The organism is Candidatus Electronema sp. PJ, assembly GCF_048287395.1.
Lineage (GTDB): Bacteria > Desulfobacterota > Desulfobulbia > Desulfobulbales > Desulfobulbaceae > Electronema.
The window spans coordinates 1-55814 of the sequence record NZ_JBLWEO010000070.1 but is presented as its reverse complement, the minus strand read 5'-3'; the positions used below and the strand labels follow the sequence as shown (position 1 = coordinate 55814).

Here is a 55814-nt window from a genome sequence, read left to right as displayed (position 1 = left end):
CGGCTGCGATTATAAAACATTTTCCCAGCGCATAGCCGAGGATGAGGAATATATCAATCAGATTGAGAACAGCATCAGTAAACTTTGGGAATCTGACTTAGCTGATTGGGAATTCTGCGAGAAAGGGATAAATGATTGGACGAGAAAATTGCAGAGTATTTTGCTGCTGTCATAACTAGGCAGAACATGACAGCAACTACCCTCTCCCTCACCCTGCACATTTGGCGGCAAGCTGGGCCACAAGCAAGCGGAGCCTTTGAAACCCACTGTTTGTCCCATCTCAACCCAGCGATGTCGTTCGTCGAGTTATTAGATCATCTCAACGAGCAGCTCACCTTAGCAGGTCTGGAACCCATAGCGTTCGACAGCGATTGCCGCGAAGGAATCTGCGGCTCATGCGGAGCTGTGGTGAATGGTCGGCCACATGGAGCGCAGCAAGGCGGTAGCGGCAGTACCTTGTGCCAGGTACATGTCCGGGATTTCCAGGATAACCAACACCTCTGGGTCGAGCCTTTTTGTGCAACTGCTTTCCCGATCCTGAAAGACTTAATGATTGATCGTTCAGCACTGGATCGAATCATCCAAGCTGGTGGCTTCGTCTCCATCAATACCGGCTCTGCGCCCGAAGCCAATAATCTGCCTGTGGCCCGACATAAAGCGGAACAAGCCATGGATACCGCTGCATGTATCGGCTGTGGTGCATGTGTGGCTGCCTGCCCAAATGCTTCAGCGATGCTCTTTGTCTCAGCGAAAATAAACCACTTACTGGCACTGCCCCAGGGTCAGCCTGAACGTCAAACACGCGCCTTAGCGTTAATTGCTGCCATGGATCGCCAGGGTTTTGGCAGCTGCGGCAATAACCGACTCTGCGAGCAAGTGTGCCCTAAAGGACTCTCCCTTCAGCATATTGCCCGCCTCAATCGCGAATATCTTTTCGCAGCCCTAACAGAACCAGCATAAGCCCATCTTCAGTACCAACAACCGGGATGATCGACCACAGATCATCCCCGGCCTTCCAACCAGCCTGCTTTCTTTGCGTACCCGTCTTTATGATGTTCCAGCTCTAGGTATTGGGGCTTGGCTACAATACTGATTAGAGGCTATCTACAATAGTGATTGAGGGTTGGTCTCAATAGGTACTGAGGGTTGGTCTCAGTACATACTGAGGGTTGGCATCTATACTGTTAGATGGGTGGCATCTGTACTGTTAGTTGGGTGGCAACAGTATATACTGTTGGGTGGCAACAGTACTGTTAGTTGGGTGGCAACAGTATGTACTGTTGGATAGCAACAGTATATACTGATGGATGGCCTTGGTAGGGGCAGGCCTCTGTGCCTGCCCTTCTTGGCGTAGGGTAATGGAATTACTTTATAATGCTCTTGTTGCGGATTAAGCCGTTACTCTTCATGCTCATGCGCATGAGGGCAATTACCTAATCTGTGGGCATGATGGTGACTGTGTAAGCATTCAGTGCTACTCTGGATAATCTTGCCCTCATGCAAAGTATAGACTTCTGCACAGGTTTCCGACAAGAAATCCCAGTCATGGGAGATGATGATATAGCCCATATTGAGGCGATTCAAGATGCTTATCAATCTTGCACGGGTTGCTGTATCCAAGTTATTACTCGGCTCATCGAGTAACATCACTTCCGGCTGCATAGATAAGATGGTGGCGAGTGAGACCAATTTCTTTTCCCCACCTGAAAGCTGATGGGTTACGCGGTTCTCTAAATGTAATAAGCCGAGATACTTTAAGGTCTCGCGGGAGACGCGCAATGCTTCTTGCTGACTCAAGCCAATATTTAACGGGCCAAAGGCAACATCCTCAAGCACGGTCGGCGAAAAGAGTTGATCGTCTGCATCTTGAAAGACTAGGCCAATACTCCGGCGTAGTTTGCGGAAATCCTCCTTACTGCGCATCTCGTTGCCTTTGAACAGCAATTGGCCAGCTGTGGGACGGACTAAGCCCATGATGAGATGCAGTAAGGTCGTCTTGCCACTGCCATTTGCGCCGACTAGGCCAATCCGTTGCCGATACGAGTAGGTTATATCTATTTGGTTGAGCAGCAATTGGTTACTGCCAGGATAGGCAAAAGATATCTGTTGCAGCTGGATAAGCGGAAGCAAGGTAGCCTCACCATAAGGATGGAAAAGAGGAAGGGAAAGAGAACGTGGAACCGCAGGATACTCAAATATACTCGATCAAGTCCAAGGCTACCAGCCCAGCTGCGGCCAATAAAAGACTGATCATGAGTAAGATATCCTGGTGGCGCAGCTTAGGCATGATCTCGAGACTGTGAAACGTGCCGGTAAAGCCGCGTAAAAGCATAGCCTGCTGAATCCGTGCTGCTCGATTCCAGCTGCGAACGATTACCATGCCGAGCAAGTAACCGTAGGTTTTATAGGTATGCAGATTCGTGCGTGGCTGAAAGCAGCGTAACTCTGCGGCGCGGTGCAGGCGTAGCAATTCTTCGTGGATAAGAAACAGGTACCGGTAGGCAAAAAGAAGGAGGAGGCAGAGCCGCTGGGATACATGCAGGCGTTGCAGGCCATGCCCCAGTTGGGCGACTGTGGATGTGGCAAGCAGGCTGATGAAAAACAGTACCGCAGCGTTGGCCTTTAAGGTGATCAAGGCAGCAAGGAATAGGCCATCCAGGCTAACAGGTAAACCGATCAGGCGGATCATCAAACCTTTACCGTAAGTCAGCGGCAAAATGATCCAGAGGAAGAGATTAAAGCTATTGACGAGGAAAAGTCTGCGTACAACCTCGGTCCAGGACAACTTGGTTATTGAGGTGAGGAGTACCGCAAGAGCAAGCCCGGCAAAGGCTGTACGCAGATGTTGCTGGGATAAAGCAAGACTCAGGGTCAATATTCCTGCACCGAGCAGTTTAGAATGGGGGGCGGCACGATGCAGGAACGAGTTGCCGACGCTGAATTGCTCGAATGTAATGATATGTCTCCTATTGCTTAATCACGCGGGACAGATTACGCTTGTTGTCAGTAAAGGTCTGCGCACAACCTTTGTCCAGGAGAGCCTGACGGCTGACTTGAGGAGAAACGTCAGAGCGAGCCTGGTAAAGGCTGTGCGCAGATGTTGGCATAAAGCAAGACGCAGGGGCAGAAGTGACTTGCCGGTGCAGTATTGCGTGACTGTCAGTTACTTGTTCTTATAGGCATCAAGATAGGTCCACAATACCGCACCCAGCTCTACGCCTTTATCTTCTTTGCCATCTGGCCCTTTGAGTTTGTAGTCGGCCTCATTCAGGGCTGCAAAGCCCCACCAACCAGCTAAGGGGCAGGCGAAGGTAAAGATGCCGTTCTCATCTGCTTTAACCACTTGCGTGACGTGGTAATCACTGAGGGTATCCAGCTTGTTGTCCTGATTGTAGAACTCTACTTCAACTTCTGCGCCAGGCACCGGTTTACCATTGAGCAGCACCTTACCTGTAAAGCTGTTGCCTGCATAGTTAGCAAACGGACGGGTTAAGGGTACAATCTCTGTGGCCAAGCCCAGCGGCTCATCCCAGCCTTGATCATCACCAAACGCGGCGATCAGGGTTTTAGTGTAATGAATGATGTATATATCTTCAGCAGGCTCCCAGTATGGAGTAGGTTCCATGACCAGACCATAGACACCTGGCTTCTTGATTGTAACGTCAGTCGTCCATGCCTGATGCTCAAGGACCTTGCTCACTTTGAGTTGGGGCAGGAGGTCAGTTTGGTCTTTGCCGTTGCTCAGGTAAAACTGCTTGGGCTTGGCTAAATCCATGCCTATCATGGCAAAGGGATGAATGAAGGAGAGATCGACCTTGAAGCTCTTCTTGGCTGGAGTAAGGATGTTCTCTGAGGGAATGACCATGCCAAAGTGGGCCAAGGCATTACCTGTTAAACAGGCAAGCAAGACAGCGGTCATCGATGCAGCTTTCATCTTCATGGGTTGCTCCTTTTTGAGTGTATAGGGATGAATGGATAGAAACTATGCTCTCTAGCCATTCAAGATAAGATGATCATCGCTGTTTATGATTTTTACGGCTCTGCGCCCATGCTGTAATGCCGACTAGACCAAGAATCCAACCGATGCCACCGAGGAGATCGTGGAGGCTGGGTTTATGTTCCTGGTTTTCAGCAAGTGTCTTACGTAATGGCGAGAGGCCTTTGCTTATTTCTTCAGCAACGATGCGCCGCAGTTGCTGCTCATTCAGCACAGGAGATGCCGAGGCAGCGGGTGAGGTGTCATTGCCAACTGCGGCAAGATATTCCTTGGCCTCTAAAAGCCATTCACCACGATGCCCTTCACCACCATTGGCAACAAGCAGGAGATCATACTGCACCTTGCTTGCTTGCTCGGGTAAGGCAACGCGAAATTCACCTTTCTCATCGCAGACTGTTTCAGTGAGAACCGTGCTGTTTGCCGCGTTCTGCACAGCGATTTGGACATTCTTGGCTTGTCTGCCTCCACTGAATTTCACCTCGCCACGAATCTCGTTGCCTTCTGGCCAAGCGAAGATACTCAGCTTATGGGCGTGCGCAGACAGCGGTAGTAGCAAGAGGGCCATGAAAAGCAGCAGACAGCCTAAGGAGGAACGGTTCATGAGACAGCTTTGAGCTGTAATATTTCTGGTTGCACTTTGGTGATAAAACCGATTGTGAACATAGTGATGCAGCCTTCTATCAGCATGACTGGCAGGTTGGTGGCAATCAGCATCTTGGCCGTGGCAGCGAATCCCTCATCTGATAAACTGAGGGCTAAGGCGGTCAGCAGCGAGGAAAGCAGAATGGACAGCGCACCAGCGGTAAAGGCGGCAATAGGCCGGGTGCTTGGCTGCTCCAACCAGTGGCGAGTAAGATAATGGCAGCAGAGGGCCGGGGCTGCCATTGTCATGGTATTCACGCCCAGCACAGTTAGACCGCCGAACTGGAAGAAGACTGCTTGGAGGAACAGGCCAATCAGGATGGCTGGAAAGCAAGCCCAACCCAGCACCAGGCCGAGTAACCCATTAAGAACAAGATGCACCGATCCTGGCCCTAAGGGAACATGCACCAAACTCGCTGCAAAAAAAGCTGAAGAGAGCAGTGCGGTGGGCATAATATCGTCCTGCTCTCTTCGGTGCAGACTAATGATCGTGCCAACTGCGGCGAGCACTCCACCGATGATGAGCACTGGCGCGGAAAGCACGCCTTCCGAGATGTGCATGGTTGCCTCCTGAAAATAATACCTGATGAGGAATCGTAATATCGCCTACGCCTCATACGTACCGCAATATACGAATCTTGTCAAGCAAGAAAAAAAATCTGCTGCCGCGTGGTTTCTCAGTGACAGAAAGAATTTTTTATCCTACTACTCAGGAAGAGCAGGCAGTCACGTACTACCTATCTTGATCTGGTGTTTCTTCTACGTTACGCAATCTGTGATTGGTACACTCTTCTTGAATAGAAAAATTCATATTCTTTTCATAAACTAAGGATGATCGGAATGAAATCACCCTCGAAATCGATCCATTATTTTTTGGTAGCAATTTTATTGTTACTACTTCCTGTCGTTGTAGATGCTTTTTTTTCTATTGATTCGATAGCAAGTACACCGACAAGAAAGATTGCGTATATTTTGTACGGATTTTCTTTTGTTCTTTTCTTGTTACCATTCTTGCGACCAAGGAAATTACTCCTTGTCCTTTCTCCAGTAATATTCATAGCTCCGGTTGAAATATATATAGCGGTAACGCTTAAATCTTCGTTAAACAAAGGGATAATGGCTTCTATTTTCAACACTCATTCGAGCGAAGCGTTGGAAATTTTAATGGCGAATGGCTTGTATATATTAGTATCTATTTTGTATCTTTCTCTCTATATATTTCTAGCCCTGTGTGTAAGCAGATCTTTCTCGATAGGAAAGAAAACAAGAGTGCTGTTTGTTGCTCTAGTGCTCCTTTGTCAGGGAGGAATTGTAGCAAGAGATATATATGTTGCACTTATGCTGATAAAAAATAACAACCTTACAGATCATAGTTTTTTCGATCATATTGTAGATAGTTATATTCTTAAAGCTCAGAAAACCTTTCCTGCTAATTGGGTTCTAAGTTTTATTGGATGTCAAAAAGACAGAAGAAACATGATGGAGTACAATGAAAAAATAAAATCATTTACTTTTGGCGCGAGAGAGGTTGAGCCTGCTGATGCAAGAAAAGTTATAGTTCTAGTGATCGGAGAAACTGCCCGGCGCAATAATTTTTCTTTATACGGCTATGAAAGAAAGACAAATCCCTTGCTGGAAAAAGAAACTAATCTCATCGCCATGAAAGACGCTGAAACAGTCTATAATCTTACTATGTTTTCAGTAGTTGTTTTTCTCTCGCGGGCAACAGATAAAAATTTCAAACTTCATCTTTCAGAGCCATCTCTATTAAAGGCCTTTAGAGAGGCTGGGTTTTATACGGTTTATATTAACAACCAGCCGTTTTGGAATTCAATGCTAGAGATATACGCAAAACAAGCAGATCAACTCGAAGATATTACCTCGAAATCGAGTATGTATTCCGATTCTTATGCAACTGACGAATCAATCATCCCTGTTTTTGACAGAATCCTAAAAAATAATAATCACAAAAATTTACTTATAGTTATCCATTCTCTTGGAAGTCACTTTAGATACAGTTTAAGGTATTCAGGTGACTACGAAGTGTTTAAGCCAGTAATGAAAAACAAACTGGATTTTTCCTCAATATCACGAAAATACAGAGATGAACTAATTAATAGTTACGATAATAGCATTATGTTTACTGATTTTTTTCTTTATCAGCTTATTTCAATGATGAAATCAAGGCCTGAATATGCCAGCTTGATGCTATACGCTTCTGATCACGGAGAAAATATTTACGACGACGATAAATTTGGCTTCACTCATGGCGGAACAGTTATGAGTGAATACGAAAAGGAAATACCTTTCTTAATTTGGCGGTCAGAAACGTATGATAAATACTATGCCAATAAAATACAGACACTCAAAGAACATGCAGACGTGGCGGTAAATACAACTCATATCTTTCATTCTCTTTTAGATCTATCCGGTATTTATATAAATGACGAAACCCACCGGAAAAGTTTTGCTAATAAAAAATTTGAAAATGCAAGTTCAAAATAATTCTTACGAAGAACCTCTTCGTTTTACCCTACCCACCGCTCCATTAGCCCCTGTTTCCCCACCCCTGCAAGCTCTGTTTAAACGAGTAAACAGAGTATTTACACGTCTGAATAGAGCTTTGCAACGTGCAAAAGTTCTAAACAAACGAGTGAATACTGGTTTTGTACGTCCGCAAGCTCCATTTAAACGAGCAAACGGAGCATTTATACGTCTAAGTAGAGCTTTGCAACATACAAAAGCTCCAAACAAACGAGTGAATGCTGGTTTTACACGTCTGTAAGCTCCATTTGAACAAGTAAACTGAGCATTCACACGTCTGAATAGAGCTTTTTAACGTGCAAAAGCTCCAGGCAAACGAGTGAACGCTCCGTTCAAACATCTAAATGCTGGTTTCAAACGAGTGAATACAGTATTCACACGTTGAAAAGCTCCCGACAAAGGAGCGGTGCTTGCCCTTACCAGCCCTCCTGCCTGACCTCCACTTTGCCCTTGAGGAAGGATTTCACTGCGCCGATAGGCACCTCCTTGCGATGGAAGATGCCAGCGGCTAGGGCCGCATCGGCCTTGGTCTCCCTGAAAACCTCCAGGAAGTGCTCGGCCTTGCCTGCGCCGCTCGAGGCAATCACTGGGATGGCCACGGCCTGCTTGACGGCTCGGATCAGCTCCAAGTCAAAGCCGGCATTGGTGCCATCGCGGTCTATGCAATTGAGCAGGATCTCGCCTGCGCCCAGCTGTTCGCAGACCTTGGCCAGGGTAATGGCATCCAAATCCCGCCCTTCCCGCCCGCCCTTGACGGTGCATTGATACCAGCAATACCGCTCGCCGTTCGGGCCAGGAAAGGCTGTCTCGATGACGGGATGCGGTACCGCCGCCGGGGAATCCACATACACCCGGCGGGGATCAATCGAAATCACCACGGCCTGATTGCCATAGACCCTGGCAATTTGCTCAATCGAACTGAGGCCCGTGGCCTTGCCGTGCCGCAGGACATTTTCTACGATCAGCACCGCATCTGAGCCAATGGAAACCTTGTCCGCGCCAGAGCGGAAGTAGGCTGAGGCCACTTCTAAGGCTGACCAGAATCTACCCTCAGCATCGGTGAAGTCGCGGATGCCGCCGCCAATGGTCAGGGGGACAAAAACCTGCTTCGAGGTCTCCCGCAGCACCGCCAGCATCGGCATATCCGCGAGCGGAAAGGCCCGGAAGGCAGTAATATTGAGAAAAGTGATCTCGTCTGCGCCTTGCTGGTAATACTCCTGCGCCAAAGCCACCGGCTTACCCAGATTGCGCACCTCGCCCTGCTCGCGCACATCATACTGATCCCCTTTGGTGACGACCAAATCGCCCTGATCATTCGAGCGTACATCTAAGCAGGCAATGATCCGGGCCGCCAGCTGGGTGCTTTGCGGGCAAGAACGCAGGCTCACGGTTTCGCGGCTGGTATCGAGGAAATTGGCCAGCAAGCGCAGGCCAGCTTCCCCGCTCTTTTCCGGGTGAAACTGGGTGGCGGTGATGTTGCCATGCTGGACTGCGCTGGCAAACGCGCAGCCATAGTCGGTGCTGGTCAGGACATCCAGAGGATTATCCGCCTCAGCATAGTAGGAGTGGACAAAGTAGAATTTTTCGAGGCCAGAAAAGCCGTGCAAAAGCCGCGATGGCTGCTGCGCCCTAATCCCATTCCAGCCAATATGCGGCACAGACAGATCACCCTGGAACCGCCGCACCCGACCCGGCAGAAAGCCGAGTCCTGGCTCTTCTGGGGCCTCCTCACTGGCGGCAAACAAGGCCTGGAGGCCAACGCAGATGCCCAGAAATGGCCGATCAGCGTAAAGGTATTGCAGCAAAGGCTCGGCAAGCTGCTGCTCACGCAGGCTGCGCATCATAGCCCCAAAATTACCTACGCCGGGAAAAACTAACCGCTCAGCCTGGAGGATATCTTCTGGCGTGCTGACACATCGCACGGTTTCGCCCAGGCTTTCCAGGGCATTGATAACCGAGCGCACGTTGCCTGCGCCGTAATCAAGCAAAGTAATCATAAACTGTTCCACCTCGCAGAAAGGGATGAATCTATGTGGCAGGGCTAGGCAAGCACAGGAGCTTGATCGCTGCCGCCCGATTTGTAGAAAGGATTAAGGGACAAGTCAAGCCTTATTGTTGATTGACCTGTAATCAACCTGGTCGAGTCAGCAGAGACACTATGCTATCTCCATCTTGCACGCGATACTCATCTTCCGCTAACAAAAGCTGAACCGTATCTTTTCCTGCCGGATTATCGCTATAGTCTTCTTGCCGCACTGCTACGATTGGATTATACTTTACAGATCATGAATCTTGCCCAGCTGATGACCACCCCGGCAATCACTGCCTTGCCGGACACCCCGCTTCCAGCCTTACTGGAGCTGCTGGAGCGGCATCGCATCTCAGCAGTTATCCTTGCTGAGGAGGGGATTCCTCTTGGCTTAGTGACTGAGCAGGACGTTACCCGCAATGCGGCGGAAGACCGGCTCTATTCCGGGCTGACAGGCCGAACCCTGACCAGCGGCAAGCCAATCACTGCCTTGCCAGAGACCAGTTGCCGCGAGGCCTTCCAACTGATGGTGCTGTCCAGGTCGCGGCATCTGGTGGTGGTGGATTCAGCAGGCAAGGCCGTGGGCATGGTCACAGAGACCAACTTCCTCCACTCCCTTGGTCTCGAATACTTTGTTGACCTGACCACGATCAAGGAGGTGGTTGCGCGCGGGCTGATCACCCTGAAGCCGACTGACTCGGTTCATGCGGCGTTGGAGCAGATGCATCAGCATAACATCAGCTGCGTGCCTGTTGCCGATGCAGAAGGGCGACCTGTTGGTATTCTCACCGAGCGGGATGTCGTGCGCCTCAGTCTCAGACGAGTGGACTTCTATCACACTCGGCTCCAGCAGGTGATGAGCCAGCCGGTCTGTGCGGTGTCTGAGCAGGCAGTGCTGCCTGATGTGGTGGAGATCCTGCGAATGCAGCAGATCCGCCGCTTGGTGATTGTTGATCAGGACGGACGATTGACTGGTCTGATCACCGAGACAGATCTGCTCAAAGGCCTGCAAAGCCGCTACTCCCGGCTGCTGCGGGAGATCATCCACGAACAGGAGCGGCAGCTCCGCCAAGCCTGGCGTGCCCTGGATGATCAGTCAGTTCTGCGCAGCTTGCTTGAATCTGCGCCAGACACTGGCATCGCCGCCACCGACCTCAACCTGCGCATCCTCTATTTCAACCCCGCAGCAGGCCGGATCTACGGCTGTAAGCCAGAAGAGGTGATTGGCAGGACTGTACATGAGTTCCATGTCCTCTATCAGATCCCGCCAGAACGCTTGGATCAGGCCGTCAAGATCGTCCGCGAGCAGGGCTTTTACCAGTACACGGCCCAGCGGTCTGATGGTAGGCACTTTGAACTGCGGGTTTCAGCGATTCGCGATTCTGACAACGAGATGATGGGCTACATGCTCATTGGCCAGGATGTGACCCGGCGCAAGCAGGCAGAAATCGCCCTCCAGCGCAGTGAAGAACGCTTGCGCAAAAGCCAGCAGTTTGCCCGGGTTGGCTCATGGGACTGGCAGATCGAGAGCGATATCTTGCACTGGAGCAAAGGCGTGCCGCCTCTCTTTGGCCTGCCACCCGGCTCTATGAAGATCAGCCATGCCCAGTTCCTGGAAGCTGTTCACCCTGAAGACCGGCAACGGCTCACCGAGGCAGTTACAGCCTGCCTGGAGCGCGGCACAGAGCACACTCTTGAGTACCGGGTCGTCTGGCCAGACGGCAGTGTGCACTGGCTGCACGAGCAGGGCGATGTGCTGCGGGACGAGTACGGCGAGCCACTCAACATGCTCGGCTTAGTCCAGGACATTAGCCGCCGCAAGGAGGCAGAACTCCAACTCCTGAGCCAGCATCACTTCTTAGACTCGGTGCTTGAGACGGTGCCCTCGATGCTCTTTGTCAAAGAGGCAGAGTTGCTGCGCTATGTTCGCTTTAACCGAGCAGGCGAACTGCTGACTGGCAGGCCTGCCTCTGATTTCCTCGGCAAGTCTGATGCCGATCTCTTACCCCCTGCTGAGGCCGAGGCCCGGATGGCCGCAGATCGGCAGATCCTCAGTGGTGGTCTGACAGTCGCGCTCTCCGAAGAGGAGATCACTACTCAGCATCAAGGGACCCGCTTACTCCGCACCCGCAAGGTGCCGATTCTCGATGGCCAGGGCAAGCCTGTCTATTTGCTCGGCATCAGTGATGATATCACTGAGCAGCGGGCCGTGGAGCAAAGTTTGGCTGAGGCAAGGACGTTGGCCGAGAAGGCCAACCAAGCCAAGAGCGACTTCCTCGCCAACATGAGCCACGAGATCCGCACCCCGATGAATGGGATCATTGGCCTGACTGAGCTGGCACTCACCACGGAACTGACTCCCCAGCAGTCGGACTACTTGGAGAAGGTTAATGAATCAGCCCAGTCCTTGCTGGGCCTGCTCAACGATATCCTCGACCTCTCCAAGATAGAGGCGCACCGCCTGGAGCTGGAGTCCATCCCCTTTGACCTCCATGCCCTGCTTGGCCAGATCAGCTCCCTGATGGCCATTCACAGTCAGCAGAAAGGCCTGCCGCTGCATGTCCGCATTGACCCAGAGATCCCCCGGCATCTGCTTGGTGATCCTCTGCGGATCAAGCAAATCCTGCTCAACCTGGTTGGCAATGCCTTCAAGTTCACTCGGCAGGGTGAGATAACCATTGAGGTGCGGCCTGGCCTCCACGCCCAGCACGACTGCCTGCCTGTCGCCTTCACGGTGCGCGATACTGGCATTGGCATTGCCAAGAGGCAGCAGCAAGAGCTGTTCAAACCCTTTGTCCAGTCAGACAGCAGCACCACCCGCCTGTACGGCGGCACTGGCCTGGGCCTGGCCATCACCCGCCAATTAGTGGAGATGATGGACGGCACCATTACGTTGGTCAGTGCGCCAGGCGAGGGCAGTGCCTTCACCTTTACCCTGCCCTTGCCGCTCTCAGCTCCTGAGGAACTGGCTGCCTATCTCAAGCACTCAGAACTGGCCAGCCCAGACCGCAGCACCTTGGAGCAGATCAGAGGCGCACACATTCTCCTGGTGGAAGATAACGCCATCAACCAGCAGGTGGCTATGGAGCTACTCACGCAGGAGTGCTTTCGGGTGGATCTGGCAGAGAACGGCGAGCAGGCCCTTGATCTGCTCCAGCCAGGCCGCTATGACCTAGTGCTGATGGATATCCAGATGCCGGTCATGGATGGCTATCAGGCCACCACAGCCATTCGTCGCCAGAGTGAATACGACAGCCTGCCCATCCTGGCGATGAGTGCCAATGCCATGCGCCATGACCGCGAGCAGTGTCGAGCAGTTGGCATGAACGACCATATCCCCAAACCAGTTGACCGCAAGCAACTGCTGGCTGCCCTTTGCCGCTGGATCAAGCCTGCCGTGCGGGATAAGCCCCAGAAGCGGCAGGAACGCCACATCGCAGGCAAGCTGCCGCAGCTCTGTGGCATTAATAGCCGAGTTGCGCTGGAGCGGCTCGGCGGCAATCAGCGGGTTTATCTGAGTATCCTGCACAGCTTTGCCAGAGAATACCCAGGGGCAGTGCGAGAAATCCGCAGGCAGCTGGCTGAGAACGAGCGGAACAGCGCGGAGCGGCTTGCCCACACCCTGAAAGGCATGGCTGGAGCCATCGGAGCGGAGACCTTGCAGGAGACAGCCAAGGTACTGGAGGACAACATTCGCCACAACCAGCCCCTTGACTCTCTGTTAGAGGCAGCAGAGTTCCAGCTGGAGCAGGTCATCGTGGCCTTGCAGAGCTTGCCGCCAGTAGATGACAAGACTACCCCGATCAATCACCAGCAAATCAATACCGCGCTGCACCTGCTGGAAGAACAGCTGCGCAGTTATGATGCAAGTGCTGCCGAGACCTTGGCAGGGCTGTTGCACATGGCCCAGCCAGACCTCCGCCAGCAGTTAGCTACCCTGCAAGGCCCGGTGGAGCGGTTTGACTTTGAGGCTGCCTTGGCCGTCTTTCCTGAACTCAATCCTGGTCACTCATGACGAGGCCAGTTGTATGATCAATCCAAAAAGGAGAACAGCATGAAGAACATTTGGTTCGCAGTAACAGCAGCACTTTTCTTTTTCACCGGCCTGTTTCCCGCCTTGGCCGCTGCTGAATTTCAGCTGATGAGCAAAGAGGAACTCAAGCCACAACTGGGTTCCTCGGAGCTGATCGTCATTGACGCGCGCTCCCAAGCCCAATGGGAAAGCAGCCAGTTTAAACTTCCCGGCGCAGTTTGGCTGTCAGATGACAACCTGGACACCTGGGTAAAGAATACCCCTAAGGACAAAACCTTGGTGGTTTATTGCGCCTGAGCAGGGCAAGGCAAGAGTGCCGGTCTGGCATCTCAGCTGATTGCAAAGGGTTTCAGCAAGGTGTATGTTCTTGAAGGCGGTTGGAAACTCTGGCAAGACAGCAAATATCCTTTGGCAGAGCGATAACTCTTCCTCTGCTGCTTCTTGTCTCAGCCTGGCAAGCAGTTGAGGCAATTGCAACAGGTCGCTGGCTCGGTTGCCAAGGAGTTGTACTCAGCCAAACTCCTTTGTAACCAAGCCGGACTCCTTTCTTACTCGGCAAAACTCCTCTCCAATTCGGCAGAACTCCTTTGTGGCTTGGCCAAACTCCTTTGGTAGTCGGCCAGACTTCTTTTCTGCCAAGTACAACTCCTTTCCTGCTCGGCAAGACTCCTCTGCAAGTCAGCCAAACTCCTTTGCGGCCAAGCCGAACTCCTTGCCAACCGAGTATAATTCGAGACAGTCGGCAGGAGATGACTTGCGCAAGAGGTCTATTTCAGGGGGATAGTCTGATCATTGCTCACCCCGCTCCCTTCCTTCTGGGATGCCTCGCGGAAACAGGCTTTGAGCTTACCGCCCATCGCCGCATCAATTCGACCATACGGCAGGTGGATCGTCAGGGTGTTGTCGGTAAAAGTCGCCACCTTATCAGGCAGGGGATCCAACAACTGCCGCTTTTGCGGGCCGATATCGTAGAGACTGACATAGGCCTGGCCTGTGCTTTCTGGCGCATTCTTCGGCGCAGTAAGCAGAACATCCAGCTCCAGATCGTAGCCGCCTCGCCCTTTCTCACTGGCGAGAACCGTGCCGGTGGTCTGATTCATATCGACATCAAAATAAAAACTGACCAGAGGATCAAAGGCCTCCCGGTCTTTGGCCGCGAAATACTCGGCAAAGGGCTTGGCCAACGTCACCGTGAGGACCAGCTCGCCTTGCTTGCCAATGGCCGTGACCTCCCTGATGTCGAGCAGCGGATTGCCGACATCGCCGACTGGATCGCGCCAGATAATGAAGCCGTCTATGGAGGGCAATATCTTGACCTCCGGGGTCTTCGAGACAGGTTCAGATGTACCGTCGTCAGGCAAAGGCTGACCATCAGCCTTAGGCAGCTTCAGCGTCATTCCTTGCTTTTCTGCGGCCTGCCCTAGTTGCTGGAGCACATTCTCCCGAATCTCCTCGAGCTTGCCAGGAAGTTTCGGCCCTACCATCACGACTGCCCCCAGTGCTGCCAGTATGGGCAACAGCATTCCAGCAAGAGCCATGGGCATCCACAGGCAGCGGCAGGTACTGTCCGTGTCAATCGTGCCAGCTGCTTGCTTGAGGTCGCGATATACCGCCACCATATAGAGCAGCGCGAAAGGCGCAAAGAGCAGAGGCAAAAATGGAACCATTCCCACCACCGTCATCAGGAACCCAATCAGCAGCATTTTGCCCAGAGTATTCCACCAGTGGCCGCGCATATAGAGTCGGCTGGCCATCAGGGCATCCAAGCCTGTGCGCTGCTCATCAAGCATGACGATCAAATAGAGCGACATGGACAGGGCTAGAATCAGGCCAGGCAGAATAAGTAAACAAAGACCAGTGAAGACAATGCCGCAATAAAGACTGCTGATCCAAAGCATCGGAAACAGATATTTCCAACCGGTGCAGAGCGATTCCATGACCCCGTGGTGTTCATCTACCGCAGCGGCCAGCATTGCTGTTTGTTGCCAAATTCCCAGTAAGATGCCGACCAGCAGTAAAATCGTTCCCCCACCGAGCAGAAAGGGAAAGAGCGGATGCGATGAGAGCGCGGCTGGATTAGCCGCTAGTTGTTGGAAATCGCTGGCTACGAACTGCTGCTGTAACTGTTGCGGATCTAAGCCTAAGGCAAAGATACCGCCTATACCGAGGGCAGCCAGTAAGAGAATGCTGAACAGAATCGCCAGGAGCATTACTGCCAGGATAGGCAAGGCACGCTTTTTATACATCATCCAAGCAGTAGAAAAGATCGCGCCAATACTGCTGACCGGACCTTTCGCCACCTCGGGCTTTGGCTTGACCACGACCGGTTTTTTCTGGGGCGGCGGAACCTTGGGAAGAGGGCCTTTCTTGGGAAGCGGTCTTTTCATCATTGCATGTAGTTCAGCCGTTTGAGCTGCCTCGGTTCTGCTCCAGTAGGGAGCGGACATCATTTTCGGCAATGCCGGTCAGCAGGAGTTTTTTAGTGCGGCTAGCGAGACCGCTCCTGATGACAACAGCGGACTTGGGAAGGTGCAGCAGTTCCGCGATAAAATCAACAACCGCCTTGTTAGCCCTGCCGTCAATCGGCGGTGCAGCCAAGCGCAATTTCAGTGCGTCGCCGTGTAACCCAGCTAGCTCAGTGCGGGCAGCTCCAGGTTGAACATGAAGCGAAAGCAGCAGGCTGCCATCAGGCCGGGCTTGCAGACAAGGCATCGCACTCAGCGCAAATTCATGCCGATCTCAGTCAGGGTCGGCACGAGAAAACTTTGCAGGAAGGCAAGAGCCAGCACCAGAATCATCGGACTCAGATCAAGTCCGCCCATCGGCGGTAAGGCGCGACGGATTCTATATAAAATTGGATCAGTAATCTGTATAAGAAAACGCACCACTGGATTGTACGGGTCAGCATTGACCCAGGAGATAACCGCCCTGGCTATAACAATCCAGATATAGGCAGTAAAGACCATATCGATCAGTTTGGCAAGGGCGAGGATGAAATTTCCGAGCATGAACATGGGGGTATTTTCTGGGTTGGAGTTACAGTAAGAGGCTGTTTCTTCTTTTTCTGTTTACACTGAAATATATTTTGGAAATGCGCTAACCCGCCGAGACAGAGCCATTTCTCCCTCTGGGACGAAGAAATGCATGGCTCCATCTTTGCTGCACATCCAAACTTCTTCTGCGCCGTGGGCGAAATAGAGCCTTCTCTTTTCCTGCATTTCTTCTTCAGTATTGCCTGATGACAACACTTCCACGCAGATTTCCGGGGCAACTGGGCTTTCTGCTTCATGTTTGATCTGCTGCCAGAGCGCATCTGAACACCAGACCACATCAGCAACTTTCGTGCCTTTTTCTGTGGCGATGGCGAATTCAGGAGATGCCTCTCCCTCTGCTACAAGCTGATTCAAATATTTGATAATTTTCCCCTGAAAAGCGGAATGATACAGGCGGACAGGACTCATGAGAATTTGGCCTCGTTCATTGAGTTCGATTCTATACGGCAAATCCTGCAAATGCGGATCGGCGCATACTTCCTGCCAATTCATTGCTGCCTCCTTCTTGCTCAAAAAAATGAGGTGAAACCCTGCCGGTTCAGAGATTCCTTCAGCCGCTTGTCTCCTGTCCAGAACGGGGCATCAAGCTGGAGTGACAAGGCGATGAACGGAATGTCATCCTCATCAATATCCTTACACAGATTAAACGCCTGCAATTTATGTTCAGAAGCAACGAACTCTTCGGCGATGAATTTGATCCTGCTCAGAATTCTGTATAATAGCTCGTAAAGATCCGCCTCAGACAGGGCAGAGCATTTCATGATTTTCTCCTTCTTCTCGAACAGCTCGCCTACGATATAGTTCGGAGCAAAAAACGTGTGCGCAACGTCAAAGAAGATGTCACGCAACGTTTCATTTTTTCCAAGCAGGAGAGAAAAAATCATATTGGTGTCAATGACAATCCGCATCAAGCGCACCTTGCAAATACTGCTCCCGATTTTTCCGCCACCAGCTCTGCTTGATCTCCGCGCCGATCTCAATAAGACCATCGCTGAAATCCGCCTTCTGAATCAGCTCCTCTGTCCGCAGCCGTTCAAACAGCCGGGTGAGCGATTCAAGGCTGATTAATGAAAGATCAACAGTGATCACAGCCTGATTACCGACAGATTGTATGCTGAAGTTCTTCATTTTCCTTTTCAGGTCAGAGTGTTCTTGTGCCCTTACAATACCACCGTCACAGTATTGCTTGGCAGGCTGTCGCCAGCCTTGTTGATCGCGATGATGCGGTATTCTAGCCTCTTGCTGTTTGATTTGTCCCGTGCTGCGCTGGGCAGCGTCGCGGCGCGCAGCTCCACCATGAAGCTGCGTTCAAAGCAACGATGAAACAAAATTCGTTCTATTGCAAGATGCAAATGCCTTACGGGAAAATTCTGCGCCAGATTTTTCTTCTATACGCCCTGTCGGGAAGCGACGCGGCTCATTTGAAGTTCGCAATAGCTCGTTTGAAGCAACGAATGACCTGTTTGCAGTTTGCAACGCCTCATTTCTTGCTGCAAACGCCTCGCGGCTCCGCGACGCGACCCATTTGAAGTTTGGAATGGCTCATTTCAAGCAAGGAATGCCTCATTTGAAGTTTGCAACGCCTTATTCTTTGCTGCAAATGCCTCGCGGCTCCGGGCCGTGATCCGTTTCAAGTTTGGAATGACTCATTTGAAGCAAGGAATGCCTCGTTTGAAGTTTGCAACGCCTTATTCTTTGCTGCAAACGCCTCGCGGCTCCGGGCCGCAACCCGTTGCAAGTTTGAAATGACTCATTTCAAGCAAGGAATGACTGAAAGGTGTTAAACGCGCTGCATCGCCTCCACATCTGAAGCATCACAACAAGCGCGCGCTGCGCAGAGTAGTTCTGCAAGAAGCGGAGCGCAGCTGTCTTGCGTTAGTTCTTTTGAATTTGTTTGTATTCAACAGGCTTGCAAAGATGCTCTGTAGGAATAGGTTTGCCTTTGTACTGCAAGCAGCCGCGCAGCGATTTTGCAGAAAGTTTCTTTTGCGTCTTCGGAATAAGCATGATGTCTGATTCTGTGGTGATAAGGGTAAGCTCCATGCCGTCAGTCCAATGCAGTGAATCAAAGATATTTCTTGGGATAACAGAGCAATGCATTATTGTAGTATTTGCAGTGTTCTACTAAGCCCAGACCTGCCATATACAGCTAATTCTCCGTTACTGTTAATTATATAATATTCCCTATGATCATTTTCATCTTTATCGTCATAACGCAGTAAATTTGACTGAGAACTTTCAATCATCTCCTCCTCAAGATTACTTCCGTCAGCAAAATCAATATACATTGTTATTGTCCCATTGTTATTCATAAGCGTATATTTCCCACCAATAATAGAATTATCAAACCATTTCCCGATTACAAAACCTTTACGCTTTTCATCGGAGGCGGTTAGTTCTTTTTCCTCTTCTATGGTAACTCCCAGTATCCTTACTTCTAAATTTGGTTTAAAGTGGGTTGTCGCCCATGCTCCTGCATCTATTTCCATTCCTGGTAAATACCAAAAAATAAATATCCGTTCATATTTATTATGTTCTTTACCTTTTAACGCTAAAGCCAATTGTCTTAGCTGTTTTTCTGATATCTTGTTTTTAAGTCTTATATCAAGGCTTAATTTTATATCTCCAAGAACATCTCTTTTTTCTATTGCATAGACCGATTCGTCAACCTGTATAGTGCTACGTTTACTCGAAAACGATTGTATTTTTTTATTTGTATGCTTTTCGTCACTTCCTTTGCATGAAACGAGAGCATAAAGAACAAAAAATATCAGAAACAAACAAATAATTTTTCTGTAGTTGAAATTTCTATTGCACATAGCTAATTGTAAAAATCTTGTCTTTGCCAAGAAACAGACAGACCGGAGTGAGCAAGAAAAATCCCGGCCTGTCTGCGACCTCTTACGCCACCCTCGACCCCACCGCAATATCCGCCGCCACCGCAGAGAGCACTAACTGCTCGTTGCCGTCCGCGTCCTTCTCCTTCGCCGCCAGCACCATGCCCTGCGAGGTGATGCCCATCAGCTTGGCGGGCTTCAGATTTGCCACAATAATCACCTTGCGCCCGATCAGCTCTTCCGGCTGATAATGCTTGGCAATACCCGCCACCAGTGTGCGCTCTTCCGGTGCTCTCACTGTCAGCTTGAGCAGCTTCTCCGCCTTGGCGATTTTCTCCGCCGCGACAATCTCCGCCACCCGCAGCTCAACTTTGCCGAAATACTCAAAGCTGATCAAACCGTCCTCTTCCTGCGCCGCTGGCTCTGCTTTCTTCTCCGCCTTGGCCTGCGGCTTGGGTTTCTCCGGCGCGGCAGGCGCAGCCGCCTTCTTCTCCAGCCGGGGAAATATTGCCTCGCCAACATGCAGGGCAGTGCCGGGCAGAATGCCTCCCCAGCGGCCCGCTTCAGGCAATACCGCTTTATCCAATTCCTTGCTCAAACCAAGCGCGGCAGCCATCTTATTTGCAGCGGTCGGCATGACCGGGCGCAGCACCAGCGCGAGAATCCGCAGGCTTTCGGCAAGGAAATAAAGCACCGTCCGCAGCCGCCCGGCTTGGGCCGCATCTTTGGCCAGCTCCCACGGCGCATTGGTGACAATAAAACGGTTCAGCATTCCAATCACTTCCCAGACTGCCTGCAAAGCGCGATGGAACTCAAAGCCGTTCATGCAGGCCGCATAATCGGCCAGCATCTTCTCGATGGCGGCAATTAACGCCCGATCTTCTTCGATGACAACGGCCTCGTCTGCCTGCGGCACTTTCGCGTCCGCATACTTGGCCAGCATCGTCAAAGCGCGGGAGAAAAGATTGCCAATATCGTTGGCCAAATCGGAATTGCGGCGTTCAAAAATCGCCTCTTTCGAGAACGAGGCATCGCGGCCAAAGCTCATCTCACGCAAAAGGAAATAACGCACGGTATCTGCGCCGTATTCTTCGACCAAATCGCCGGGCCGGATGACATTGCCAATGGATTTTGACATCTTGGTGTCATCCACATTCCAGTAGCCGTGCACGTGCAGCTTTTGATACGGCGGCAGCCCGGCGGCCTGAATCATGGTCGGCCAATAAATGGCGTGCGGCTTGAGAATATCCTTGGCGACAATGTGTTCCGCAACCGACCAGTATTTGATGAAATTCGCCCCGTCAGGATAACCAATGCCGGTTAAGTAATTGATGAGCGCATCAAACCAGACATAGGTGACAAAATTCTTGTCAAAGGGCAGAGGAATACCCCACGTCAGGCGCGAGCAAGGCCGGGAGATGCACAAATCCTCCAGCGGCTCGCTGAGGAAAGAAAGCACCTCGTTGCGGTAGCGTTCCGGCGTGATGTAATCAGGATTGGCTTTGATATGATTGATCAGCCAGTCCTGATATTTTGACATGCGGAAGAAATAATTTTGCTCGCTGACTTCATCAGGGACAGTGAGATGATCTGGACATTTGCCATCCACCAATTCCTTTTCAGTCAGAAACCGCTCGCAGCCCTTGCAGTAATGCCCTGAATAGGAAGAAAAATAAATATCGCCCTGATCATAAACCTTTTGCAGAATGTCCTGCACCACCTTGATATGTTCGGGATAGGTGGTGCGGATGAAATGATCCGGCGCGATATCCAGCAGCGGCCACGTGTCGCGGAAGGCGGCAGAAATCCGGTCGGCGTACTCACGCGGGGCTATACTCTCTTTCTCCGCCGCTTGAACGATCTTTTCACCGTGCTCGTCCGTGCCGGTCTGAAAACGCACGTCATCGCCGCAAAGCCGCCGGAAGCGGCTGTAGGTGTCGGCAATGATGGTGGTGTAGGCGTGGCCGATGTGCGGCGTGGAATTGACGTAATAAATCGGGGTGGTGATGTAGGTGGTCATGGTTGGGAAATTATGGAGGAGCAGGATTTACCCTGAATAGTCGTTTACGGTCTCAAGCAGACAAGTCTGTAAATAGTTTCTCCTATCGCGCTGATAAATTTCTGAACACGCTCTGCGTCTGATGGCTCGATAGGCAATTTTTCACCACTAACAGGGCTTCGATCAGTCTCATGCACTATGGCGTTTCTCCGCTTGAATAAGTTTCTGAGTTCGGTCTTGACCTGAGCTTCATCACTACCCAGCTCGTTTGCAATAACCTGCCATTTATGAGATTGTCCCCAGACAAGTGACAGTCCGTCAGTGATTTTATCAGGGTCCATAAAGGTTAGGCGACTAAGCTTCATCCGAACTATGTCGCCAAATATTATTGCTGCTGGCGGTATAGTTGCGCTCATAAGCAGTGAATGCTGCCGTATAGTTACCGCCTCATCCAGATATTTAGGTGTCGCCAAGCGTCGTCCATTATACACTTCGACCATTTCATGCGAGATAATATCGTGCATTAATTTATCTAATGCGCTCAGGCAATAGACAAAGCTCATTCTTAATAAATCACTGTAATCTCCAGGCAGTTGCAACTGATCAACGCAATGCAGGTAGAGCAGCTGTAGTCTGCCCGCATCAGATAGACTCTCCCGAAAATTCTCTATCATTGCGCCTGCTCCGTCAGCCGTCTGACTTCCGCAGTCAGCTTGTCAAACAATTTCCCGAAGTGTTCGCGATTCTGCTGCATTCCTTTTAGAATTGGACCAGTCTCACTAATTTCGTCATCAGTAAGTGCGTAAACAGGAACTCCAGCATCAATGGCTTTCGGCAGCAACCCCTGAAAATCAGGCATTTCTGCCAAACAAAGTCCATTGTTGATCAATTCTTGGCCATACGCCTCATCAGTTTCCGCCATGCCCGACTGCCTCAGACGGGGAAGAAGATCAGAAATGACTTTACTCTTGATTTCAGCAATATTTTCTCTGTATGGCCGTGCTGCTTTCCCTTTCCGTACGTTAAATCGCTGGATAATTGTGCCCAGCAAAACTGGCGGATTGCCATCCAATGGATAAGATGATTCAGCAAACAGCGATGCACTTTGCCTCATCCATGCGGCCCAGCGCGGTAGTACATCACGCAGCGTGTTTATCGCCATCAGGGAAAATGGATCAGGATTCGTCGGAATAATTAAATAATTTGATGTGATAATCAGATTCTGGTTGATTGAACTCAGGCCGGGATTCAAATCAACTATGGTGTAGTCAATGCTGTATTTTTTCTCAACTTCTTTTAAGAATGCACTGAATGCGCCTGGCAGATTCTCCAATGTTGCAAGCGCGTTATTTGATGTTTGAGCAAATGTAAGTGCTGCCTCAAACTCAGATAGATTCGGATGTCCTGCGATCAGAAACAAATTTGGTTGTCTTGCTGGAGAAAAGCAGTCAATCGCTTTAATAGGAGCAGGCTTACCCTTGAATGCCACTTCAACCCCATCACGCAAATTACTCTGACGTGTCTGCTCGTTCACATAGTAGCTGTCAAAATTATCGCACAACAGCAGACTGGTCAGATTGCATTGAGGATCAGCATCCACCAGTAGGACGCGATTGCTCTCCGCAAGTTTCCAGCCAAGATTATATGTTGTGGTTGTCTTGCTGACTCCGCCCTTATGATTGAACAAAACAATTCTCTTGCTCATCTTTTTTCCTCTTAGTTGAATTGGAACGAGAGAAATCTCTCAGCCCTTCTTCCCCTTCCGGGGAAAACTCTTCGCGCTGTCTTTCTCCTTACCCTTCTTCCGTGCCTCTTCCGCCCGTGCAGCTGGTTCTGCTTCCTTCCATTGCTCCTCGGTCAGTGTCACTTCGCCGCCCCCTTCATCAGAAACGGCCAGCACTGTGCCCTGCATGGGAAAGACCCGCGTCACCCGATACATCTTGTCCGCATGACTCAGCTGCTGCCCTGGTCGGGGCATTTCCCGTTTGATGGCCCGGTAGCTAGCGAATTCATAGGTCAGGCAGCAGAGGAGTCGGTTGCAGACTCCAGATATCTTGGCCGGATTAAGCGGTAGATCCTGGGTCTTCGCCATCTTAATCGACACAGATTCAAAATTATGGAGAAAGGAGGCGCAACACAGCTCACGCCCGCAGGCCCCGATACCGCCAGTCATTTGAGTCTCATGCCGGACACCTATCTGTCGCATCTCTACTCTGGTGCGGAACTCCTGCACCAAGTCTTTGACCAGATCACGGAAATCCACGCGGTTTTCTGCGGTGAAATAGAAGATCACCTTTGAGCCATTGGCATAACACTCGGCTCGCACGAGGTGCATAGGCAGCTCGAGTTTCCAGATCCGCTCCTTACAGAACGTGGCAGCAGCTTGCTCACGGGCAGGCAGCTGGCTATAACGTTCCTTCTCCTCAGCATTGGCCCGGCGAGTGATTTCCCAGGCATAGTCATAGGCATTGCTTGACTCTGGTTTGGCTGTACGGCCAATAATCGCGGCTGGTTCCAGCCGATCCTCCATCCTGATCATCACAATCTCACCTTGGGTAAGATCGGCAAGCAAACTGCGAGCCAGATGCTCCTGTCCCATAGGACGGCTACAGAGGCGGTAGAAAGAGAACTCCCCTTCTTGACGAAGGGGATCCATTTTGGGTACGGCGGTAGATTCTTGTGGTTTTGCTGCTGTGTTGTCTATCATAAAAAAAGAGCCGGATCCCGGCGAAAGAACATCAACTTACCCGCAGAACAGGGCTAAAAGCAGCACTTCACAAACCAAGGTGCGGCTGCAATTGCGCGCGACATCGCTGCGGGCCTTTTCAATAGCCTCCACCATAGCAGAAACTTGCTGCAAATTCCAGCATTCTCTTGCGCGGGCGAGCAGCTGCTCCTCTGCATCCAGCTCTCTGGTGCAAAGCGCAGAGGTGAGCACCTCCTTGAAAAAGAGGGAGAGCAGATCGAAGAAAAGATTTAGGTCATCCTTGAGTTCTGCCAGCTGGCCAGCCAAGGCAAGGGCCTGCTCAACCGCTTCGGCCTGCTTGCTTGTGCCAGCTAACAGGGCGTGCAGACATTCTTGGTACAAACTGATGACTTCATGGCTGTGCAAGGCATCTGTACGGCCCGGGCAACCGCCGGTAAGTTTGGCCATAGTCCGTACTTCTTCAGGAGAAAGCTGTGGATGGGTGCGACGAATGACTTGCGCCGCCTGCGCTTCAGTGAGAGCGGCAAAGGGAATGACCTGACAGCGGGAAACAAGCGTGTCAAGTAACGGCTCGGCATCTGAAGCGATGAGCAACAGCAGATTATCGGGCGGCGGTTCTTCGAGAAGTTTGAGCAGACTGTTGCCTGCTTCTCTGCCCATAGTTTGTGCGTCATCAATAAGGACAATCCGTAGGCCGCGTTCCAAGGGAGCGAAGCTGAGAGCCTTTTTCAGTTCCCTGATCTGATTGATCTTGATACTGGCACCCTCTGGTTGCAGCCAGAGAAAGTCAGGATGACTGCCTGCGGCGAATTTCTTGCAGCTAGAACAATGACCACAGGGCTTGCTCTCGCCTGTACTCTGGCAGAGCAGTTGTGCAGCCAAGGCGCGGGCGGTTGTGCTTTTGCCCACACCTTCTGGCCCGGTGAAAAGATAGCCGTGCGCCATTCTGCCGCCTTGTAAAGCGCGGCCAAGCAGGTTCAGCGCCTTGGTCTGACCGATGATCTGGGAAAAGGGCATAGGTGTTTGCTACGCTAGGAGCAGGTTGCTCTACCTGCTCGTATCTTGGGAGTAGCCACAGAGCAATCTCTACACATTAAACCGGAAGAGCATACAATCGCCATCCTTGACCACATACTCCTTACCTTCCGAGCGGAGCACGCCCTTATCGCGGGCCGCCGCCTCAGAGCCACAGGCCACGTAGTCCTCATGGGCAATTACTTCAGCCCGGATAAAACCTCGCTCAAAATCACTGTGAATCTTCCCAGCTGCGCCTGGAGCGGTGGTACCTTTGGTGATCGTCCAGGCGCGGGTTTCTTTTTCCCCAACCGTGAAGTAGGTGATTAAGCCAAGTAGCTCGTAGCCTGCCCGAATCAGCCGGTGTAAGCCCGGCTCTTCCATGCCCATGTCCGCCAAAAACTCCTGCTGCTCTGCTGGAGCCAGCGTACTCAGTTCCTGCTCAATTGCGCCGGCAATCATCACCAGTGAAGCTCCCTCTTGCCCGGCCAGGGCTTGCAAGCGTTCGACATACACATTGCCACTGGCGATGTCCTGTTCGCTCACATTCGCCACATACAGCACCGGCTTCACGGTCAGCAAGCAGAGTTCCCGGAGTAACTCCCGCTGCGGCTCGCTCTCTGGCTTCACAGTTCTGGCCGGCAGGCCCTGATCAAGTGCCGCGTGCAGCTGTTCGAGAAACGCGGCCTCTTCAATAAATTTTCTATCCCCGGACTTGGCCTGGCTCTGCGTTTTCTTCAACCGCTTGCTCACGGTATCCAGATCAGCCAGCACCAACTCCATGGAAATGACTTCTACGTCGCGAATAGGGTCAACCGAACCATCTACATGGATGATGTTGTCGTCTTCAAAGCAGCGCACTACATGTAGGATCGCATCTACCTGCCTAATATGCCCAAGAAACTGATTACCCAGGCCCTCGCCTTGCGAGGCACCCTTGACCAAACCCGCGATATCCACGAACTCCATCTGGGTGGGCACGGTTTTGCGGGTTTTTGCCAAAGCCGAGAGGATGTCGAGCCGTTTATCTGGAACTGGCACCACGCCCACGTTCGGTTCAATGGTGCAGAAAGGGTAATTTTCCGCTGCGATAGCCGCTGCGGTTAACGCATTAAAGATTGTTGATTTGCCCACATTGGGTAAACCGACAATGCCACACTGAAAACCCATGATTGCCTCGTTGGAGAGTTCAAAAAGAAAAAGCGCACGCGCACAGCCCGGGAAATAAAACATACAGGGCAGATTTACGGAAGAGTTTTTTACGAGAAAGAACGGCTGGGATTGCGCTGCGGGTGGTTTCCGGTTGAATTTGGCGGGCGAGATAAGAGTTTTTGCCGACTGCAACACAGCCAGCAGCAGGATTACGTTCTCTGCTGCTACCGGAGATTCCTTGCGTGCTCGCTGGCAAAGGAGTTTGGCTCGGCAAAAGAAGGTTGTAGACGAGCAAGAGAAGGTTCTGGCTTAACAACAAAAGGTTCTTAGCGAGCAACAACTCTTTGTGGCTCGGCCACAACTCTTGCTAGCTTAACAACAACCTTTTGTTGCCAAGCAAGAGAAGGTTGTTGCTCAGCAAGAACTCTTTCGTATCGAGCAACAACTCTTTGTAGCTTGGCCAGAACCTTGTGTTGCTCGGCCACAACCTTCTCTTGCCGAGCAACAAAGAGTTCTGGCTTGGCAACAACCTTTGTGTAGCAGTCTATCAACCTAGGCAAGCGGCATTTACTCGTTGCATCGCTGTTCAACAAGCAGTGCTCGTTGTATAGTTAGGTACGGACAGAGGTTGCACTCGCAGTTTCTTGGGAGGAAATGAAAATGTCCAATCAAATACTCGTGTTCCTTTTCGGTGGACTGCTGATCGCTCTAGGCCTATTCGCTGGCAAGCTGCATTTTTCCGGGCTGACGCGCCTTGCCTTGGTTCTTCTCGGCCTTACCTCGCTTGTTCTCTCGCTGCTGCTTGATCCGCAGATCAGGGCCTTGCTCTTGCACAAAGGCGCAGAGCACCAGACTGAACAGTTAGAGGTACGCGGTCAACTGGGGAAAGAATGTGGCGATAAAGCAACAGCTGCCCAGTGCAAGCCCCAGGAATTTACTCCTACAAAGGTTGATCCGCAGGAATGCCCCAAGCAGTTGGATGGCACGACGCAGGTAATCGAGACGAATGGACTCTGTAATCAGCAGCAATCTTCGGCTGGGCAGAAGAGTCCCTGCAAGCAATGAGTTGTCGTGTAGGATTAAAACCAGAGCGTCCTGGAGCAGACCGCTCTGGCGGACGAGCAATTAGAAGCTGAGACGTGCTCCAGCCATGATGATGGAGATGTCCTCGTAGTCCGCGTTGGTGTTGTCCTCTAAAGCAAAGGTGCGATAGCCAGCAAACAGCTCGGTGCTGTAGGCGGAAAGCTCTTGCACAAACTGCACGCCGAGGGCAGTGGCCTCTTGTTCGATATTGAGCGCAGTGCCATTCTTGTAGATGCCATAATCAACCGAAATTGCGGTCGAGCCAAGCGAAGAAAGTTGATCGCACTTATAGCCAATTTTGCCATAGGTGAAGACCGGGTCATCAGAGTCGTTTGGCAGGTTGTCCATATCGTGGAAGCCAAAGCCAACAGTGAAGTTGAAGCCTGAAGAGAGCAAGAGAGAAGCAGACGCATTGATTTGGGCGTAATCGCCTCCTTTGCCAGGGTTAGACCAGGCTGCTATAGCTTGCAATTGATGACCGCTAAACTCACCTGAATAGTTTAAGGCAAGATCAGCAGTGTCTTCTGCACCTGTCGCTGCGCCGAGAGAAAAGCCGGCAAAGGTTGGGGTGTCATAGCGTACGCGCTGCCGTTTGCCTAAGCCGTCCGAAGTAATGCGGTTGAAGAGATCACAGCACTGCCGCTTGAATGCTTCTCCCACAAGAGTGCCGCCGCTCTCGCCACCATAGCCTCCACCTGCGGTGTCATAAAATGTAAGGCCGCCACCTATGTCAGCAACCCCGGAGTTCCCGACTATATCAGTGCCAGATAGATCAATTTCTGAGGCACCATCAGAGGCCATGCTCCCTTGACCGATGGAAAACTTGCCCGCATTCTTGAAATCAAAATATACTTCGACAAGCTCTTCCGAAAACTCACCGGCAATGCTTTCCTCCTCCATTGAGACCGCATGAGAGGGATTGGCCTGCCACTTCAGTTCCAAGCTACTGCCTATAGTGAGATTGTCGTTATCACCAGAAAGCTCGCCGTTTAAGCCGATCCTGGTTTCAGAGTTGGTGTTATCGACATGAAAGAATTTATCCTGATACCCATCATCCGCATACATCACAGCCCGATCAATTTCACCGTAGAGCTGGACTTGCACTTTGTCATTGCCAGATTTAATCTCCAACGCTGATGCTGCTGAGGCACTGAGCAGCAGGGCTGCGCTCAGTACGGTAAGGGTTGTTTGGGTTTGCATGAGGTTCTCCTCCTGTGATGTTTGAAATTACTTTGTCGCTTCTGCTGCTGGCTTCGCTTCAGCCTCTGCCGCAGGTTTTGCCTCCCCTGCTCCTTTCTCCTCAGCCTCTGCGTCCTTAAAATCCTGCTCGGTCAGCTCGAAATCCGCATCATGGGCCTGATCTACCCGCAGGAGAATAGTCATTTTGCCCTTGTATGGCGGCTCAAAATTAAAGTTGCCTTCCTTGTCTGTATCACCTTCCAGAACTTTGTCGCCTTTCTCATTGACCACGATCACTTTGCCATTCTGCACCTTTCTGCCGCTACCCATGAATGAGCCTTCGACATACACGCGGCCCTTCTCGATATAGCACCAAAGGTTGGTGGCATGGGCATAAACAGAGGCGGCAAAGGATAAGAGCAGCGTGGCAGCGGCCAACACTGCCGCAGCTTGTTTGAATACCTTGGACATGATGAGTTACCTTCCTTTTTTTGGGATGAGGAAAAAATGACGGAGCAGCTATATCTCGCCCTGATTTGGCCCGCCGCCCTTACCGAGCAGTGGCTTCAACAGGAGTGCGCCATAAAAGAGGATGCTAGAGACTAAAGCAATCAGGGCACCACTTGGTACTGGGAGGAAGCCGGAGAGCAGCAGGCCCAGCACCGTGCTGATCGTGGAAAAAAGCACACTCAGCCAGACAAAGCGGCGGAGATTTGAGGCCAGCAGCTGTGCACCTGCGGCTGGTACCACGATCAGCACCAGTACAAGGAGTGAGCCGATCAATTTCAGGCTTGATACCACCACAGCGGTCATCAGCACGACAAAGAGATATTCGAGAAAGACTGGCGACAGCCCTCGTGCCTTGGCCAGGGTCTTGTTAAAGCTAGCGAGCATGAAACGATTAAAGTTGCAGGCAAAGAGAACGCCAACAACCAGCGAGGAAATGGCCAAGGCAATCAGATCGGCATCATTCAAGGTGATCAGACTGCCAAAGAGGATGCCCTCTACCTGATGGATGTTGAATTGGGTGGTGACAACGATCATAAGGATGATACCAAGACCGAGTGTCTGGGCCAGCACTACGCCAATGATCGTGTCATTGGCGAGTCGGGTGCGGTTTTTGACAAAAGTCATCAGCAGGGCAACGAGCAAACAGAAGCCGTACAGCCCGGCATAGGTGCTGTCTGCGGGTTCACCCAACAACAGGCCGATGGCTACCCCGCTCATGGCGGCATTGCCGATAGTTTGGGTAAAGAAGGACAGCTTCTTCGTGACTACCACTGTGCCCATTGCGCCGAGCAGCGGGCCAATGATAAAGGCAGCCAGCATCCCGCGAATCATGAAGGCGTGTTCAAAAAGAGCAGGCAGATAGCCTGCGGCAGTCCAGCCTTTGACGATGTTGTAGATGAGTTCCATATTCCTCTTTTAAACGTCTATGTCTAAGTCAGCTGACGACAGATCAGAAGTGGCGACAGTGTTCTGCTGATTAATCAGTTCATTCATTATCCACCTCTACCCCAGTATTTTATACTGCTGCTGGAGGTCGAAATGAGTCAGGCCATCTGGGTTGCCATCGTAGAAAATACTGCGGTTGATGGCCGTGACTTGGTTGGCAACGCGAGTGATCATTTCCAGGCTGTGGCTAACCATCAAGATGGTGATGCCGTGCAGGTCGCGCAGGTTGATTAACATCTCCTCGAATTGGCGGATACCCACTTCATCGATATTGCTGGCCGGCTCATCCAAAAGGAGCAGCTCCGGTTTTGGCTCAAGAGCTTGGGCCAGCAAGACCCGACGAAATTCACCCCCAGAGAGCTGGCCCACGCAGCGGTCAATGAGATGCGCGCAGTTAGTCGCGGCAAGTATCTCTGTGATTCGGGCGCGCATTGCTCGTCTTCGGCCCAGAAAGACCGGCACGTTCTTCAACATCAGAAAGAGAAAATCAAAGACCGTGATCGGCACAGAATGATCAAACTCCAAAAACTGCGGTACATAGCCGATCCGACAGTTTTCCCGGAAGAGAAAGCGGATTGTGCCTTGGTGGGGCATCCCGCCCATGACGCTGCGCATCAAGGTGGTTTTACCCGCACCGTTTGGACCGGTCAGGGCATGAATCTGCCCTTTCTTGACCTGGAGATTGATCTTGTCGAGGATATTGTTCCCCCGGAGGGTCACGGACAAGTCCGTGATCTCCAGGAGAGTATGCTGCTCTGGGCTGGTCATCTGCTTCCGGGGTTATTGTTTATCCTGCGGCGGTGCTACTGGAGCAGAGGGCGAGGCAGGTAGATTCTGCTGAATCTTTTCCTGCACCTGCTGGGTCTGCTTGTTCATGGTGTCCTGCATTTTTTGCTGCTGGATCTCAGGCACGGTTTTCTGTACCTTCTCCTGGACGTTCTGCTGCATTTTTTGCTGCATCTGCTGAGAAGTATCCTGCATTTGCTTCTGCTGGATCTCTGGCACAGTTTTCTGGATATTCTGCTGCATGTTCTGCTGAACCTGCTGGCTCTGTTTGCTCATACTGTCCTGCATCTGCTTCTGCTGCACTTCCGGCACAGTCTTTTGCAGGTTTTCCTGGACATTCTGCTGCATTTTTTGCTGCATCTGCTGGGAAGTGTCCTGCATTTTCTTGCTGATGTTCTCTTGAATGTTGGCTGGAGCGGGCAGAGTCTTGTTGCCAGCCGAGACTTCGGTCAGGGCTTCGACGATGATATCCATATTCTTCTGCATGGTCTGCTCAAAATGCTCCTGGGTGTATTCACCATTGGAGATATGTGAGAGCGCATACAGGCGACAGCCGGTTTCTTGAAAGATAATATCAACGTACTTCTTTTCATAATCCATCTCACCGAACAGCACGTTCACCTTGGCCTGTTTGATCCGCTTGATGGTGTCCTGAAGCTGCTTGGTGCTGGGCGTAACTCCATGCCGTGGCTGCACCACTGCGCTAACCTCAATGCCCAGTTCCTGGAACAGATAGGAATAGCCGTCATGAACCGTGGCAATGCGCAGATTGTCCATTTTGAGGCCGTCAATCTTGGTCAGCGTGGCATGGAGCATGTTGCGCAGCTTGCTTGCATAGGCCCGCAAGTTTTTGGTAAACACCGGAGCTAGGTCTGGACAGAGCTTGCCCAGTTCTCGGTTGATCATCTGCATCTGTTGGATCGCGCCAGTGATGGCAATATAGGTGTGACTGTTGTAGGACACCTTTGCGCCGCCCTCTTCTTTTTCTTCAAAGGCGTAATGCTTGTCGTTAAAGGAAGGAATCAGAGGCAAACCCTTGCTGGTATCGATGACCAGGAGCTTGGGGTTTTCAATGGCCTTGAGCATCGGCTTGATAAACTCGTCGTGGCCAACTCCATTGACAATCACTACGTCGAGATTCTCCAACATCGCCATGTCGCTCGGCACAGGCTGGTAGGCATGGGGATCTGAGCCAGAAGGAATCAAGGAGGTGACATTAGCAGCATCACCGACAATATTCTTCACCCAAGAGTAATACGGGTGCAGTGAGGCCCCGATGTTCAGTTGGCATTTTTTTTCCTGAGCAGACACTGGAGCCTGGGTCAAAGCCAGGACAGCCAGGATTGCTACCAAATAACCTACTCCTTTTTTCATTCTTATCACCATCGCATTAAAAGAAGACAAAAGAAACCGGCAGCTGCCGATCTGTTCAGCTCAGTTGATTTGTTCTTCGCTGACTGGTGTATGGCCGCTGACCACCCATTTCCAGCCTTTATCTGCGGGCTGACCTTCTGGATAGTCGGCAGTCTTGGGATTAAGCCAGATCTGAACGGAGAAACGGTTCTCCTGACCCTTTGCTTGTTGGGCCACAGGATGGGGATACTTGCCAGCCTGGAGATCAATGATGCGGAGAATAAAGCTGTTCTCCAGCGGATCAGCTCCAGCCTTCTCCGCAGCAAGCACGTTTCTGTTGGTGCCGTAATAATCGGCCCAGGTAGCCCCTTGGTGGAACTCCCAACCAAAGCCATTCAGGCCAGCAGGCAGAAATTTGGCGGCAAAAGGCGGCAAATCTTCCTGCTGAAGCGCGGCAATGTCTGGCCAATTGCCGTTCTCTTCGCGCAACTGGGTAATAGTGTCTGCTGCACCCAAGAGCGAGCGGTACAACACCGGGGCTTGGTTCTTCAGTTTGATGTCCTGCATTTGATAGACCTTGGAGCCTTCTTCGGCATTCTCTGGCCTGACCTGGACAACGCGCAGACCGACCAGGAAAAGAATGCAACAGATCGCGGCCAGCAGGCCCAAGGCTTCGCGACCAGCTGCTTTGGGGACGACGACGATTTCTTTAACGACAGGCATGTTCATGCTCATATTCGATTGGGTTCGGCCAACTTGTTTGCGGTGTTGTGTTGAGGTATTATTTTTACAAGATACGTATCACTGTTTCAAAGATTAAGCAAGATTTTTTTACAGCAGCCGGGAAAAAAGTATCCAGTTGTTAGCCCGCATTGTTTCGATAAACAAAACGGCATAATCTGCTGGCAACTTGAGTTTTAGGTAACATTGTGGCAGTTCTGGCACGATTTTTGCAAGACAAGTCACGGAGGAGAGCAACAAGCAACTGGCGCGGTTCATGCTGACTTGCTGCAACAAATCAGAAAGGAAGAGAAAACGCTTTCTGAGAAAACAATATACCGTATGGGCGCCACATGCGGCATCAAGGAGTGCGTATGGATGAAGCATTATCCGCCGGAGTTCATTGCAGCTACGATTCATTCTGTATCATCGCCGTCTGTTTTGGAGTCGCGCTGATCGTAATTGTTACACTGATTGCCGCGTTTTGTTTTTCCGAAGAAAAAAAGTGATGGCAGAACAGGACAAGCCGGGTTGGAGTGCCTCCACCCGGCTGCTGGGCTGATCTGGGTAAAAAATATCCAGTTCAGAAAGTTGACTGAGTAAAAATTACTCGCTCGGCGCAGAAGGACAAACCAGTAGCCCGCAGTAGCCGAAGAAACGAGAGGCGGCAGGACAGGCTGGCCACTACCCTGGGAGTAATTTTTACCCAAGGCGCAGCGAAATTAGGCTAATCAGCAACGATTTCAGCTCGGTTTGGCAGGTTGGTAAGTAGGTTACATTCGTTTGTTTGCGAGCAACAACTCTTCGTAGCCAAGCTACAAAAGGTTCTGGCTCGGTAACAAAAGGTGTTGGCCGAGCAGAAGAAGGTTGTTGCTCGGCAAGAGAAGGTTCTTACTCAGCCACACTCCTTTCAGAGTTGGCAGAACTCCTTTCTTGCCAAGCCAAACTCCTTTGCTGTTCGGCAAGAAAGGAGTTTGGCTTAACAAGAACCTTGTGTTGCTCGGCAAGAGAAGGTTGTTATCAAGCCACAACCTTCTTGTAGTAGGTTGACAACGTATGCAAGCTGCATCCACTCGTTGTGCAGGAGCTTTTGCCTGTACCCAAACACCTCCGCAAGCTCCCTAATCCCCTCTCCTCACCCTGCCATCTGCTGTACTCTTTTGCTGATCTTACCCATCTCTGCGAGGACCGCTGTCTCATCTAGTGTGGTCAGTTGTCGGTTGCACATGACCAGGCGACCATTAATCACTGAATGCAGCACATCGCTACCTTTTGCCGCATAGACCAGATGGGACACCGGGTTGTAAAGTGGCGTGAGATGGGGCTGGTTCATGTCCAGAACAATCAGGTCAGCCTTCTTGCCTACAGCGAGGCTCCCTAACTGAGTTTCCCTCCCCAGTACCTTGGCACCGCCCAAGGTTGCGGCGTGCAGAACCGTGGCCGCGCTCATGGCTGTTGGGTCAAGATCACGCACCTTATGCAGTTTGGCCGCTGTACTCATTTCGCCAAACATATCCACATCATTATTCGAGGCACTGCCATCCGTACCCAGGCCCACAGTTATGCCCTGGTTGAGCAGCTGCTGTACTGGCGCAATCCCCGAAGCCAGCTTCATGTTCGACTCTGGACAGTGGGTAATTTTTACTCGCCGCTTGGCCAGTAAGTCCCGGTCTTCCTCCTCCAAGATCACGCAATGGGCAGCAACCACCCGCTCATGCAGTAAGCCTAGATTTTCCAGATGTTGCACTGGTGTACATCCATAGCGTTCTCTACAGGTTTTGACCTCCTCCTTGGTCTCAGCAAGATGGATATGATACAGGGACTTCTGCTGGTCAGCTAAGGCGTGAGCGCGCTGCAATAAGGCTGGATTACAGGTATAGACCGCATGAGGTGTTACTGTAATCGTTACCAGGTCATGGTGCGCATACTTGGCAAATAATTCCTCCACATACTCCACGCCCTTTTCCAGCTGACCATAGTTGGGAGAGGGGAAGTCAAAGAAGCCTTCTCCTACCCAGGCTCGCATCTTTGCTGTCGCTGCTGCTGCGGCTACTTCCTGCTCAAAGAGGTACATATCATTGAAGCTGGTTGTACCAGATTTAATCATCTCACAGATTGACAGAAGGGTGGCATGATACACCATCTCCTTGGTCAACTGTGCCTCTCTTGGGAAGATATGTTGGGTCAACCAAGTCATTAACTGTAGATCATCTGCCAGGCCCCGAAAGCAGGACATTGCCGCATGAGTATGCGTATTAATCAGACCTGGCATGATCAGTCCATGCGGGCAATGCAGGTGCTGGGCATCAGGGTATTTGCAAGCAAGACTATGACCTATTTCAGCAATGGTATCACCGGCAATGGCAATGGAAACACCTTCTTCTGTCTGCTGTTCCTGCCTGGCATCATCCATGCTGATGAGCCAGCGACCTGAGAGGACAAGATGGACATCTTTCTGCATATTAGAGCTCCGGGATAAGGGCACTGAGCAGCTGCTGGAGCCTGGGTTCCGCCTCTTCGGCAGCAGCGATAATATCTTCAATAAAGAGTGGGCTGAAGTTATCTGGGTCATTGATATTCGCGACCACAGATAAGCCCAAGACCTGTAGTCCTGCGTGCAATGCTGTAATCACTTCTGGTATGGAAGACATGCCCACAGCATCAGCACCCAATTGCCGCAACATCCTCGTTTCTGCGGGTGTTTCTAGGCTCGGCCCAGGGATGCAAACATAGGTACCAGACTCGACCTTTGCCAAGCCAAGTTTCTCAGCAAGTTGCAGGGTAAGCGTGCGGAGCGATAAGCTGTATGGCTCGGAAAGATCCGGGAAACGTGGCCCCCATTCATCAATATTAGGGCCTCGCAATGGCGAGTCAGGGAGGAGGTTCAGATGATCCTGCATCACCATGATAGTACCAGGGTGCCAGGCAGGATTAAGGCCACCAGAAGCATTGGTAATAATAGCGGTCTTTATGCCCAATAACGAGAGCACTCGCACCGGAAAAGCAACAGTTCTCGCCGAGTAACCTTCATAATAGTGGAAGCGGCCAGCGAGGATGGCCACCTTCTGACCAGCCAGGTTGCCACAGACCAACGTGCCTGCATGACTGGGTACAGTTGCCCTGGGGAAATGGGGAATATGTGCATAAGGGATGCTGATGCTGTTGCGCATAGTTTGGGCAAGACCACCAAGACCAGTGCCCAGCTGAATGAGCACTTCTGGTAGCACAGGAAGCTCGCTACGGAGAAAGGCAACAGCTTCCTCTACCTGCTGTTTGTGGAGTTGAATATCAATCATAAGATACACGGGCAAAGGATTGGAGTAATGCTGATGAAAGAACACCTAATACAATCACTCATCCTAAGAGGCGTGGCTGGATTTGTCAAGAACAAGATGGTGGTATTGATTCGAGATAGACAACCGTAGGGGCAGGCCCCTGTGCCTGCCCTTGATGCAGGATAGATGATGGTGTTATTGCGAAGAAGACGGTGGCATTGATACAGGGCAACCACAGGGCGTTGCCCCTACAGGTGCATCATGGTTGCGAGGCAACATGCATGCATGTTGGTCAGCAAGTATCACCATAGTTGAGTAGCAACTATTACGCATGTTGGTCGGCAACTATGGTGCATGTTGCCTGGTAAGCATAGAGCAGCAGAGGGGGTAAGGTGCAGAGAAAAGGCAAAAAAAAGCCCACGCACCTGGGAGGGTAGTGGGCTTGCTTGAACCCTAGTAAGAACTAGGAGGATGTGCTGTCGTGCCGGAGGTCGGAATCGAACCGACATGGGCGCAAGGCCCGCTGGATTTTGAGTCCAGTGCGTCTACCAGTTTCACCACTCCGGCGGAAGGTGATCGCGCTATTAATACCGTACTCGCATAAGGGTTGTCAAGGCCTTTTCATTGTTGATCAGACCTCGTTACGTACTGTGACTACTTCGGCCTTTCTCAGCACAGTATTCCGGCCAAGATCAACGTAACCGCGCTTCAAAATAGCGAGGATTTCCTCGTTCTCTCGGCCTGGTGCTTGCCTGGTTTCTATAATCACACACTGCTCAGGTTGAGCACGACGGTCGGGGAAGTCAAGTGGGGCAATGTGATGGGCACTCAGCAGGCGGAGCAGCTTGCGTTGTATAGCCTTCATGCTCTTCAAGATGCTCTGACTGGTCTTGTCGAGTGCCTCAGCTTTGCGCCGCAAGTTCACATCTAGGTGGTCGAAAACATCCAGGACTTCAACCAACTCAATAAATAGCTGGTGTTCACGGTGCAAGCTGGCTTCTTCCTGCTCTTTTGCCAGGCGTTTCAGGTCAGCAATTTCTCGCTGAAAAGCAACAAGCTTCTCCCGAAGCAGCTCACCAGGCAGGTGGCTGCTGGGCTTTTCTTTGTTCTGCATTATGGTTCAGTCAAATAGCGCAAGTCGCTGGAGATCTTCCACGCGCAACGGGGCCTCTCTTGGTAGGCAAGGCCCCAGCAAAGAGGAGAGATCAGCGGAATAAAGAAAGGAGATGATCGGGCGGGTCTTTGGATCCATGAGCAGCTGCCGAGCCTCAGCTATTTCCCGGGCAGAATGCTGCTTTTTGCGCAAGGCCAAGGCTGCACCTTGTACGACTTCTTGGGCCGAGGCATCCCGGCGGAGATTGAGCACTTTGAAGGGATTCATGCGTGCAGTCCCCCCTGTCGTAAGCCATCAAGGGCCTTACTGATCTGCCTGACTGTTGCGTGCCGAGGATCAACGCTGCGGGCACTAACGAGCAGGCTTTCTACCAGGAAAATAGCTGCCTCTTGATCAGGATAATCCCCGCGTTCTATCCGGGCAGCATGGTGCTGGGCAGTCATAAAGAAGCGTTCTTTGAGCTGGGGAAAATGGCTGGTTGCAGCGATACGAGCAGCCTCAGCAAAGCAGTCCTGATTAAATGCTTCTGCCAAGGCAAGCAGCTCGCAATTCAGACTCATTTGGGCATGGATCATCTGGGCCAACTCGTCGCCAGGATGCAAGGCAACTGCCTTGGCCATCGCCGCTGCTAAAAGGCGGTGATTGGCCTCCTCGCTGCTGCGAAGTCGCACCACTTGATTGGTAAGAGCTGTGCAGAATGCAGCACGCTCTTGTACTTCCTCAGAGAGCAGAGCAAGGATGCCAAGACACGCGGTCAGCTGCCTGCCGTCAGCATCCTCTTCCTGGTTCAAAGTGGCCAGAACTTGCTTTTCCAGTTCTACGGAATTGTGGATCAGACCTTCACGCAAAATCTGCTCTGCCTCCCAGGCTTGTCCCTGCTGAAGAAGATGAATACCGCAGGCACTTCTTACCTCGGCTGCGCCCCAGTTGATGAATGGATCATGGTGCTCTCCTTCTAGGTCTGCCAGCAGGTCTAATGCTGCATCAGCCTGCCCCTCTTGAATTAAGACTAGGGCAGCGGCCACCGGGGTATAAGCCGCCCCAGCTGCCAGCCATTCCTCCTCCTGCATAAAGGCCTCCCGGCTGTTTTTAATCAGCGTGCAAAGCTGGTCAGCAACCTGCGCACGACGAGCCAGGGCTGGGGCATAGAGCAAGGGCACTGCCTCGCTTTGTCCTGCACCTAGATCAGCCAAGCGAGAGAGTAACGAGAGGGTATTTTGCCAGTGTTGCAGCAGGGAATCACCGCTGCTTTGTGGTTGGCGCAAGACCTGCTTGCGCAGCAGATCTGCCCCGAAATCCAGCAGGGTTTGCCGCTCCTGCCCTGCCTGCGGCCCAACCGTCGGATGGAAGAGAAGGGTCAGCCAACAATCTATAAAATATCGCACCTCGTGAGGAGGCATTGGCCGGTCTGTTGCCTCTGCGAGACGCTGGCACGCTACCTTGGCTTGAATCTCCAATTCAGCAGGCTGAAGCCAGTCTGTCTCGTCTGCAAGTGCCGCAATCTCTTCCAGGCGTTCTTCCTGCCAAAAACAGGCCAAGCGCAGGCGACGACAGCGGGCGAGCAGCTCGCTGGCCAGCAGGGTGTCGAGCAGGCCTTCATGCAAGAGCAAAGCAACTTCTTCGTGGGCTAAGGGGTTGGCATCAAGACGGCAGTGCAGTTGGTGTAGAAGTAGGTTGCTAACCTGTTCTTTCTGAGCAAGAAAAGCAGGATCAACACAGTGCAGCGGCTGCCAGTAACGTAAACACCCGAGGCAATCTTCCAGGTGTGCCAGGGCCAAGCCAGCATGATATCTATCCGCAGGTGATAGGGCTACGGCCTCAGCATACGCAGTGGCAGCCAGCTGCCATTGTCCAGCCTGCACCCGACAAAAGGCCAGTCGGAGTAGTCGGCTAGGTTCAGGGCAGGCCGCCTGGATTTGACTGAGCAATTCTGCAGCTGTCAGCCAAGCACCTTGGGCTGCGGCTTGCTCGGCCTGGGCTGCTAGGTCCTCCCATACCGGCTGCTTCTTTCCTCTATTGCCGAACAGCTTGCTGCCGAGTTTTCCTATCCAGACAAGGATGGTGGTTTGCTTGCTCATCACATTGAAGCTGTCAGCCGCTGCCGGTTAGCGGAGGATTACCCGTATTGTTTTGCCCGGGGCAATTTCCTGCTTGCCGTAGAAGATCAGACCAGAATATCTTGGCAGGAAAAAGCGGGCATAGATGGAGCGCCAGGTCTCGCCAGATCGGACATGATATTTCCAGAGCAAGAGACCATCCTGTTGCTCAATGCGCTGCTGATAAAGGGCAATAGCCTCACGGCGATCAGTAAAGAGACGAACGATGCTGTTCTTGCGTATGAACCCAAGAAAGATATGGGGATTCTGCTCCATGACTACAGGATAGTATTTACGGTGCCCGTAGTATTTTTCGGCGATATCTAAGGCAGTTTCTCCATCCTTAACAAGATAGGAGAAGGTTCTTTCCGGTAATAATACTGGGGCAGCAGTCTGTGGTAGTGAAGGGGTGCGCTGAGAAGCCTCTGTGCCTGCGGAGCTGGGGGTAGTTTTCTGGTTGCTTACCCGCTGTTTCCTCCACCGAGGGTGGATGTCCACGGGTGGTGGCAAAGTGGCAAGTTGCTTCTCTGTGATAGGCGGCTTTGTCTCTTCTGAAGGCTGCGGGGCAGTCGTTTTTGCCTCTTGTGGAAAAGCTGGAGCAGCCGGTGAGAGTTCCTTGTTCTCTACTGCCTGCTTTGCAGAAGACTGTTCGGCTTTGTTCTCAGCAGAGAGGGGTTCTTCTGCTTGGCCCATTCTCTCGCTTGCAGCCGGTGAGACCGCAGCAACTTTCTCCTCGACCAGCTGTTTTTCTTCAGAAGCAAGAGTCTGCTTAGTTTCCGCCTTGTTCGCTCCTAAGGTAGGCTGTTGTGTCACCTCATTCAGGAGGTCAATCTTCTTCTCTTCCTTTGCCGATGAGGAAGGTACTTGCTGGTCAACAGGCTGTGGTGCAGCAGCGAGAGTATCCTGCGTGGTTGGCAGCGGCTTTAGGGCAGCAGACTTAGCTGCTACCTGGCGGTCATCAAGTATCCTCACCTGGGCATCAATATGAATCTTGCTATCAGGCGGGAGGACGGGCTTGGTCAGCTGGGCTGGCTTGGCAGCACGCTCTTGCCGCAAGGCCATCAGCTCACGGTCAAGCTCAACCAGGCGGCTTCTCATGCTCACCGCGAGACCAGCAAGGAGGAGCAGGATTGCGGTCATGATCAGGGCGACTGCTACCCAGGGCATACGGTGTTTGGCTGGCTCTGCCTTCTTCTTGGCCTCTGCTGGACCAGATAAGGAGTCCAGAGCCTGAAAGCAAGTAAGATCTGCATCGCATTGGGGACAGCTCCCGCAATTTGGCGGGAGATTCCGCCGCCCACAAACCGGACAGGTATGGGTTTGGCTCATTTGCGAATGCCCCGGTGAATTTTCTGGATACTGCGGGCGTGCTGATCCAGAACTTCCTCGACTTCTGGCATAATGTTCTGCACCTGCGCAAGGCTCGGCTCCTCGCCTGCCTCGGCTGCGGCGAGGATCTCAGCAGTTGCCCGCATGAACCGCTTGGCTTTGTCTGGCTCGCTCCGGTGGCAAATCTCGCAGGCACTCTCAATCTGGGTCAAGGCATGAACTGCCTCTAAGCCTGGATTTTCAAGAATCTTGGCCAACTCCTCCATGGCCTGCATGGTTTCCTCACAGGTGCCTTCCTCATCCACCTCGCGCAGCCGCGCAACCTTTTTGCGAATCTGCATCTGCAAAGCAGGTTCGATCAACATGCCATAATCCGTCAACATGCTTTCTGCATAATAGATCCGAGTCAGTGGAGCCTCCTCAGCCTCGGCAATTTTGCCTGCCTTGCTGATTTTTTCTGCAATCTGTCTGAACAGGTTTTCGTTAACCTCGCCGGTGCGCTCGTCAACCACCTGGTGAATGGAGCGAATAATGCCTCTGGCGCGACAGAGCAGGTCAGCAACGGTGTAGGTAGAATAGCCCTTCTGGTCTGCCTCGTTGATAATCGACTCCAAGAGGAGAAAGAGTTTCTCATCAGCCTTGCCACGCGAGAGCGTACCAGAGACTTTTACCTCTGGCTGGCCGCATAAGGCCGCTCGCACCGAGACCAGGTTGTTCTCATCAATGTCCAAGGTGATGGCCACGCGCAGCGGCTCCTCTGCCATCCCTGCTGCGGTCTCGGCTGTGCTTGCTGGCCCGCTGTCATGGTCAATGCCCAACCAAAGATCGCCGATACTCTCCTCTCGTCCGTTGACCACATTATAAAACTGCATGTGGACCAGCTCTTGCTCGGCATCAACCAGCTGGAAAATCTCCGTGCTGGAGCAGGGCAGCGGCGTGTTTTTCTTGATCAGGAGAAAGCGGCTGTTGTTTTCCAGGCGGATAAAGTAATCGTGCGCTGCGGCATGGACAATATCAACCAAGCCATGCTGGAGATTGTAGTTTTCCAGATCGAATTTGCAATGTGGACAAGCTGGGCTGTTTTGCGTTGCCTCGCCACCGCAGGCTGGGCATTCGAGCACGCCAGACAAGCGATGGCTGAGAATGGCTGCGCCTTCTGCCACCGCCAACATCGGTCGCTCGTGCAGAAGGACCTTGTCTGCGCCAAACTCCTGTTGCAGGATCTTGATCACGCAAGGGATGCGCGAGCTGCCGCCTACCAGCAAGACATGATCGATCAAATCGGCGGTGAAATGGGCATCAGCGAGCAGGTTGCGGACCAAGCAGCGCACTAATTCTAAGGTCGGGGCCAGCAGCTCCTCAAGCTGCTCCTGGCACAGTTCCACCTCAATGGCCAGGGGATCGCCGTCCTCATCCTCCAAAAGGCCGAGAACAACGATGCTGGCCTCTGGGCTGTTGCTTAGACTGATTTTGGCCTTTTCCGCTGCTAGCTTCAACTCGGTCAGCAGGCGGTTTCGCTGTCCAGGCTCCTGCCGGGCAATCAGGGCGCGGAGGCGGATGTCATCCATGCCTTCCTGATCAGCTGTTTCTCGCAAGACATGACTGATAATCAGGCCATCAATATCCTCGCCGCCGAGCCACATATCGCCGCCCTTGGCGATCTCAATGATTTGACCGCCGCTAATCGCCAGCAAAGAAAGGTCGAGAGTGCCGCCGCCGAAATCAAAGACCAGCACGGTTTTGCCCTCATCGCTGGCAACCTGATCCACACCGAAAGAAATGGCTGCGGCGGTCGGTTCCGGGAGCAAGCGGCTGACTTTTAACCCAGCCAAGGCAGCAGCAGTTCGGGTCGCGTGCTTTTGCTTGTCGTTGAAATAAGCAGGCACCGTGATAACTGCCGTTGCCACCTCATCGCCCAAGACCCGCTCTGCGTCCGCTTTGATTTTGGCCAGAATTTGGGCGGAAATTTCCTCTGGGCTGAATTCCCGACCTCCGACCTGAATGGCGATACTGTTGTGAGAACCGTGTGAATGGGCTGAAAGCGAGCAGTGGAGCCTGCCGCTCTTCAACAAGTCCTGGACTTCTTGATCATGAAAGTTGCGGCCAATCAGTCGCTTTACTGCGGTGATGGTATTTTCCGGCTCCTGCCGCAGCCATTCCAAGGCATGACGACCGACAATGAACTCTGGCTTCCGCATCAATCGTTTCCGCACCGTGACACAGGACGGGGTAATGAAGTCACCCTCGGCATTCTTCAGCACTTCAACCCGGATTTTTTTGATCGCGGCAGCGGAATTTGTGGTTCCTAAATCTATCCCAATTGATTTCTTCATATCTTCTTGACAGAATACCTCAATGTCGCACGTACAGAAGCCCTCGCTTAAATCAAAGAATCATCAGACCTTTGGCAGCAGCTCACACCTCAATCCAGCAGAGTTGCTTTGCTTAACTCCTCGACAAGATTCCTTTCTTGCTCGCCAGCAAAGGAGTTTGGCTTGGCAACAGAGGAGTTTTGCCGACTTATAAAGGAGTTCTACTCGGTAGCAAAGGAGTCTGGCCGAGTAGCAAAGGAGTTTTGCCCAGCCGTAGAGGAGTTTTGCCGACTAAAACTCCTTTCTCAGTCGGCCAGACTCCTTTGTGGCTAACCAGGAAAGCAGTTTGGCCAAGCCGAACTCCTCTGTTGCCGACTCCAACTCCTTTCCCAACGCGCTGGACTCTTCTCTAGCGTAGTTGACAAGCTGCCGAATCCCCAAGAGAACGTGACCAAGTAGGAGGAAATGGCTCGTTCGCCGCTGCAACCTGATTACTCCTTGTTGGCCGGTGAATGCAACCCTTTTTGTTGACTTCTGGAGGAGATTTCTTTTTTCTCAAAGGACAGGCAGGCTAAAACTGAAGACACAGCCGCCGTTAGCCCGGTTTTCTGCTCGGAGCATACCCTCGTGCAGTTCGATGATCTTTTTGACCACGGTCAAGCCAAGGCAGCCTTCCTTGCCGCTTAGAGGCTGGAAACCTTCTCCCGCTGCAAGCCGAGCCAGTTCTTCCTTGCCTAAACCCGGCCCATGATCGGCCACCGCCACGTTGACCCAGCCCTCTTCCTGTGCCACGCTTAACGTCACGGTGGAACCGGGCGAAGAAAACTTGACCGCATTGCCGAGCAGGTTATCTACGGCCTGGCGAATCCGGCCAGGGTCAAAACTGAAGGCAGGAATCTCGGCTAATTGCTCGGCCAGGATGATTTGTCGGCGGGCTGCTGCGTGTCGCTGAATTCGCGCGGCCAGGCGCACGATTTCAGTGATAGATGCAGGCTGTTTGCTGATTTTAAAGGTGCCTTCTCGTACTGCTGAAACATCAAGCAGGTCATTGATCAGCCCTTGCATGACTGAGGCAGTCTCGTGAATGGCCTCCAAATGGCTGTCGAGGTTTTTGCGCATCTCGGCAAAATCGTTGTCCAGCAGCATCTCCGTCATCGTGATGATGTAACCGAGCGGATTGCGCAGATCATGGGCCGCGATACGCAGAAAGCGGTCTTTGATCTTGTCCAATTCCAGCAAGCGATCGTGGGCTTCCATCAACCGCCTGCCTACAGTGATCCGGCTGTGCAGTTCGCCAATATGCACCGGCTTGCTGAGAAAGTCATGCGCCCCCTGATCAAGGGCATGAACGACATCCTCTTTGTCGTTTTTGCCCGTCAGCAGGATGGTGTAGATCAACGGCCTGTTTTCCTGGGCGTTGAGCCGCGAGCAGATTTCCACGCCATCTAAGCCAGGCATCATCCAGTCGAGCACGGCGATTCGAGGCGGCTCTGGCCCGCGCAGCAGGGTCATGGCCTCCAGTCCGTCCGCAGCTTCGACCACCTCATAGCCCCAGCGGGCGGCACAATGCCGGAGGAGGATCCGGGTCGAGAGTTCATCGTCGGCGATAAGCAGTTTCATGGCGTGTCGTTCACCTTTTTTCTCTGGAACAGTCCCGGGCCAGGGCTATAATTTTCCGTATCCGTAAGTTGCCTGTTGCTCACTCTGAAGTGTATCATATATGATGACGGTCTGATCTGCATTATACCCAAACAGCGGCGGATTGTATATTCTCGAAAAATGCTTCCGCAGCAGTACGCTGCCTTGAGGTTCAACAGCAACCGCCTTGCTTCGTTCGCCAATGACCACTCGCCTCATCCTTGCGCGGCTGTACACGGTTCTACAGCCCTACAGAAAAAAACTGCTCATCGCCATGACCGCGATGATCGTCGTCGCCCTGTTCAACGCGGTGCAGGCCTACATGGTGCAGCCGCTTTTGGACAAAATTTTCTATGAGAAGAACGCTCGCTGGCTGACTGTCCTGCCTCTGGCCCTGCTCGCGGTCTTTTTCGTCAAAGGAGTGTTTTATTTTTTCTACTCCTACCTGCTGGAATGGGTGGGCCAGTCGGTGATCAAAGACCTGCGTAATGCCATCTACAGCCACCTGCACGACTTGTCGATGAATTTTTTCTACAAAAATTCGACTGGCGAGCTGGTTTCCCGAATCATGAACGACGTGGCCATGCTGCAAGGCACGGTCTCCCATGCCCTGATCTATGTGCTCCGGGATTTTTTTTCAGTGGCCGGGCTGCTGGCGGTAATTTTTTATATGGACTGGCGGCTGGCCTTAGTCTCGCTGATCTTCATCCCGATGGCCGCAGTGCCGATCGTGGTTTTCGGCAAAAAATTCCGGCGGATCAGCTCACACTACCAGCAAGGAGTGGGAGAGGCCAGCAATTTTCTCAATGAAACCATCCGGGGCATCCGTATCGTCAAAGCATTTTGCGCCGAGGAGCAAGAAAAACAGCGTTTCGCGGTCAAGATGCAGCAGTTGTTTGACACCCTAATGACAGAAACCCGCTACCGCAGCCTCTCGCATCCCCTGATCGAGTTCCTCGGCGGGATCGGTATGGCCTTGATCATCTGGTTCGGCGGGATGGAGGTTCTTAAAGGGCATTCTACACCCGGCACTTTCATGTCCTTTCTCACCGCCTTGGTCATGCTCTACGAGCCAGTCAAGGGCGTGAGCAAACTCAACTCCACCATCCAATCTGGCATGGCAGGCGCGGCCCGGATATTCGCCCTATTGGATATTGAGCCGGATATTCGGGAAAAATCTCAGGCTGTTGTTCTGCCGCCTTTCCACAGCGCGATAGAGTTCCGCGCAGTCAGCTTTGCCTATCAGCCTGGGGAACCGGTGCTACGCGACATCAGCCTGAAGATCGCCCAAGGCGAGGTGATTGCTGTGGTCGGGCCATCCGGTGGTGGCAAAAGCTCCCTTGCTAGCCTACTGCCCCGCTTTCACGATGTCAGTGCAGGCGCAGTGCTGATTGATGGCCATGACCTCTGCGACCTGAGTCTGTATTCTCTGCGCAGTCAGATCGCCATTGTCACCCAGCAAACCATCCTGTTCAACGATACAGTGCGCAGTAACATTGCCTACGGCAACCCAAACTGTACTGAGGAGGAGATTCGACAGGCAGCAGCAGCGGCCTTTGCCTTGGAATTTATCGAAGACTTTTCTGACGGCTTCAATACCCTGATCGGCGAGTCCGGGGTGCGGCTTTCCGGCGGCCAGCAACAGCGGATTTCCATTGCCCGCGCCATCCTCAAGAACGCGCCTATCCTGATTCTTGACGAAGCCACTTCTGCTTTGGACACTGAATCCGAGCGCAAGGTGCAGCAAGCTCTCGACAACCTGATGAAAAACCGTACCACCTTGGTCATCGCCCATCGCCTTTCGACCATCAAAAATGCCGACAGAATCATCGTCATGCAGGAGGGGCGGCTGGCCGAAGCAGGGAGTCATGACTACCTGCTTGCCTTGGGTGGCATCTACAAAGGGCTGTACACCATGCAGCACGCCAGGCAATGAACGCACGCTTGCACTCTATCCGGGAAGGCGCAGGGCGGGCTAATAGCTGGTTGTTAGGCTTGCTCGCCTTTGTCCTGCCTCTTTCGACCTCGGCGGTGTCAGCTGTTGCTCTCCTGGTTCTTTTGCTCTGGCTGATCGAAGGCAATTATATTGAAAAATGCGCAGAAGCTCTCTTTACGCCAGTCGCGGTTGTCGTGTTGGGCTATTTAGCTTTGCTCTGTCTGGGCTTGTTTTGGACTGCTCACCCTATAAACGGCTTTGCTGTCCTGCAAGATCACTGGAAGATAGCCCTTCTACCAGTCTTCCTCACCGCCGCTCGTTTTGAGCAACGTTCGTTCTATCTTGGCTGTTTTCTCTTTGGGATGAGCATGGCTATGCTCATCACCTATCTGGCCTGGTTTGACCTGGTGCAGTATTCTGATGTCCATCCCGGTCATATCACCCCCAAGACCTTTCATGTGGTCTATAATCCCCTGCTCGCCTTTGCCATCTACCTGACCCTGCATAAGGCAATCTGGGAGGAGCGCAAGTCACAGGTGCAGGCCGCACTCTTCCTGCTGGCTGGACTGATGGTGTTGAACATGTTCATCACTGAGGGCCGCACCGGTCAGGCAGTCTTCTTTGTCCTCATCAGCCTGCTGCTCTTCCAAATCTTCAGGAAGAACCGCTTCTGGGCCGTGTTGTCCGTCTGCCTTCTGCTGCCCACAGGCGGTGCAGTCGGCTATCTGGCTAGTCCGGTCTTTCAACAGCGGGTTGATCTAGCCTTAAAGGAGATCTCCGGCTTCCAGCAGAATCCCAATACCTCGGTGGGCCTACGGCTCCAGTTTTGCCAGAATTCCTTAGCCTTATTCCAGCAGCATCCTTGCATTGGAGTCGGTACAGGCGATTTCAAGGCAGCTTACGCCAAGATCAACCGGAAACGCAGTCCTCGTTCTTTAGCCACTGATAACCCGCACAACCAATACCTGCTAACTGCGGTCATGCTCGGTCTGCCCGGCTTGTTTGCCTTGCTCCTGATCTTTATGGTCATGTTCATCCAGGCCCGCACAGAGGAGGACAATAACCTCAAGAGGGTGCGTATCGCTTTTCCTTTGTTTTTCCTCCTCATCATGCTGGCAGAATCCTATCTCAAGGTTTACCAGACTGCCTTTTTTTTCGCCCTGTTTGCCGCTGTCCTCTACAAAAAGCAACCGCTGCCTCAGTCAGAGAACCGCTGCTGGCTGATTCTGTCCTATCGGGCCAATATTCTCGGTTCCGCCTGTTCTCAGCATATTGATGACCGCCTGCCTCATCTTCAAGCGCAGGAGATTGAGCCGGTTCTGCTGACTGGCCCAGTCGGTGAACAGGCAAAGATTTTTCGGCATTTCCGTGCCCTCAGTATTGCGCCATCCGGCATTCGCTTTGAGCTGCGTCATTTCCTACGCCGCCATCTGCACAAACGCTGGCAGTTCAAGACCGCAGAAACTTTGATCCTGCTGCCGCTGCTCCCCTTTTACCTGCTGGAAAAGATCATTGTCAACCTGGAAAGCGAATGGTCCTGGTGTCTGCTGGCTTCTCTGCGCGGCCTACTCCTCTGTCGCCAACTTAAGCCGGAATTGATCTATTCCACTGGCGGCTCGGCCTCGGCTCATGTCGCGGCCCTGCTGATTAAAGCTGGTACGGGCATCCGCTGGATCGCCGAGACTCAGGATCCGCTTGTGCATGATCAGGACTGGCGGCGCAGCCGCTTGGTGCTGCTGCTCTACAAGACCTTGGAACAGCGTATCTGCCGTCAGGCCGATTTGTTCGTCTTTCTCGTGGGAGCGGCAATGGAGCATTGTCGTCAGAGAACAAAAAGCTGCCAGACGGCTGTAGTCTATCCTGGCGCGGAGCAGTCCTGGTTTGGTCAGGTGCAGTATAGCAAAGGAGACCGCTGTCGCTTTGCCCATTTTGGTTCCTTGGCCGGAACCCGCAATCTGGCAGTTTTCTTTCAGGCTTTGGAGCAGGTGGTCAGCCGTAGGCCGGAACTGCACGGCTTAGTTCTGGTGGATGTTTATGGTTCCTTTGACAGCCTCTCAGAGCGGGAGATGAAACGGTTGCGTCTGCAAGATTTGGTAGTACTGCACGGCCCAGTGGCCCGGCAAGAGGCCATTGCCACCATGCAGCAGGCAGACTGCCTTCTCCTTATTCAGAATATCATTTATTTTTCCTGCGAGACTATTCCGTCTAAGGTCTATGAGTACCTGCTGACAGGTCGTCCGATTCTCGGCCTGTTGCATCACAACCAAGAGCTGGAGGCTATGCTGACCGAGAATGGCCACTGCACCGTACCTGCGGATGACGTGCAAGCGACAGCGGCGGCTATCGAAGAGATCTTGAGCAACTGGCTGGAAACAGGCTTGCCGACCCGATCAGCGGCCAAGGCATGGACAGTGACTGAGGCAGTACAGAAATTGATCTCGCTTGCTGAGATAGAGTTTGATGATAAAAAAGTGTAAATAAAGAAGCATTATAATATGGCATTACATAAGGCGTGGTGTATATTTTCAGCAGCATTTATAAGTATCTTTGTAGCGGCTATTGTAATGATAGCCACACCTGAATTGCGAGAATTACTGCGTAATCACGACCTACTGATTAGCGGGATCTTATCCATAATGATGGCGATTGTTGTTTCATGCGCAGAATTCATAGATAAGATTACTCGTGAAAAGAAGATTGAAATAGTCGAAGAACGATTACGAGAGCATCCTGAAAAGCCGCAGCTTGCATGGGATTTGGCGCGAACTAAGCTGGAAAATTATCTTGATAGAAATCTCAGTCAAGTACGCTCTATCTATTGGCTCACGCTGATGGTTATGTTTTGCGGGTTTGGATTCATTCTATTCGGTCTGTTCCAAGCTTCTCAGAATCCTGAGAAGCTGCCGGTCTCGATAGTTGCCTCTGCCTCTGGTGTGGTTATAAGCTTCATTGGTGGTTCTTTCCTGCTCATATATCGGTCTATTCTTGCTCAATCGAAAGAGTATGTGACAGTTCTTGAACGCATTAATGCAGTAGGCATGGCTGTACAGGTCATTGCAAGTATTCCAGATTCAGATGGTCAACTTAAAAATAGCACAACGGCAGAGCTGGCAAAGCAGCTCCTCAATCTTTATGCAGTGGTGCCGGTGGCACGTGGCGCAGATGAACCATCAAAGAGTCAAATACAATCGGCTGCATGAGCAGCAATCTTTTGAGATCTATTGATAATCATTGCGATATACTTATAAAACAGTAGAGTGTTCTATGCAACTAAACAACACCATCTGGCTACCTGACGAAACCAAGGCCATCCTTTTTGACATGGACGGCGTTCTTTTGGACAGTCTCGGCCTTGATCTGTCCCTCTGCGGCGAGCTGCTGAAGAAACAGCTCGGCAGGCCGGTCAAGCTCTCTAAAGAATTCATCCGCTCCATTTTCGCCTATCATCCGCCGGAATTCTGGCGGCGGATTTTTGCCTTTGTCGCAACGGAACACGGCATCACGGCAGAAGATGCGGTGCAACATGCTGTTCTGGCTGAGTACAATCAAGTCCGCAACGAGTCGGTTTTTCCGGTCAATCCGGGCATTATTGCCATCCTGACTGCCTGTAAAGTTCAAGGTATCAAAACAGCAGTGGTTTCCAACAATCCGACAGAAGATGTCCGCAGGATTATCACGCAGTCTGGCATCGCCGCCTATTTTGATCTGATTGTCGGCAATGATCTGCATGAGTTGCGGCCAAAGCCTGCGCCTGATACCTACATCTACGCTGCCAATCTCTTAGAAATACCGCCTGCGCACTGCGCAGTCATTGAGGATTCCTTGCTTGGCGCAGAGGCCGGCGATAAAGCAGGCTGCTTTACCATCGGCGTGGCCACAGGTGGCACGGCTTTTGCCGCGCTGGAGCACGCAGAATTCAGCCGCAGAGTGTATTCCTCCTTTCTGCCCAATCAGATTGCCCTACATTTTGGTGAACCGACCAAGAAAAAGCTGCTCACCCCAAATGATTTTGTCAGCCACATGGTCGAACATATTGCCTGGCGGATGGGCTGCGGCATTGATTTGTTCTGGAACAGCAATGACTGGCCGCAGCTTGGCCTGGCGTTGGGCCGGGCAATTGCTGGATTTCCCCGGCAAGCGGAAAGCGGGGCAGCCCTGGGCATGATTGACGACGGCAGCGCAGAGGTCACGGTTGCCATTGCCGCCGAGCCGGACATGCTGATTGAAACGGTGGAGCAACTTGATCCAACCTGGTTTTTCGGCCTGCGCTGCGAGCAGCTGACCTCCAGCGTGCCGCTCCTGGAGCTGCTGCGTGGCTTGGCGCAAGGCTTGCAGGCGCAGATTCATATCCGCATTTGTGGGGTGGAAGACCCGCATCATGCCTGGGAAGGCGTGTTCCGCTCCGTCGGCATCGCCCTGAGCAAGATATTTGCCCCGGAAATGCCGCTGGTTCAGGAAGAGGCGGCAGCAAAAAAAGCCCAACCAGAGCACGGCATCGTGGTTGAGGAGCTTTCTGAGCAGACCGCCGCAGTTGTCCGCACTACAGCAGAAAGCAAAGTGCGTGTGGCAGTGCATTGCAGCGAGCACTGGCCCGGCACCTACAGCTTCAAGGTCGGGCCGTCCATTCAGGTCAGCGGTTTCGGCGGTCTGCTGGAGGCAATGGCGCAGGAGGCGGGCTTTACGCTGGCTGTGGATTTTTTTGCCGAGCGGCTGAGTTCCAGTCATGTGGTGATGGAAGACACCGGCCTTGTGCTGGGTAAGGCTTTAAAAGAGCTGCTCATTCTCCGCATGAATCGCTGCGGCGTGCAAGGCGCAGGCAGCAGCATTCAAGTTGAGGCGGATTTCAGCAGCCAGCCAGTGAGCGTGGGTGTCAGCGTTGAAGGCCGCAAGTTCGTCAAGTTCGTGCCCTTTAACGAGCCATACAGCGCATTCCGCCAGCGGTTCCTGCTTGGCCAAGATGTCTTCGGTGGCCTGTTTTCGGAAGACATGGATGATTTCCTCGACGGCTTGGCAGGCGGGCTGGATTGCAGCATCATGATTCACGTCAGGCAACACGTTGATGCCGCTGAGGGCTGGTTGCTCCTTTTCCGCCAGCTCGGTAAAGCCTTGAAGGAGGTGTTTCAAGAAAATCCCTGCCGAAAAGGAGTGCCACCTGGCGTGAAGGCGACGCTGTGCTGATCGGTTGCAATAGTATCTTCCTCTGCTCTTTTCGTGTGCAACCCGGCCTACTTCTTTTCTGTTGAAATATTTTTTCAGCGCAGTAAAGTGGGGTAATTTTAGAACGAGCTTTTGGATATCTCGGAACAGCTCTTGTTCCTTCGGGAACAGCTCAGGAATGTCCGAAAGCTGTTTTCGTACCTTCCTGAACAGCTTTTGCTTCTTCGCGAAGAGGTTTCGTATATCCTGGAGCAGTTTCTATTCCTTCAAGAGCAGTTCCAGGATATCAAAAAGCTGTTTCCGTACCTTCACGAACAGCTTTTGCACGTTCTAAACCTCTTCTGGAACATCCAGGAACAGACCAGGGATGTCCGCGAGGAGATTTTGCATCTTCCAGAACAGCTTGGGAATATCCAAAAGCTGCTCCCGTTCCTTCACGGACAGCTTTTGCATGTCCGCAACCTCGATTTTTTCGAGGAAAACCCCATTTTTTTAGGAGGGAATCTCATGGCCTACAAACGCAGAGCGTCACAAATCATGGTTGATGCGCAGCAACGCATCACCAACCTCAAAGCCATTGACCCGGACCTAGATTTGGGCAACGGCCTCACCGTAGCGGTTTTCAACGCTCAAATCATGGAGATGCAGACGGCCTTGGCGACCTATAACGCCCTGCTTGCCCAAGCAGATGCGGCGGGCAACGCTGTGAACGCGATAGAGAAAAATATCAGTGCGCTGTCAACGCGGATGCTGGCTGGCGTTGGAGTCAAATACGGCAAGGACAGCAGCGAGTACGAGATGGCTGGCGGCACCCGCACCAGCGAAATCATCCGCAAAACCAAGGCAGAAAACCCAGCAGCATAGGCAGCGGAACAAGCCAGGGTGGTCATGAAGATTGCCCTGGCGCGGGAATAGGGGCTGTAAGATGCAACGATGAATATTATCAAACGGAAAACCTTGCTGGAGTTTTGGGAAAAACATCCTGATTCAGAGCAGGCTGTAAAAACTTGGTATGCCGTTGTCAGGAAATCAAGCTGGAGGGAGCCTGCGGAAATCAAAAAGATATTTGCAACGGCTGACTTTCTGAGTAACAATAGAGTATGCTTTAACATCAAAGGAAACAAGTATCGTCTGATTGTAAAAATTATCTATGAACTCCAAAGAGTTTACGTGCGATTTATAGGAACACATGCTGAGTACGACAAGATAGACGCGAACAATATTTAGAACGAGTTGCAAGGAGAACGTATGAATATATCGCCGATACGATCTGAAGAAGATTACAACAAAGTTATCCAGAGAATTGATGAGCTGATTGATTCAGAGCCGTATTCCGATGAATTCAACGAGCTTGAGGTGTTGTCTATTCTTGCTGAAGATTATGAAGAGAAAAACTTCCCGATAGGCTTCCCTGATCCTGTTGAAGCCTTGAGATATATCATGGAATGGAAAGGAATCACGCTGAATGATCTTGAGCCGTATATTGGCACCAAGGCAGCAGTCTCGCAAATCTTAGACCGAAAAAAAGAACTGACAATAGAGATGATCATGCGCTTAAAGAAAGGGCTTAAAATTTCCGCTGATGTTTTAATACCTGAATCCAACGAAGATGTGCCGATACTGGCATAGGTAGCACAGCTGATTTTTCATTTTTGTGGAATGTTTTGGGCGGAAGGAAGCAAAGTTGATTTCTTAATAAGTTCTAATCAATAGGGAATGAAATGCCTATAGCAGAAATAACCGCAGCCCTTGCTGGCGTAAAACACGCCTCTGATATCGCAAAGCTCATCAAGAACAGTGAGGTTTCACTGGAAGCGGCAGAGGTGAAGTTAAAGTTAGCAGATTTGATTGATTCTCTTGCTGATGCGAAAGTCGAGATCGCAAAGTTTAAAGAAATTATCTCTGAAAGAGACGAGGAGATTCAACGGCTAAAAAAGCAGTTAGAGAAGGATGGCAATATGGTATATGAAGAACCATATTACTTCCTTGTACAGGAGAACGGCGATAAAGATGGGCCGTATTGCCAGCGATGTTACGATAACGACAAAAAACTAATTCGCCTCCAATCTGCTGAAGAGAAAGGTGAATGGAGATGTAATGAGTGTCAGAATAGCTATAAAGATAGTAGCTACAAGAAGAAGGAACCTGCTCCGTATCGTCCTCGTACACCTTGGTGAGCCCATACGTAGTAATCTAAAAATAAGAAGGAACACTTTCTCTTTATCCTAATGCTCCACGTCAAACCCCAAATCTCCGCGCTGTCCACCTACAAGCCGCCGTGGTCGCACATTGACCGCACGGCCTATCTGCGCTTTGATCTGAACGAGAACACCCTGCCGCTGCCGAGCTGCGTGAAGGCCGCCCTGCACGACTTCATTGACAGCGACCGCATCCCGCTCTACCCGGACTGCGCCGCGTTCCTGCCCAAACTGGCCCGCTACACGCAGGCCGCGCCGGAGCAACTCATGGTTGCTAACGGCTCGGATCAGGCCATCGAGGTGGTGCTGCGGGCTTTTCTCGGCGAGGGCGACGAGCTGGTGCTGGCCCAGCCCGGCTTTCCCATGTTCACCCAGATTGCCGGGGTGATCGGCGCGAAAGTGACCGGCATTCCGTATGATGCCGAGATGCGCTTCCCGCGCCGCGACTATCTGGCAGCGATCAGCCCGGCCACCAAGCTGGCCGTGTTAGTCAACCCGGACAACCCCACTGGCGCGTCGGTCTCGCTGGAGCTGATTGAGGAAGTGCTGCGCCTGCGGCCCGATCTGCCAGTGATCGTGGACGAGGCCTACTTTGAGTTCACCGGCACCACCGCGCAGGGCCTGCTGGCGGCGTACCCGAATCTGATCATCCTGCGCACTTTCTCCAAAGCCTTTGCCCTTGGCGGCCTGCGCTTGGGCTACAGCATCGCTCATCCTGCTCTCACGACCGAGCTGCACAAGGTGCGCGGGCCGTTCGATGTCAACGCCTGTGCCTTGGTTGCCGCCGGTGCGCAGCTTGACGATGCTGCCGAGGAATGGTGGCGGTTCCCGCAGGAGACCATGCAGCTCGCCAAACCCTATCTGGAGGCCTTCTTCCGTGATAACAAGGTGAAGCAGTATCCCGGCGCGGCGCATTTCATGCTGGTCGAGCCGGACGACCGGGACGGTGCTGTTGCCTATCTGAAGGAGCGGGGCATACTGGTTCGGCCCATGGTCGCCCCGGCGATCAAGACCTGCTTCCGCATGAATGTTGGCACACTGGAACAGACCAAGCGCTTTGCCGAGGTCTATGCGGACTATCTTCGGCAGAGCCGGTGAGCATCCGCAGGGGCAGGCCCCGTGCCTGCCCTCATGCGCTTCACAGCAAGAAACGGAAGCCAGCCTGCCGCAGCCGTTCCAGCACCGTCTGGATGTTCTCGTCAAGCAGCCCTTTCTCTGCGGATTTATAGAGCAGCGCAACGGTTCCGACGACAGACAGGCCAAGTTCTTCCGCAATCTGCCGAGCTTTCAGATCATCAAGAATCAGGAAGTCGGCAGCACATTCCACAGCCAGCGAAATTGCCTCAGATTCCCCACCGCCCAGATGAATCTGCAATGCCCTTGCCGCCAGATGATTCTGGACGGCGCGTGTTTCAATTCCCACAGCGCATTCTTCACCTCTTGCGCTCCGGGTCTTCCTTGCCCTGACACCACCACTTCCTGATAAACCTTCTCAGGGATGAGCACTGCGCCGAAGAGGTCATGCAGTATTGCCAATCTGCCAATTTTGCTCAGGCCAATCAGGCAGGACGAATCTGCGACAACGACCTTACACATTGCGCAGCTTCTCCATGTCTGCGGCCAGATCGTTCCGCGTGTACTGCATGGGGATACCGAGCTGCCGGTTCATTTCAAAGAAATCCCATTGGCTCATCCCGGCAAGCTCGCAGGCTTTGCTTAAGGAAAGCCGCTGATGTTCATACAGGAAGATGGTGAACATCTGTTTCACGTCCTGACTGATGCTGTCCGCATTCAGTCCTGCCTGCAATGCGACAATCTTAGGAAGATCGAAATGGACATTCAGCGTGTTCATCGGTGTGCTCAGGGTTTTTTTTTCAATCAAGAGAGCGGCGTGGCAGCCGCCTGCCGCCGCATTCGAGGAACCAATGCTTCCATTGTAGGGCATCGCCATGCAGCTTTCCAGCATTTTGCTTCATTCCCCGGTTCGCCGCAGCCCGCAAACACCCTCTGTCGGAGATACCATAGTGACTCCAGTGGAGACACTACGCTGACTCTGGTGGAGTCACTAGGCTGACTCCAGTGGAGTCATTAGAGTGACTCTGGTGGAGACACTCTAATGACTCTATATGAGATACTCTGCTGACTCCTATGGAGTCATTATGGTATCTCTTGAGGG

The 55814-nt window shown here is 52.1% G+C and carries 59 protein-coding genes and 1 tRNA gene (1 of these 60 running past the window's edge); 17 read left to right on the top strand and 43 right to left on the bottom strand.

Annotation, left to right across the window (positions count from 1 at the left end):
- Both ACNKIB_RS11625 and ACNKIB_RS11620 read left to right on the top strand, forming a co-directional pair.
- Positions 1-175: the final stretch of a hypothetical protein gene (locus ACNKIB_RS11625; protein WP_417910726.1), read on the top strand. Its footprint begins 179 nt before the window's first position; only the last 175 of its 354 coding nucleotides appear in the window; its start codon lies off the left edge, out of view; its stop codon occupies positions 173-175.
- 11 nt (positions 176-186) lie between these two features.
- Positions 187-960: a succinate dehydrogenase/fumarate reductase iron-sulfur subunit gene (locus ACNKIB_RS11620; RefSeq protein WP_417910725.1), complete on the top strand. Its 774-nt coding sequence runs from the start codon at positions 187-189 to the stop codon at positions 958-960.
- 438 nt (positions 961-1398) lie between these two features.
- Here the strand turns inward: ACNKIB_RS11620 and ACNKIB_RS11615 are convergent, their stop codons facing one another.
- The 5 genes from ACNKIB_RS11615 to cbiM form a co-directional block, all read right to left on the bottom strand.
- Positions 1399-2130, bottom strand: a complete 732-nt coding sequence (locus tag ACNKIB_RS11615) for an energy-coupling factor ABC transporter ATP-binding protein (protein ID WP_417910724.1) — start codon at positions 2128-2130, stop codon at positions 1399-1401.
- Between the two features lie 61 nt (positions 2131-2191).
- The gene (cbiQ, locus tag ACNKIB_RS11610) at positions 2192-2920 is read right to left on the bottom strand and encodes a cobalt ECF transporter T component CbiQ (RefSeq protein ID WP_417910733.1); all 729 of its coding nucleotides are present in this window, start codon (positions 2918-2920) and stop codon (positions 2192-2194) included.
- A 243-nt stretch (positions 2921-3163) separates the two neighbouring features.
- The gene (locus ACNKIB_RS11605; protein WP_417910723.1) at positions 3164-3940 is read right to left on the bottom strand and encodes a DUF4198 domain-containing protein; all 777 of its coding nucleotides are present in this window, start codon (positions 3938-3940) and stop codon (positions 3164-3166) included.
- 73 nt (positions 3941-4013) lie between these two features.
- Positions 4014-4598 carry a hypothetical protein gene (locus ACNKIB_RS11600; protein ID WP_417910722.1) on the bottom strand — a complete coding sequence of 195 codons (585 nt, stop codon included), beginning with the start codon at positions 4596-4598 and terminating at the stop codon, positions 4014-4016.
- Positions 4595-5200: a cobalt transporter CbiM gene (cbiM, locus tag ACNKIB_RS11595; protein WP_417910721.1), complete on the bottom strand. Its 606-nt coding sequence runs from the start codon at positions 5198-5200 to the stop codon at positions 4595-4597. The genes ACNKIB_RS11600 and cbiM overlap by 4 nt, the downstream gene beginning before the upstream one ends.
- A 279-nt stretch (positions 5201-5479) precedes the next feature.
- On the opposite strand from cbiM, the gene ACNKIB_RS11590 reads away from it, so the two are divergent.
- Positions 5480-7144, top strand: coding sequence for a sulfatase-like hydrolase/transferase (locus tag ACNKIB_RS11590; RefSeq protein ID WP_417910720.1), 1665 nt, complete (start codon positions 5480-5482; stop codon positions 7142-7144).
- A gap of 455 nt (positions 7145-7599) precedes the next feature.
- Here ACNKIB_RS11590 and hisF read toward each other — a convergent pair whose 3' ends face one another.
- Complete coding sequence (gene hisF / locus ACNKIB_RS11585) at positions 7600-9180, bottom strand: imidazole glycerol phosphate synthase subunit HisF (RefSeq protein WP_417910719.1); 1581 nt, start codon at positions 9178-9180, stop codon at positions 7600-7602.
- Between the two features lie 288 nt (positions 9181-9468).
- Between hisF and ACNKIB_RS11580 the strand changes: the two genes are divergently transcribed.
- Both ACNKIB_RS11580 and ACNKIB_RS11575 read left to right on the top strand, forming a co-directional pair.
- Positions 9469-13227: a CBS domain-containing protein gene (locus ACNKIB_RS11580; protein WP_417910718.1), complete on the top strand. Its 3759-nt coding sequence runs from the start codon at positions 9469-9471 to the stop codon at positions 13225-13227.
- 39 nt (positions 13228-13266) lie between these two features.
- Positions 13267-13668: a rhodanese-related (seleno)protein gene (locus ACNKIB_RS11575; RefSeq protein WP_417910717.1), complete on the top strand. Its 402-nt coding sequence runs from the start codon at positions 13267-13269 to the stop codon at positions 13666-13668.
- A gap of 87 nt (positions 13669-13755) precedes the next feature.
- On the opposite strand, the gene ACNKIB_RS11570 is transcribed toward ACNKIB_RS11575, so the two are convergent.
- From ACNKIB_RS11570 to ACNKIB_RS11485, 18 genes are all read right to left on the bottom strand, one after another.
- Complete coding sequence (locus ACNKIB_RS11570; RefSeq protein ID WP_417910716.1) at positions 13756-13884, bottom strand: hypothetical protein; 129 nt, start codon at positions 13882-13884, stop codon at positions 13756-13758.
- Positions 13885-14012: 128 nt separating this feature from the next.
- On the bottom strand, positions 14013-15635 hold the full coding sequence (locus ACNKIB_RS11565; protein WP_417910715.1) for a hypothetical protein: 1623 nt from the start codon (positions 15633-15635) through the stop codon (positions 14013-14015).
- A gap of 10 nt (positions 15636-15645) precedes the next feature.
- Positions 15646-15957: a DUF167 domain-containing protein gene (locus ACNKIB_RS11560; protein ID WP_417910714.1), complete on the bottom strand. Its 312-nt coding sequence runs from the start codon at positions 15955-15957 to the stop codon at positions 15646-15648.
- 5 nt (positions 15958-15962) lie between these two features.
- On the bottom strand, positions 15963-16259 hold the full coding sequence (locus ACNKIB_RS11555; protein ID WP_417910713.1) for a YggT family protein: 297 nt from the start codon (positions 16257-16259) through the stop codon (positions 15963-15965).
- 54 nt (positions 16260-16313) lie between these two features.
- A complete protein-coding gene (locus tag ACNKIB_RS11550; RefSeq protein WP_417910712.1) occupies positions 16314-16790 on the bottom strand; it encodes a Uma2 family endonuclease in 477 nt (158 codons plus the stop codon).
- 17 nt (positions 16791-16807) lie between these two features.
- Positions 16808-17206, bottom strand: coding sequence for a PIN domain-containing protein (locus ACNKIB_RS11545; protein WP_417910711.1), 399 nt, complete (start codon positions 17204-17206; stop codon positions 16808-16810).
- Positions 17190-17426, bottom strand: coding sequence for a hypothetical protein (locus ACNKIB_RS11540; protein WP_417910710.1), 237 nt, complete (start codon positions 17424-17426; stop codon positions 17190-17192). Before ACNKIB_RS11540 ends, ACNKIB_RS11545 begins: the two co-directional genes overlap by 17 nt.
- A gap of 32 nt (positions 17427-17458) precedes the next feature.
- Positions 17459-17626: a hypothetical protein gene (locus ACNKIB_RS11535; RefSeq protein WP_417910709.1), complete on the bottom strand. Its 168-nt coding sequence runs from the start codon at positions 17624-17626 to the stop codon at positions 17459-17461.
- Positions 17627-18173: 547 nt separating this feature from the next.
- Complete coding sequence (locus ACNKIB_RS11530) at positions 18174-18341, bottom strand: hypothetical protein (RefSeq protein ID WP_417910708.1); 168 nt, start codon at positions 18339-18341, stop codon at positions 18174-18176.
- Between the two features lie 56 nt (positions 18342-18397).
- Positions 18398-19078, bottom strand: a complete 681-nt coding sequence (locus ACNKIB_RS11525) for a hypothetical protein (protein WP_417910707.1) — start codon at positions 19076-19078, stop codon at positions 18398-18400.
- A gap of 121 nt (positions 19079-19199) precedes the next feature.
- Complete coding sequence (metG, locus tag ACNKIB_RS11520) at positions 19200-21155, bottom strand: methionine--tRNA ligase (RefSeq protein ID WP_417910706.1); 1956 nt, start codon at positions 21153-21155, stop codon at positions 19200-19202.
- A gap of 44 nt (positions 21156-21199) precedes the next feature.
- Positions 21200-21808 carry a HEPN domain-containing protein gene (locus ACNKIB_RS11515; RefSeq protein ID WP_417910705.1) on the bottom strand — a complete coding sequence of 203 codons (609 nt, stop codon included), beginning with the start codon at positions 21806-21808 and terminating at the stop codon, positions 21200-21202.
- Positions 21805-22839 carry a ParA family protein gene (locus tag ACNKIB_RS11510; protein WP_417910704.1) on the bottom strand — a complete coding sequence of 345 codons (1035 nt, stop codon included), beginning with the start codon at positions 22837-22839 and terminating at the stop codon, positions 21805-21807. Before ACNKIB_RS11510 ends, ACNKIB_RS11515 begins: the two co-directional genes overlap by 4 nt.
- Before the next feature lie 39 nt (positions 22840-22878).
- The gene (locus tag ACNKIB_RS11505; protein WP_417910703.1) at positions 22879-23790 is read right to left on the bottom strand and encodes a PSP1 domain-containing protein; all 912 of its coding nucleotides are present in this window, start codon (positions 23788-23790) and stop codon (positions 22879-22881) included.
- A gap of 87 nt (positions 23791-23877) precedes the next feature.
- A complete protein-coding gene (gene holB, locus ACNKIB_RS11500) occupies positions 23878-24858 on the bottom strand; it encodes a DNA polymerase III subunit delta' (RefSeq protein WP_417910702.1) in 981 nt (326 codons plus the stop codon).
- Positions 24859-24927: 69 nt separating this feature from the next.
- Positions 24928-26025 carry a redox-regulated ATPase YchF gene (gene ychF, locus ACNKIB_RS11495; protein WP_417910701.1) on the bottom strand — a complete coding sequence of 366 codons (1098 nt, stop codon included), beginning with the start codon at positions 26023-26025 and terminating at the stop codon, positions 24928-24930.
- A 19-nt stretch (positions 26026-26044) separates the two neighbouring features.
- A complete protein-coding gene (locus ACNKIB_RS11490; protein WP_417910700.1) occupies positions 26045-26323 on the bottom strand; it encodes a hypothetical protein in 279 nt (92 codons plus the stop codon).
- 10 nt (positions 26324-26333) lie between these two features.
- Positions 26334-26597, bottom strand: coding sequence for a hypothetical protein (locus ACNKIB_RS11485; protein ID WP_417910699.1), 264 nt, complete (start codon positions 26595-26597; stop codon positions 26334-26336).
- Between the two features lie 70 nt (positions 26598-26667).
- On the opposite strand from ACNKIB_RS11485, the gene ACNKIB_RS11480 reads away from it, so the two are divergent.
- Positions 26668-27072, top strand: a complete 405-nt coding sequence (locus tag ACNKIB_RS11480; RefSeq protein WP_417910698.1) for a hypothetical protein — start codon at positions 26668-26670, stop codon at positions 27070-27072.
- A gap of 60 nt (positions 27073-27132) precedes the next feature.
- Here ACNKIB_RS11480 and ACNKIB_RS11475 read toward each other — a convergent pair whose 3' ends face one another.
- The 6 genes from ACNKIB_RS11475 to ACNKIB_RS11450 form a co-directional block, all read right to left on the bottom strand.
- Positions 27133-28290 (bottom strand): hypothetical protein, encoded by a 1158-nt coding sequence (locus ACNKIB_RS11475; RefSeq protein WP_417910697.1) that lies wholly within the window; start codon positions 28288-28290, stop codon positions 27133-27135.
- Positions 28291-28317: 27 nt separating this feature from the next.
- The gene (locus ACNKIB_RS11470) at positions 28318-28740 is read right to left on the bottom strand and encodes a hypothetical protein (RefSeq protein WP_417910696.1); all 423 of its coding nucleotides are present in this window, start codon (positions 28738-28740) and stop codon (positions 28318-28320) included.
- A gap of 48 nt (positions 28741-28788) precedes the next feature.
- Positions 28789-29685 carry a metal ABC transporter permease gene (locus ACNKIB_RS11465; RefSeq protein ID WP_417910695.1) on the bottom strand — a complete coding sequence of 299 codons (897 nt, stop codon included), beginning with the start codon at positions 29683-29685 and terminating at the stop codon, positions 28789-28791.
- Positions 29686-29781: 96 nt separating this feature from the next.
- On the bottom strand, positions 29782-30492 hold the full coding sequence (locus ACNKIB_RS11460) for a metal ABC transporter ATP-binding protein (protein WP_417910694.1): 711 nt from the start codon (positions 30490-30492) through the stop codon (positions 29782-29784).
- 12 nt (positions 30493-30504) lie between these two features.
- The gene (locus ACNKIB_RS11455; protein ID WP_417910693.1) at positions 30505-31884 is read right to left on the bottom strand and encodes a metal ABC transporter solute-binding protein, Zn/Mn family; all 1380 of its coding nucleotides are present in this window, start codon (positions 31882-31884) and stop codon (positions 30505-30507) included.
- A gap of 60 nt (positions 31885-31944) precedes the next feature.
- The gene (locus ACNKIB_RS11450) at positions 31945-32586 is read right to left on the bottom strand and encodes a DUF6162 family protein (RefSeq protein ID WP_417910692.1); all 642 of its coding nucleotides are present in this window, start codon (positions 32584-32586) and stop codon (positions 31945-31947) included.
- Between the two features lie 371 nt (positions 32587-32957).
- On the opposite strand from ACNKIB_RS11450, the gene ACNKIB_RS11445 reads away from it, so the two are divergent.
- The gene (locus tag ACNKIB_RS11445) at positions 32958-33092 is read left to right on the top strand and encodes a hypothetical protein (RefSeq protein WP_417910691.1); all 135 of its coding nucleotides are present in this window, start codon (positions 32958-32960) and stop codon (positions 33090-33092) included.
- Positions 33093-33718: 626 nt separating this feature from the next.
- Here the strand turns inward: ACNKIB_RS11445 and ACNKIB_RS11440 are convergent.
- From ACNKIB_RS11440 to ACNKIB_RS11405, 8 genes are all read right to left on the bottom strand, one after another.
- On the bottom strand, positions 33719-35044 hold the full coding sequence (locus ACNKIB_RS11440) for an amidohydrolase (RefSeq protein ID WP_417910690.1): 1326 nt from the start codon (positions 35042-35044) through the stop codon (positions 33719-33721).
- Between the two features lies 1 nt (position 35045).
- Positions 35046-35879 (bottom strand): purine-nucleoside phosphorylase, encoded by an 834-nt coding sequence (locus ACNKIB_RS11435; protein WP_417910689.1) that lies wholly within the window; start codon positions 35877-35879, stop codon positions 35046-35048.
- A 461-nt stretch (positions 35880-36340) separates the two neighbouring features.
- A tRNA-Leu gene (locus tag ACNKIB_RS11430) sits at positions 36341-36425 on the bottom strand.
- Positions 36426-36489: 64 nt separating this feature from the next.
- On the bottom strand, positions 36490-36972 hold the full coding sequence (grpE, locus tag ACNKIB_RS11425; protein WP_417910688.1) for a nucleotide exchange factor GrpE: 483 nt from the start codon (positions 36970-36972) through the stop codon (positions 36490-36492).
- A gap of 6 nt (positions 36973-36978) precedes the next feature.
- Positions 36979-37239, bottom strand: a complete 261-nt coding sequence (locus tag ACNKIB_RS11420) for a hypothetical protein (protein ID WP_417910687.1) — start codon at positions 37237-37239, stop codon at positions 36979-36981.
- Entirely contained in the window at positions 37236-39050 is a 1815-nt protein-coding gene (locus ACNKIB_RS11415) for a hypothetical protein (protein WP_417910686.1), read from the bottom strand. Before ACNKIB_RS11415 ends, ACNKIB_RS11420 begins: the two co-directional genes overlap by 4 nt.
- A 27-nt stretch (positions 39051-39077) precedes the next feature.
- Positions 39078-40235 (bottom strand): hypothetical protein, encoded by a 1158-nt coding sequence (locus ACNKIB_RS11410; protein ID WP_417910685.1) that lies wholly within the window; start codon positions 40233-40235, stop codon positions 39078-39080.
- Positions 40236-40393: 158 nt separating this feature from the next.
- Positions 40394-42730 carry an Hsp70 family protein gene (locus tag ACNKIB_RS11405; RefSeq protein WP_417910684.1) on the bottom strand — a complete coding sequence of 779 codons (2337 nt, stop codon included), beginning with the start codon at positions 42728-42730 and terminating at the stop codon, positions 40394-40396.
- A 108-nt stretch (positions 42731-42838) separates the two neighbouring features.
- Here ACNKIB_RS11405 and ACNKIB_RS11400 point away from each other — a divergent pair, with 108 nt between their 5' ends.
- A complete protein-coding gene (locus ACNKIB_RS11400) occupies positions 42839-43042 on the top strand; it encodes a hypothetical protein (protein ID WP_417910683.1) in 204 nt (67 codons plus the stop codon).
- On the opposite strand, the gene ACNKIB_RS11395 is transcribed toward ACNKIB_RS11400, so the two are convergent.
- Both ACNKIB_RS11395 and ACNKIB_RS11390 read right to left on the bottom strand, forming a co-directional pair.
- Complete coding sequence (locus tag ACNKIB_RS11395; RefSeq protein WP_417910682.1) at positions 43001-43195, bottom strand: hypothetical protein; 195 nt, start codon at positions 43193-43195, stop codon at positions 43001-43003. The two genes, ACNKIB_RS11400 and ACNKIB_RS11395, sit on opposite strands and share 42 nt — an antisense overlap.
- 69 nt (positions 43196-43264) lie before the next feature.
- A complete protein-coding gene (locus ACNKIB_RS11390; protein WP_417910681.1) occupies positions 43265-44329 on the bottom strand; it encodes a response regulator in 1065 nt (354 codons plus the stop codon).
- Between the two features lie 205 nt (positions 44330-44534).
- Between ACNKIB_RS11390 and msbA the strand changes: the two genes are divergently transcribed.
- From msbA to ACNKIB_RS11370, 4 genes are all read left to right on the top strand, one after another.
- Complete coding sequence (gene msbA / locus ACNKIB_RS11385) at positions 44535-46283, top strand: lipid A export permease/ATP-binding protein MsbA (protein ID WP_417910680.1); 1749 nt, start codon at positions 44535-44537, stop codon at positions 46281-46283.
- Positions 46280-48760: an O-antigen ligase family protein gene (locus tag ACNKIB_RS11380; RefSeq protein WP_417910679.1), complete on the top strand. Its 2481-nt coding sequence runs from the start codon at positions 46280-46282 to the stop codon at positions 48758-48760. Before msbA ends, ACNKIB_RS11380 begins: the two co-directional genes overlap by 4 nt.
- Positions 48761-48778: 18 nt before the next feature.
- Entirely contained in the window at positions 48779-49483 is a 705-nt protein-coding gene (locus ACNKIB_RS11375; RefSeq protein WP_417910678.1) for a TRADD-N-associated membrane domain-containing protein, read from the top strand.
- A gap of 64 nt (positions 49484-49547) precedes the next feature.
- Positions 49548-51461, top strand: coding sequence for an HAD-IA family hydrolase (locus ACNKIB_RS11370; protein ID WP_417910677.1), 1914 nt, complete (start codon positions 49548-49550; stop codon positions 51459-51461).
- 309 nt (positions 51462-51770) lie between these two features.
- Here ACNKIB_RS11370 and ACNKIB_RS11365 read toward each other — a convergent pair whose 3' ends face one another.
- Positions 51771-51893, bottom strand: a complete 123-nt coding sequence (locus ACNKIB_RS11365; RefSeq protein ID WP_417910676.1) for a hypothetical protein — start codon at positions 51891-51893, stop codon at positions 51771-51773.
- A gap of 54 nt (positions 51894-51947) precedes the next feature.
- Here ACNKIB_RS11365 and ACNKIB_RS11360 point away from each other — a divergent pair, with 54 nt between their 5' ends.
- The 5 genes from ACNKIB_RS11360 (at position 51948) to ACNKIB_RS11340 (ending at position 54736) form a co-directional block, all read left to right on the top strand.
- Entirely contained in the window at positions 51948-52304 is a 357-nt protein-coding gene (locus ACNKIB_RS11360) for a hypothetical protein (RefSeq protein ID WP_417910675.1), read from the top strand.
- A 69-nt stretch (positions 52305-52373) separates the two neighbouring features.
- Positions 52374-52667, top strand: a complete 294-nt coding sequence (locus ACNKIB_RS11355; RefSeq protein WP_417910674.1) for a type II toxin-antitoxin system HigB family toxin — start codon at positions 52374-52376, stop codon at positions 52665-52667.
- A 21-nt stretch (positions 52668-52688) separates the two neighbouring features.
- Positions 52689-53069, top strand: coding sequence for a helix-turn-helix domain-containing protein (locus ACNKIB_RS11350; protein ID WP_417910673.1), 381 nt, complete (start codon positions 52689-52691; stop codon positions 53067-53069).
- A 92-nt stretch (positions 53070-53161) separates the two neighbouring features.
- Complete coding sequence (locus tag ACNKIB_RS11345; protein ID WP_417910672.1) at positions 53162-53617, top strand: hypothetical protein; 456 nt, start codon at positions 53162-53164, stop codon at positions 53615-53617.
- A gap of 51 nt (positions 53618-53668) precedes the next feature.
- Positions 53669-54736: a pyridoxal phosphate-dependent aminotransferase gene (locus tag ACNKIB_RS11340; protein WP_417910671.1), complete on the top strand. Its 1068-nt coding sequence runs from the start codon at positions 53669-53671 to the stop codon at positions 54734-54736.
- Between the two features lie 40 nt (positions 54737-54776).
- Here the strand turns inward: ACNKIB_RS11340 and ACNKIB_RS11335 are convergent, their stop codons facing one another.
- Positions 54777-55061 (bottom strand): DUF3368 domain-containing protein, encoded by a 285-nt coding sequence (locus tag ACNKIB_RS11335; RefSeq protein ID WP_417910670.1) that lies wholly within the window; start codon positions 55059-55061, stop codon positions 54777-54779.
- 165 nt (positions 55062-55226) lie between these two features.
- On the bottom strand, positions 55227-55589 hold the full coding sequence (locus ACNKIB_RS11330; RefSeq protein ID WP_417910669.1) for a UPF0175 family protein: 363 nt from the start codon (positions 55587-55589) through the stop codon (positions 55227-55229).
- Between the last annotated feature and the right edge of the window lie 225 nt (positions 55590-55814).

What these genes read in the sequence shown, in the direction of transcription:
- ACNKIB_RS11450 (WP_417910692.1), bottom strand. Translation starts at nt 32,586, where the DNA reads ATGCCTGTCGTTAAAGAAATCGTCGTCGTCCCCAAAGCAGCTGGTCGC.
- ACNKIB_RS11555 (WP_417910713.1), bottom strand. Translation starts at nt 16,259, where the DNA reads ATGTTCATGCTCGGAAATTTCATCCTCGCCCTTGCCAAACTGATCGAT.
- hisF (WP_417910719.1), bottom strand. Translation starts at nt 9,180, where the DNA reads ATGATTACTTTGCTTGATTACGGCGCAGGCAACGTGCGCTCGGTTATC.
- ACNKIB_RS11435 (WP_417910689.1), bottom strand. Translation starts at nt 35,879, where the DNA reads ATGATTGATATTCAACTCCACAAACAGCAGGTAGAGGAAGCTGTTGCC.
- ACNKIB_RS11370 (WP_417910677.1), top strand. Translation starts at nt 49,548, where the DNA reads ATGCAACTAAACAACACCATCTGGCTACCTGACGAAACCAAGGCCATC.
- ACNKIB_RS11405 (WP_417910684.1), bottom strand. Translation starts at nt 42,730, where the DNA reads ATGAAGAAATCAATTGGGATAGATTTAGGAACCACAAATTCCGCTGCC.
- ACNKIB_RS11510 (WP_417910704.1), bottom strand. Translation starts at nt 22,839, where the DNA reads ATGAGCAAGAGAATTGTTTTGTTCAATCATAAGGGCGGAGTCAGCAAG.
- ACNKIB_RS11530 (WP_417910708.1), bottom strand. Translation starts at nt 18,341, where the DNA reads ATGGAGCTTACCCTTATCACCACAGAATCAGACATCATGCTTATTCCG.
- ACNKIB_RS11515 (WP_417910705.1), bottom strand. Translation starts at nt 21,808, where the DNA reads ATGATAGAGAATTTTCGGGAGAGTCTATCTGATGCGGGCAGACTACAG.
- ACNKIB_RS11340 (WP_417910671.1), top strand. Translation starts at nt 53,669, where the DNA reads ATGCTCCACGTCAAACCCCAAATCTCCGCGCTGTCCACCTACAAGCCG.
- ACNKIB_RS11590 (WP_417910720.1), top strand. Translation starts at nt 5,480, where the DNA reads ATGAAATCACCCTCGAAATCGATCCATTATTTTTTGGTAGCAATTTTA.
- holB (WP_417910702.1), bottom strand. Translation starts at nt 24,858, where the DNA reads ATGCCCTTTTCCCAGATCATCGGTCAGACCAAGGCGCTGAACCTGCTT.
- ACNKIB_RS11330 (WP_417910669.1), bottom strand. Translation starts at nt 55,589, where the DNA reads ATGGCGATGCCCTACAATGGAAGCATTGGTTCCTCGAATGCGGCGGCA.
- ACNKIB_RS11345 (WP_417910672.1), top strand. Translation starts at nt 53,162, where the DNA reads ATGCCTATAGCAGAAATAACCGCAGCCCTTGCTGGCGTAAAACACGCC.
- ACNKIB_RS11365 (WP_417910676.1), bottom strand. Translation starts at nt 51,893, where the DNA reads ATGCAAAAGCTGTCCGTGAAGGAACGGGAGCAGCTTTTGGATATTCCC.
- ACNKIB_RS11545 (WP_417910711.1), bottom strand. Translation starts at nt 17,206, where the DNA reads ATGCGGATTGTCATTGACACCAATATGATTTTTTCTCTCCTGCTTGGA.
- grpE (WP_417910688.1), bottom strand. Translation starts at nt 36,972, where the DNA reads ATGCAGAACAAAGAAAAGCCCAGCAGCCACCTGCCTGGTGAGCTGCTT.
- ACNKIB_RS11505 (WP_417910703.1), bottom strand. Translation starts at nt 23,790, where the DNA reads ATGGATCCCCTTCGTCAAGAAGGGGAGTTCTCTTTCTACCGCCTCTGT.
- ACNKIB_RS11455 (WP_417910693.1), bottom strand. Translation starts at nt 31,884, where the DNA reads ATGAAAAAAGGAGTAGGTTATTTGGTAGCAATCCTGGCTGTCCTGGCT.
- ACNKIB_RS11420 (WP_417910687.1), bottom strand. Translation starts at nt 37,239, where the DNA reads ATGAATCCCTTCAAAGTGCTCAATCTCCGCCGGGATGCCTCGGCCCAA.
- ACNKIB_RS11605 (WP_417910723.1), bottom strand. Translation starts at nt 3,940, where the DNA reads ATGAAGATGAAAGCTGCATCGATGACCGCTGTCTTGCTTGCCTGTTTA.
- ACNKIB_RS11540 (WP_417910710.1), bottom strand. Translation starts at nt 17,426, where the DNA reads ATGAAGAACTTCAGCATACAATCTGTCGGTAATCAGGCTGTGATCACT.
- ACNKIB_RS11600 (WP_417910722.1), bottom strand. Translation starts at nt 4,598, where the DNA reads ATGAACCGTTCCTCCTTAGGCTGTCTGCTGCTTTTCATGGCCCTCTTG.
- ACNKIB_RS11380 (WP_417910679.1), top strand. Translation starts at nt 46,280, where the DNA reads ATGAACGCACGCTTGCACTCTATCCGGGAAGGCGCAGGGCGGGCTAAT.
- ACNKIB_RS11465 (WP_417910695.1), bottom strand. Translation starts at nt 29,685, where the DNA reads ATGGAACTCATCTACAACATCGTCAAAGGCTGGACTGCCGCAGGCTAT.
- metG (WP_417910706.1), bottom strand. Translation starts at nt 21,155, where the DNA reads ATGACCACCTACATCACCACCCCGATTTATTACGTCAATTCCACGCCG.
- ACNKIB_RS11375 (WP_417910678.1), top strand. Translation starts at nt 48,779, where the DNA reads ATGGCATTACATAAGGCGTGGTGTATATTTTCAGCAGCATTTATAAGT.
- ACNKIB_RS11565 (WP_417910715.1), bottom strand. Translation starts at nt 15,635, where the DNA reads ATGATGAAAAGACCGCTTCCCAAGAAAGGCCCTCTTCCCAAGGTTCCG.
- ACNKIB_RS11480 (WP_417910698.1), top strand. Translation starts at nt 26,668, where the DNA reads ATGTCCAATCAAATACTCGTGTTCCTTTTCGGTGGACTGCTGATCGCT.
- ACNKIB_RS11360 (WP_417910675.1), top strand. Translation starts at nt 51,948, where the DNA reads ATGGCCTACAAACGCAGAGCGTCACAAATCATGGTTGATGCGCAGCAA.
- ACNKIB_RS11355 (WP_417910674.1), top strand. Translation starts at nt 52,374, where the DNA reads ATGAATATTATCAAACGGAAAACCTTGCTGGAGTTTTGGGAAAAACAT.
- ACNKIB_RS11620 (WP_417910725.1), top strand. Translation starts at nt 187, where the DNA reads ATGACAGCAACTACCCTCTCCCTCACCCTGCACATTTGGCGGCAAGCT.
- ACNKIB_RS11350 (WP_417910673.1), top strand. Translation starts at nt 52,689, where the DNA reads ATGAATATATCGCCGATACGATCTGAAGAAGATTACAACAAAGTTATC.
- ACNKIB_RS11550 (WP_417910712.1), bottom strand. Translation starts at nt 16,790, where the DNA reads ATGAATTGGCAGGAAGTATGCGCCGATCCGCATTTGCAGGATTTGCCG.
- ACNKIB_RS11445 (WP_417910691.1), top strand. Translation starts at nt 32,958, where the DNA reads ATGGATGAAGCATTATCCGCCGGAGTTCATTGCAGCTACGATTCATTC.
- ychF (WP_417910701.1), bottom strand. Translation starts at nt 26,025, where the DNA reads ATGGGTTTTCAGTGTGGCATTGTCGGTTTACCCAATGTGGGCAAATCA.
- ACNKIB_RS11440 (WP_417910690.1), bottom strand. Translation starts at nt 35,044, where the DNA reads ATGCAGAAAGATGTCCATCTTGTCCTCTCAGGTCGCTGGCTCATCAGC.
- ACNKIB_RS11390 (WP_417910681.1), bottom strand. Translation starts at nt 44,329, where the DNA reads ATGAAACTGCTTATCGCCGACGATGAACTCTCGACCCGGATCCTCCTC.
- ACNKIB_RS11475 (WP_417910697.1), bottom strand. Translation starts at nt 28,290, where the DNA reads ATGCAAACCCAAACAACCCTTACCGTACTGAGCGCAGCCCTGCTGCTC.
- cbiM (WP_417910721.1), bottom strand. Translation starts at nt 5,200, where the DNA reads ATGCACATCTCGGAAGGCGTGCTTTCCGCGCCAGTGCTCATCATCGGT.
- ACNKIB_RS11560 (WP_417910714.1), bottom strand. Translation starts at nt 15,957, where the DNA reads ATGCCTTGTCTGCAAGCCCGGCCTGATGGCAGCCTGCTGCTTTCGCTT.
- ACNKIB_RS11580 (WP_417910718.1), top strand. Translation starts at nt 9,469, where the DNA reads ATGAATCTTGCCCAGCTGATGACCACCCCGGCAATCACTGCCTTGCCG.
- ACNKIB_RS11415 (WP_417910686.1), bottom strand. Translation starts at nt 39,050, where the DNA reads ATGAGCAAGCAAACCACCATCCTTGTCTGGATAGGAAAACTCGGCAGC.
- ACNKIB_RS11460 (WP_417910694.1), bottom strand. Translation starts at nt 30,492, where the DNA reads ATGACCAGCCCAGAGCAGCATACTCTCCTGGAGATCACGGACTTGTCC.
- ACNKIB_RS11410 (WP_417910685.1), bottom strand. Translation starts at nt 40,235, where the DNA reads ATGCCCTGGGTAGCAGTCGCCCTGATCATGACCGCAATCCTGCTCCTC.
- ACNKIB_RS11470 (WP_417910696.1), bottom strand. Translation starts at nt 28,740, where the DNA reads ATGTCCAAGGTATTCAAACAAGCTGCGGCAGTGTTGGCCGCTGCCACG.